This window comes from Psychroflexus sp. MES1-P1E, assembly GCF_002836055.1.
Lineage (GTDB): Bacteria > Bacteroidota > Bacteroidia > Flavobacteriales > Flavobacteriaceae > Psychroflexus.
Window position 1 is genome coordinate 1 of record NZ_PJBS01000311.1, and the last position, 57,671, is coordinate 57,671.

The 57,671-nt window shown below is 36.5% G+C and carries 54 protein-coding genes (1 of these 54 running past the window's edge); 15 read left to right on the forward strand and 39 right to left on the reverse strand.

Annotated elements, in window-relative coordinates:
- Window positions 1-249 precede the first annotated feature (249 nt).
- From dnaE to CXF67_RS11815, 15 genes are all read right to left on the reverse strand, one after another.
- Window positions 250-4,608, reverse strand: a complete 4,359-nt coding sequence (gene dnaE, locus CXF67_RS11745; protein WP_102088913.1) for a DNA polymerase III subunit alpha — start codon at window positions 4,606-4,608, stop codon at window positions 250-252.
- 495 nt (window positions 4,609-5,103) lie between these two features.
- Complete coding sequence (locus CXF67_RS11750) at window positions 5,104-6,186, reverse strand: bifunctional 3-deoxy-7-phosphoheptulonate synthase/chorismate mutase type II (RefSeq protein WP_102088914.1); 1,083 nt, start codon at window positions 6,184-6,186, stop codon at window positions 5,104-5,106.
- Window positions 6,176-7,045, reverse strand: a complete 870-nt coding sequence (locus CXF67_RS11755; protein ID WP_102088915.1) for a prephenate dehydrogenase — start codon at window positions 7,043-7,045, stop codon at window positions 6,176-6,178. The genes CXF67_RS11750 and CXF67_RS11755 overlap by 11 nt, the downstream gene beginning before the upstream one ends.
- Complete coding sequence (locus tag CXF67_RS11760; protein ID WP_102088916.1) at window positions 7,042-8,202, reverse strand: pyridoxal phosphate-dependent aminotransferase; 1,161 nt, start codon at window positions 8,200-8,202, stop codon at window positions 7,042-7,044. Before CXF67_RS11760 ends, CXF67_RS11755 begins: the two co-directional genes overlap by 4 nt.
- Complete coding sequence (locus tag CXF67_RS11765; protein WP_102088917.1) at window positions 8,199-9,023, reverse strand: prephenate dehydratase; 825 nt, start codon at window positions 9,021-9,023, stop codon at window positions 8,199-8,201. The genes CXF67_RS11760 and CXF67_RS11765 overlap by 4 nt, the downstream gene beginning before the upstream one ends.
- Window positions 9,024-9,221: 198 nt before the next feature.
- Window positions 9,222-10,571 carry a M24 family metallopeptidase gene (locus tag CXF67_RS11770; protein WP_102088918.1) on the reverse strand — a complete coding sequence of 450 codons (1,350 nt, stop codon included), beginning with the start codon at window positions 10,569-10,571 and terminating at the stop codon, window positions 9,222-9,224.
- A 110-nt stretch (window positions 10,572-10,681) separates the two neighbouring features.
- Window positions 10,682-11,914, reverse strand: a complete 1,233-nt coding sequence (clpX, locus tag CXF67_RS11775) for an ATP-dependent Clp protease ATP-binding subunit ClpX (protein WP_102088919.1) — start codon at window positions 11,912-11,914, stop codon at window positions 10,682-10,684.
- A 3-nt stretch (window positions 11,915-11,917) separates the two neighbouring features.
- The gene (locus tag CXF67_RS11780; RefSeq protein WP_015024127.1) at window positions 11,918-12,592 is read right to left on the reverse strand and encodes an ATP-dependent Clp protease proteolytic subunit; all 675 of its coding nucleotides are present in this window, start codon (window positions 12,590-12,592) and stop codon (window positions 11,918-11,920) included.
- 109 nt (window positions 12,593-12,701) lie between these two features.
- Window positions 12,702-14,024, reverse strand: coding sequence for a trigger factor (gene tig / locus CXF67_RS11785; protein WP_102088920.1), 1,323 nt, complete (start codon window positions 14,022-14,024; stop codon window positions 12,702-12,704).
- A gap of 292 nt (window positions 14,025-14,316) precedes the next feature.
- Complete coding sequence (locus tag CXF67_RS11790; RefSeq protein WP_102088921.1) at window positions 14,317-14,892, reverse strand: CPBP family intramembrane glutamic endopeptidase; 576 nt, start codon at window positions 14,890-14,892, stop codon at window positions 14,317-14,319.
- Window positions 14,893-14,907: 15 nt separating this feature from the next.
- Window positions 14,908-15,252, reverse strand: coding sequence for a phage holin family protein (locus tag CXF67_RS11795; RefSeq protein ID WP_102088922.1), 345 nt, complete (start codon window positions 15,250-15,252; stop codon window positions 14,908-14,910).
- A gap of 87 nt (window positions 15,253-15,339) precedes the next feature.
- Window positions 15,340-16,893 (reverse strand): SGNH/GDSL hydrolase family protein, encoded by a 1,554-nt coding sequence (locus tag CXF67_RS11800; protein WP_102088923.1) that lies wholly within the window; start codon window positions 16,891-16,893, stop codon window positions 15,340-15,342.
- A gap of 9 nt (window positions 16,894-16,902) precedes the next feature.
- Window positions 16,903-18,159, reverse strand: a complete 1,257-nt coding sequence (locus CXF67_RS11805; RefSeq protein ID WP_102088924.1) for an OmpP1/FadL family transporter — start codon at window positions 18,157-18,159, stop codon at window positions 16,903-16,905.
- Between the two features lie 102 nt (window positions 18,160-18,261).
- Entirely contained in the window at window positions 18,262-19,032 is a 771-nt protein-coding gene (locus CXF67_RS11810) for an alpha/beta fold hydrolase (protein ID WP_102088925.1), read from the reverse strand.
- Window positions 19,033-19,746 carry a pyridoxine 5'-phosphate synthase gene (locus tag CXF67_RS11815; RefSeq protein WP_102088926.1) on the reverse strand — a complete coding sequence of 238 codons (714 nt, stop codon included), beginning with the start codon at window positions 19,744-19,746 and terminating at the stop codon, window positions 19,033-19,035.
- A gap of 79 nt (window positions 19,747-19,825) precedes the next feature.
- On the opposite strand from CXF67_RS11815, the gene CXF67_RS11820 reads away from it, so the two are divergent.
- From CXF67_RS11820 to murI, 8 genes are all read left to right on the forward strand, one after another.
- Window positions 19,826-20,482 carry a CBS domain-containing protein gene (locus CXF67_RS11820; protein WP_102088927.1) on the forward strand — a complete coding sequence of 219 codons (657 nt, stop codon included), beginning with the start codon at window positions 19,826-19,828 and terminating at the stop codon, window positions 20,480-20,482.
- Window positions 20,483-20,494: 12 nt separating this feature from the next.
- A complete protein-coding gene (locus CXF67_RS11825) occupies window positions 20,495-21,382 on the forward strand; it encodes an NAD kinase (RefSeq protein ID WP_102088928.1) in 888 nt (295 codons plus the stop codon).
- Between the two features lie 99 nt (window positions 21,383-21,481).
- Window positions 21,482-22,192, forward strand: coding sequence for a type IX secretion system protein PorG (locus tag CXF67_RS11830; RefSeq protein ID WP_102088929.1), 711 nt, complete (start codon window positions 21,482-21,484; stop codon window positions 22,190-22,192).
- Between the two features lie 3 nt (window positions 22,193-22,195).
- Window positions 22,196-22,933, forward strand: a complete 738-nt coding sequence (locus CXF67_RS11835; protein ID WP_102088930.1) for an isoprenyl transferase — start codon at window positions 22,196-22,198, stop codon at window positions 22,931-22,933.
- On the forward strand, window positions 22,869-25,526 hold the full coding sequence (locus CXF67_RS11840) for a BamA/OMP85 family outer membrane protein (RefSeq protein WP_102088931.1): 2,658 nt from the start codon (window positions 22,869-22,871) through the stop codon (window positions 25,524-25,526). The genes CXF67_RS11835 and CXF67_RS11840 overlap by 65 nt, the downstream gene beginning before the upstream one ends.
- Window positions 25,527-25,555: 29 nt before the next feature.
- Window positions 25,556-26,359, forward strand: a complete 804-nt coding sequence (locus tag CXF67_RS11845; protein WP_102088932.1) for an OmpH/Skp family outer membrane protein — start codon at window positions 25,556-25,558, stop codon at window positions 26,357-26,359.
- Between the two features lie 27 nt (window positions 26,360-26,386).
- On the forward strand, window positions 26,387-26,896 hold the full coding sequence (locus CXF67_RS11850; RefSeq protein ID WP_102088933.1) for an OmpH/Skp family outer membrane protein: 510 nt from the start codon (window positions 26,387-26,389) through the stop codon (window positions 26,894-26,896).
- Window positions 26,897-26,963: 67 nt separating this feature from the next.
- A complete protein-coding gene (gene murI / locus CXF67_RS11855; protein WP_102088934.1) occupies window positions 26,964-27,752 on the forward strand; it encodes a glutamate racemase in 789 nt (262 codons plus the stop codon).
- Here the strand turns inward: murI and CXF67_RS11860 are convergent.
- Window positions 27,749-28,795 (reverse strand): PorP/SprF family type IX secretion system membrane protein, encoded by a 1,047-nt coding sequence (locus CXF67_RS11860; protein ID WP_102088935.1) that lies wholly within the window; start codon window positions 28,793-28,795, stop codon window positions 27,749-27,751. The genes murI and CXF67_RS11860 overlap by 4 nt on opposite strands.
- A 150-nt stretch (window positions 28,796-28,945) precedes the next feature.
- Here CXF67_RS11860 and CXF67_RS11865 point away from each other — a divergent pair, with 150 nt between their 5' ends.
- Window positions 28,946-29,854, forward strand: a complete 909-nt coding sequence (locus CXF67_RS11865; RefSeq protein WP_102088936.1) for a NifU family protein — start codon at window positions 28,946-28,948, stop codon at window positions 29,852-29,854.
- Here the strand turns inward: CXF67_RS11865 and lpxB are convergent.
- Window positions 29,851-30,963: a lipid-A-disaccharide synthase gene (gene lpxB, locus CXF67_RS11870; RefSeq protein ID WP_102088937.1), complete on the reverse strand. Its 1,113-nt coding sequence runs from the start codon at window positions 30,961-30,963 to the stop codon at window positions 29,851-29,853. The genes CXF67_RS11865 and lpxB overlap by 4 nt on opposite strands.
- Before the next feature lie 133 nt (window positions 30,964-31,096).
- Here lpxB and CXF67_RS11875 point away from each other — a divergent pair, with 133 nt between their 5' ends.
- The 5 genes from CXF67_RS11875 to CXF67_RS11895 all read left to right on the forward strand — a co-directional run bounded on the left by CXF67_RS11875 (window position 31,097) and on the right by CXF67_RS11895 (window position 35,170).
- Window positions 31,097-31,963, forward strand: a complete 867-nt coding sequence (locus CXF67_RS11875; protein ID WP_102088938.1) for a YicC/YloC family endoribonuclease — start codon at window positions 31,097-31,099, stop codon at window positions 31,961-31,963.
- Window positions 31,964-31,965: 2 nt separating this feature from the next.
- Window positions 31,966-32,544 (forward strand): guanylate kinase, encoded by a 579-nt coding sequence (gene gmk / locus CXF67_RS11880; RefSeq protein ID WP_102088939.1) that lies wholly within the window; start codon window positions 31,966-31,968, stop codon window positions 32,542-32,544.
- 2 nt (window positions 32,545-32,546) lie between these two features.
- On the forward strand, window positions 32,547-33,128 hold the full coding sequence (gene nadD, locus CXF67_RS11885; protein ID WP_102088940.1) for a nicotinate (nicotinamide) nucleotide adenylyltransferase: 582 nt from the start codon (window positions 32,547-32,549) through the stop codon (window positions 33,126-33,128).
- Between the two features lie 121 nt (window positions 33,129-33,249).
- Window positions 33,250-34,257 carry an NAD(P)H-dependent glycerol-3-phosphate dehydrogenase gene (locus CXF67_RS11890; RefSeq protein ID WP_102088941.1) on the forward strand — a complete coding sequence of 336 codons (1,008 nt, stop codon included), beginning with the start codon at window positions 33,250-33,252 and terminating at the stop codon, window positions 34,255-34,257.
- A 13-nt stretch (window positions 34,258-34,270) separates the two neighbouring features.
- Window positions 34,271-35,170, forward strand: a complete 900-nt coding sequence (locus tag CXF67_RS11895) for an EamA family transporter (RefSeq protein ID WP_102088942.1) — start codon at window positions 34,271-34,273, stop codon at window positions 35,168-35,170.
- Between the two features lie 7 nt (window positions 35,171-35,177).
- Here the strand turns inward: CXF67_RS11895 and CXF67_RS11900 are convergent, their stop codons facing one another.
- The 3 genes from CXF67_RS11900 to CXF67_RS11910 form a co-directional block, all read right to left on the reverse strand.
- Window positions 35,178-35,579 carry a hypothetical protein gene (locus CXF67_RS11900; RefSeq protein WP_102088943.1) on the reverse strand — a complete coding sequence of 134 codons (402 nt, stop codon included), beginning with the start codon at window positions 35,577-35,579 and terminating at the stop codon, window positions 35,178-35,180.
- Window positions 35,580-35,589: 10 nt separating this feature from the next.
- Window positions 35,590-36,612: a phenylalanine--tRNA ligase subunit alpha gene (pheS, locus tag CXF67_RS11905; protein ID WP_102088944.1), complete on the reverse strand. Its 1,023-nt coding sequence runs from the start codon at window positions 36,610-36,612 to the stop codon at window positions 35,590-35,592.
- A gap of 79 nt (window positions 36,613-36,691) precedes the next feature.
- Window positions 36,692-37,045 (reverse strand): hypothetical protein, encoded by a 354-nt coding sequence (locus tag CXF67_RS11910; protein ID WP_102088945.1) that lies wholly within the window; start codon window positions 37,043-37,045, stop codon window positions 36,692-36,694.
- A gap of 45 nt (window positions 37,046-37,090) precedes the next feature.
- On the opposite strand from CXF67_RS11910, the gene CXF67_RS11915 reads away from it, so the two are divergent.
- Complete coding sequence (locus CXF67_RS11915; protein ID WP_102088946.1) at window positions 37,091-37,612, forward strand: CvpA family protein; 522 nt, start codon at window positions 37,091-37,093, stop codon at window positions 37,610-37,612.
- 175 nt (window positions 37,613-37,787) lie between these two features.
- Here CXF67_RS11915 and CXF67_RS11920 read toward each other — a convergent pair whose 3' ends face one another.
- From CXF67_RS11920 to CXF67_RS12010, 19 genes are all read right to left on the reverse strand, one after another.
- Window positions 37,788-38,426, reverse strand: coding sequence for a carbonic anhydrase family protein (locus tag CXF67_RS11920; protein WP_102088947.1), 639 nt, complete (start codon window positions 38,424-38,426; stop codon window positions 37,788-37,790).
- A gap of 2 nt (window positions 38,427-38,428) precedes the next feature.
- Complete coding sequence (locus CXF67_RS11925; protein ID WP_102088948.1) at window positions 38,429-39,994, reverse strand: SulP family inorganic anion transporter; 1,566 nt, start codon at window positions 39,992-39,994, stop codon at window positions 38,429-38,431.
- Between the two features lie 78 nt (window positions 39,995-40,072).
- Entirely contained in the window at window positions 40,073-40,363 is a 291-nt protein-coding gene (locus CXF67_RS11930; protein WP_102088949.1) for a hypothetical protein, read from the reverse strand.
- A 51-nt stretch (window positions 40,364-40,414) separates the two neighbouring features.
- Window positions 40,415-41,164, reverse strand: a complete 750-nt coding sequence (locus CXF67_RS11935) for a tetratricopeptide repeat protein (RefSeq protein WP_102088970.1) — start codon at window positions 41,162-41,164, stop codon at window positions 40,415-40,417.
- Between the two features lies 1 nt (window position 41,165).
- Window positions 41,166-42,923: a BatD family protein gene (locus CXF67_RS11940; RefSeq protein ID WP_102088950.1), complete on the reverse strand. Its 1,758-nt coding sequence runs from the start codon at window positions 42,921-42,923 to the stop codon at window positions 41,166-41,168.
- Window positions 42,924-42,926: 3 nt separating this feature from the next.
- Window positions 42,927-43,799, reverse strand: coding sequence for a tetratricopeptide repeat protein (locus CXF67_RS11945; RefSeq protein ID WP_257984681.1), 873 nt, complete (start codon window positions 43,797-43,799; stop codon window positions 42,927-42,929).
- Window positions 43,774-44,823, reverse strand: coding sequence for a vWA domain-containing protein (locus tag CXF67_RS11950; RefSeq protein ID WP_102088952.1), 1,050 nt, complete (start codon window positions 44,821-44,823; stop codon window positions 43,774-43,776). Before CXF67_RS11950 ends, CXF67_RS11945 begins: the two co-directional genes overlap by 26 nt.
- Window positions 44,824-45,828, reverse strand: a complete 1,005-nt coding sequence (locus CXF67_RS11955) for a vWA domain-containing protein (protein ID WP_102088953.1) — start codon at window positions 45,826-45,828, stop codon at window positions 44,824-44,826.
- Window positions 45,825-47,465 (reverse strand): hypothetical protein, encoded by a 1,641-nt coding sequence (locus CXF67_RS11960; RefSeq protein ID WP_102088954.1) that lies wholly within the window; start codon window positions 47,463-47,465, stop codon window positions 45,825-45,827. The genes CXF67_RS11955 and CXF67_RS11960 overlap by 4 nt, the downstream gene beginning before the upstream one ends.
- A gap of 5 nt (window positions 47,466-47,470) precedes the next feature.
- Window positions 47,471-48,334 (reverse strand): DUF58 domain-containing protein, encoded by an 864-nt coding sequence (locus CXF67_RS11965; RefSeq protein WP_102088955.1) that lies wholly within the window; start codon window positions 48,332-48,334, stop codon window positions 47,471-47,473.
- A 98-nt stretch (window positions 48,335-48,432) separates the two neighbouring features.
- Window positions 48,433-49,437, reverse strand: coding sequence for an AAA family ATPase (locus tag CXF67_RS11970; RefSeq protein WP_102088956.1), 1,005 nt, complete (start codon window positions 49,435-49,437; stop codon window positions 48,433-48,435).
- Window positions 49,438-49,586: 149 nt separating this feature from the next.
- Window positions 49,587-50,795, reverse strand: coding sequence for a murein hydrolase activator EnvC family protein (locus tag CXF67_RS11975; RefSeq protein WP_102088957.1), 1,209 nt, complete (start codon window positions 50,793-50,795; stop codon window positions 49,587-49,589).
- A complete protein-coding gene (locus CXF67_RS11980; protein ID WP_257984682.1) occupies window positions 50,795-51,445 on the reverse strand; it encodes a lipoprotein insertase outer membrane protein LolB1 in 651 nt (216 codons plus the stop codon). The genes CXF67_RS11975 and CXF67_RS11980 overlap by 1 nt, the downstream gene beginning before the upstream one ends.
- A 119-nt stretch (window positions 51,446-51,564) precedes the next feature.
- Complete coding sequence (locus CXF67_RS11985) at window positions 51,565-52,929, reverse strand: tetratricopeptide repeat protein (RefSeq protein WP_102088959.1); 1,365 nt, start codon at window positions 52,927-52,929, stop codon at window positions 51,565-51,567.
- A gap of 7 nt (window positions 52,930-52,936) precedes the next feature.
- The gene (locus CXF67_RS11990; protein WP_102088960.1) at window positions 52,937-53,950 is read right to left on the reverse strand and encodes a sugar phosphate nucleotidyltransferase; all 1,014 of its coding nucleotides are present in this window, start codon (window positions 53,948-53,950) and stop codon (window positions 52,937-52,939) included.
- A gap of 9 nt (window positions 53,951-53,959) precedes the next feature.
- Window positions 53,960-54,601 carry a hypothetical protein gene (locus tag CXF67_RS11995; RefSeq protein WP_102088961.1) on the reverse strand — a complete coding sequence of 214 codons (642 nt, stop codon included), beginning with the start codon at window positions 54,599-54,601 and terminating at the stop codon, window positions 53,960-53,962.
- Between the two features lie 263 nt (window positions 54,602-54,864).
- Complete coding sequence (gene dut / locus CXF67_RS12000; protein ID WP_102088962.1) at window positions 54,865-55,296, reverse strand: dUTP diphosphatase; 432 nt, start codon at window positions 55,294-55,296, stop codon at window positions 54,865-54,867.
- A 2-nt stretch (window positions 55,297-55,298) separates the two neighbouring features.
- Complete coding sequence (locus CXF67_RS12005; protein WP_102088963.1) at window positions 55,299-56,753, reverse strand: lipopolysaccharide biosynthesis protein; 1,455 nt, start codon at window positions 56,751-56,753, stop codon at window positions 55,299-55,301.
- Between the two features lie 247 nt (window positions 56,754-57,000).
- Window positions 57,001-57,671, reverse strand: partial view of a DUF5689 domain-containing protein gene (locus tag CXF67_RS12010; protein ID WP_102088964.1) — the final stretch only. 745 nt of this gene lie beyond the right edge of the window; the window shows 671 of its 1,416 coding nt (coding positions 746-1,416); its start codon lies beyond the right edge, outside the window; its stop codon occupies window positions 57,001-57,003.

Here is a 57,671-nt window from a genome sequence, read left to right on the forward strand (position 1 = left end):
GTATTGATCTCTCCTAGAAAGCCAATAATGCTCTTAATGATGACATTTATTGTATTTGATACCCAATTTTACATTTCTGATTTAAAATGGACCTTAGACTATTGGATTCCTTGCATAACATCTAAATAATTAGATGTTATGCAAGGAATCCAATAGTCATTTAATTTAAGTAATAAAGACATGCAACTTGAATAGGCTCTTAATACCACAATTAATCCTGTATAATTTTAGGATTTATAAAGTTTGGATTTAATTGATTAAAAATTTAATCTTTTGCTCAGACAGTTCATCAATCAATTCATTACAGATTTTTACTTTTTGTGTCTTGCTCGGCATGTGAATTTTAATCTTGCCTTTCATTTCATACACCACAAAGTTTAGCAAGTGATCTCCCGAGTAAGTTTTAAACAAATCCCCTAAGGCTTTTATTTGAGACTCGTTAAGGTCATCCACATTCATTTGGATCGTCAATTTTTTGGCATTTTCCTTTAGGACATCTTGAAGTTGTTTAAAAGATACAAAACCAATACGCGTTCGCCCAGGTTCTCCAGTATCTCTATTTGTAAATTGGGTTGCCCTCAATTTCAGATGAACGAAATTATCCTGAATTAAAAAGTGCCTAAATTTCAAGTACTCTTCCCCAAAAATCCAAAATTCATGACTTTCGTTATAATCTTCCAACACAAAAGTCGCAAAGCCTTTACCGATTTTACTTACCCTGTGATTTACATCTGTCACCACGCCTGCAAGGGATAACTCTTTATTGAGGTGTTTTTCAATTTCTGCAACTTCCTTTAGGTTTGACCTGCAAAAGGAGTTGATTTCCAGTTTAAAATCATCCAATGGGTGACCCGATAAAAACAGACCTACCACTTCCTTTTCTGCTTTTAAGGTTCGCATGGAATGCCAAGGCTCGCAAGGCGGTACTTCTGGCTCAGGAATTTGGACTTCACTCGACTCACCAAACAAACTCACTTGGGATGAATTTTTATTCTCTTGGTACCTTGCCGCATATTTAATCACCTTTTCCAGAAAGGTTAAATCTCCGTCGGTAGCTTGAAAATATTGAGCTCTATGCACTTCTCCCAAACTGTCGAAAGCTCCTGCATAAGCCAAACTTTCAAAAGCTTTCTTATTAGCAGCTCGAAGATCGATGCGTTTGGACAAATCAAAAATAGAGAGGTAGTGACCTTTCTTCCGGTGTTCTACGATGGTATTCACCGCTCCTCCTCCAACGCCTTTAATAGCGCCCATACCAAACCTAACAGCATCGTCTTTGTTCACTGAAAATTTATAATAAGATTCATTCACGTCTGGTCCCAAAACTGGTAAACGCATTCGCTTGCATTCCTCCATAAAAAAGGTAACTTTCTTGATGTCACTCATATTATTAGAAAGGACAGCTGCCATATATTCTGCTGGATAATGGGCTTTTAAGTATGCCGTTTGGTAAGCAACAAAGGCATAACAAGTCGAGTGGGATTTGTTGAAAGCATAACTGGCAAAAGCTTCCCAGTCTTTCCAGATTTTCTCCAGCTTTTCTTCATTGTGCCCATTGTCTTTTGCTTGATTAATAAACTTTGGTTTCAGTTTAACTAAGACATCTTTCAACTTTTTACCCATGGCTTTCCTCAAGACATCAGCTTCACCTTTCGTAAAGCTGGCCAATTTTTGCGAGAGCAGCATCACTTGCTCTTGGTAAACGGTAATCCCATAAGTTTCCTCAAGATATTCTTGCATTTCAGGCAAATCGTAAGAGATGTCCTCCTCCCCATGTTTCCTTTTAATAAAACTCGGGATATACTCCATTGGCCCAGGTCTATACAAAGCATTCATCGCGATAAGATCTCCAAACACCGTTGGCTTTAGATCTTTCATATGTTTTTGCATTCCTAGAGATTCATATTGAAAAATCCCAACGGTTTCTCCACGTTGAAAGAGCTCATAGGTCTTTTCATCATCTAGCGGGAAAGCTTCAGGATCTAGATCGACGTCGTGGCGTGCTTTTACAATTTCAACGGTATCTTTAATTAGAGTTAAGGTCTTTAACCCCAAAAAGTCCATTTTCAAAAGGCCTGCATCTTCCACCACCGAGTTATCGAATTGAGTAACATAGAGGTTGGAATCTTTCGCGACAGAGACGGGAACAAACTTGGTAATATCATCTGGGGTGATAATCACTCCACAGGCATGAATGCCTGTATTTCTCACAGAACCTTCCAAAATCCTAGCTTGGTTTACCGTTTCAGCTTCTGGAGAATCTTGTTCTGAAATAGCAACAAGTTCTAAGACTTTATCCACTTCTTCGGATCTAAAATTCTTACGAATTTCCTTTTCGTCCATGCTAAAGATTTTCCCTAGCTTGGACATATCCGGAATTAATTTGGCAATGCGATCGGCTTCGTACAAGGGCAAATCCAAAACTCTTGCAGTATCTCTTATAGCAGATTTAGCTGCCATTGTTCCGTAAGTGATAATTTGTGCAACTTGATTTTGGCCGTACTTCTCAATCACATAATCCATTACTTTACTTCGTCCTTCGTCATCAAAATCGATATCAATATCGGGCATACTCACTCGCTCTGGATTTAAAAACCGCTCGAAAAGTAAGTCGTATTTTATAGGATCTATATTGGTAATCTTCAAGCAATAGGCTACTGCACTACCCGCAGCAGAACCACGTCCTGGACCTACCGAAACTCCCATTTTTCTCGCTTCGCGAATAAAATCTTCCACGATTAAGAAATAGCCCGGATAACCTGTATTGGCAATGACCGAAAGTTCAAAATCCAATCGGTCCTTGATCTCCTCACTTAATTCTCCGTAACGCCTTTTAGCCCCCTCAAATGTGAGGTGCTTTAAGTATGCATTTTCTCCACGCTTACCAGCATCTGTTTTATCCGCCTCTTCCAAAAATTGTTCTGGGATTATAAAAGCTGGCAATAATACCTCTCTAGCCAGTTCAAAGGCTTCAACCTTATTGGCGATAGCCTCTGTATTGGAAATGGCTTGAGGCAAGTCTTTAAAAAGAGATTTCATCTCCTCAGCAGACTTGAAGTAGTACTGGTCATTCGGAAGTCCGTAACGGTAGCCACGGCCGCGACCTATAGGTGTAGCTTGCTTCTCCCCCTCTTTAACACACAATAAAATATCATGTGCATTGGCATCTTTTTGATCAGCGTAATAAGTATTATTAGTCGCTACTAAATTGATATCGTGCTTATTGGCAAGTCGAATTAAAGCTTCATTGGCGCGCTCTTCATCTTCTTGCTGGTGACGCATAATTTCTACATAAAAATCATCGCCAAAAGTCTCCTTCCACCAGACCAAGGAGTCTTCTGCTTGGTTTTCTCCAAGATTTAAAAGTTTACTAGCAATTTCACCATAGAGACTTCCCGATAAAACTATGAGGTCATCTTTATAAGTTTCAATAAGCTTTTTATCAATTCTAGGGATGTAGTAAAAGCCTTTGGTAAAGCCCATAGAAGACATTTTTGCTAAATTGTGATAGCCCTTTTTATTCTTGGCTAGAATCACCATTTGGTAGCCATTGTCTTTATGAGTTCTATCGGTATGGTCTTCGCACACAAAAAATTCACAACCAATAATCGGTTTTATAGGTTGTGAAGTGTTTTCAGAATCATTGGCAATGGCAGAATTGTGTTTTTTAACAGCATTCACAAAGTGAAATGCCCCCATCATATTAGCATGGTCTGTTATTGCTACCGCTGGCATATTGTGCTTTGCTGCTGCCGCTACCAGATCTGGGACAGCCATCGTAGATTGCAAGACGGAGAATTGGGTATGGTTATGAAGATGAACAAAACTAGACTCCTGCAGTTGTTCTAAATTCTCATCAAGCTCTGCTTTAGAAGGACCGCTTTCTTCTGATTTTGCTTCTTGTTTTGCTTTTAATTGAGCAGACGCTTTTTTAAGGTTAATATGATTAAGACCAACCTTACTTAGAGGCCCCGTATGCCTAGACTTAAATTCTTGAAGATAACTACGCTCTGCCTGTAGTTCATTTTCTGTGTAATTTCCCGTGCGGATCAACTCCAGAAAACAACGTGTCGTCGCTTCCACATCCGCAGTCGCATTGTGAGCCTCATTAAAAGGCTGTCCAAAAAGATATTGGTGTAATTCAGTTAATGTAGGGAGTTTGAATTTCCCTCCACGCCCCCCTAGAATTTGACAAAGCTTAGCTGTTTTTTCTGTGCAAGTATCCAATACAGGCATAGAGGCCATCAAAGACTCTAGTTGAGCTCTATGGAATTCGGCTCCCATCACGTTTACATCGAAACCAACATTCTGCCCAACCACAAACTTAGATTCTGATAAGGCTTCATTGAACTCTGCTAATACCATGTCCAAAGACTCCCCTTTTTGTAGGGCCAAGGCAGTAGAAATGCCATGAATACGCTCGGCATCGTAAGGGATGTCAAACCCCTCGGGACGAATCAAGTAATCTTTTGCCTCTACAAGATTTCCCCATTCATCATGAACTTGCCAAGCGATTTGTATAGCTCTAGGCCAGTTGTCGGTATCTGTGATTGGCGCGTTCCAACGCTTGGGTAATCCTGTGGTTTCGGTATCGAAAATGATGTACATGAAGCAGAGTTTTGAAGTATAAAATTAGCGAAAAACAGAGTTTTAAATAGCATTATTTTGAATTTATCTCTGCTTAATTGTGAGATTTTGAACGTTGACTTAAAAGTCCCATCAGTCACAAAATTGCATGGCTAACATCCTAATACCAAATTAAACCTATAATGTCGCAATAAATCGTTTCTTTTTCGCCTGCTTTTTATCAAAAATAATTACCGTAACTAAGGCTATGCTAATTATTTTCAACTTCAATCAATCAAAAAATAATTCAATTTATTTATACGACATTATAAATTTAATTTGGTGTAAGTTATTAAGATTACAGGCCTAGCACCTCTTTTCCTTAAGGTGCAAGGCCTGTAATCTTAAACTAAAAGTGATATTTTGGTATAAATTCAATTTTACTCCTTAAACATAAAAGATTATCATTAAACATATCTTTTAAAGAAGAAGCAAAATTTAAAATATTTCATTTTCTTTTAGTATCGATCTTCAACACTATTCACTTATAATTTTATGCTGGTGACCGATGGATTCCTCATGAATGGCCTTTAAAAATTTGGTTATAAATTCTTTGCTTAAATTGTTTTCAGCTCCAGCAGCAATCATTGTATCCAGAATAGAATTCCAACGTTTGGTCTGAAGAATTGCTACGTTGTTTTTCTTCTTAAGGTCACCTATCTCGTCTGCTATTTTCATTCGCTTTCCCAAGAGGTCTATCAACTGATGATCAACTACATCTATTTTGGTCCTTAGGGTTTGAAGTTTATTTTGGAAAGCTGTAGCTTCTGTAAACTCCTTTCTCATTCTCAAGTCTACCGTCATTTGATCGAGCGCTTTAGGAGTAATTTGTTGCTTAGCGTCACTCCAAGCATTATCTGGATCAAAATGAGTTTCCACCATAATTCCATCGAAATTAAGATCAAGTCCCGTCTGACAAATGTCAAAAATAATATCTCGTCGCCCTGCAATATGGGAAGGATCCAGAATGATAGGTAAGTCTGGGTATTCCGACTGTAAATCGATAGCAATTTGCCATTCGGGATTATTTCTATATTTTGTTTTCTCGTAAGTCGAGAAGCCTCTGTGAATAACTCCCAAGTTTTTAATGCCCGCATCATAAAGACGCTCTACGGCCCCCAACCACAAAGCTAAATCTGGATTGACAGGGTTTTTGACTAAAACTATTTTATCAGTCCCTTTCAGGGCATCTGCGATCTCTTGAACAATAAAAGGACTTACTGTGCTTCGAGCTCCAATCCACAGGACATCGATATCAGCTTTAAGCGCCATTTCTACATGAGTTTTATTGGCTACCTCAGTCGCCAATTTAAGACCGGTTTCCGCCTTAGCGGTTTTCAGCCAATCTAAACCAATAGCTCCAACACCTTCAAAATTCCCTGGGCGAGTTCTAGGCTTCCAAATTCCCGCTCGCATGATGCTGGTGTCAGTGTCTTTTAATTGCTGAGCTATTTTGACCACTTGCTCTTCTGTTTCTGCACTACAAGGTCCAGCAATAACTAGAGGATGATCTAAATTAAAATCAGTTAACCATTGTCTTTGTGTTGTGTTAATTTCCATTCTCTTCTTTTTTTATGATTCCGTTTAAAATGGGTTTCAAGTCATTGACCTCTGCCAATTGTTGATGTATACCCTTATAATTTTGAGTTTCTAGTTGCTTCTGAAAAGCTTTTAAATTCTGTATATATTCTTCCAAGGCGTATTGGACTTCTTCTTGATTTTCTTTAAAAATAGCCGTCCAGGTTACAGGGTTGGATTTGGCTAGTCTAACCGTAGAGGCAAAACCACTCCCTGCCAAATCGAATATATCTCGATCATTTTTTTCAATGTCCAATACTGTTTTACCAAGCATAAAGGAGCTGATGTGTGACAAATGAGAGACGTAGGCTAAATGCTTGTCATGGGCTTTGGCCCCCATATATTTTAACGTCATGTGTAGAGGGGCAATTAAGCTTTTAGCGATCTCTAAGAGACTAGCCTCTGTGTGTTCGGCCTCACATAAAATCATAGTTTTGTGATCAAATAAAGAATCAAAAGCAGCTTCAGGTCCAGAAAATTCTGTCCCTGCAATAGGGTGAGCAGCCAAAAACTGATGCCGCTTCGGGTTTTTGGCGACCGCTTCACATAACTGACCTTTTGTAGACCCCATATCCATCACCAAAGCTTGGGGATGAATTTTATCTAAAATTTCTTGTAATACTACAGAGGAATGGTCCACCGGGATACTGAGGATGACGACATCCATTTCAGACCATGCTGACTCTTCCAAAACTTGGTCGATAATATTCAAGGTTAAGGCCTTTTGTAAATGCTCAAAATTTTTATCCATACCAAAAACTTGAACCTCTGAAAAATTTCTCTTCATGGATAAGGCAAAAGATCCTCCTATTAAACCTAAACCTATACATCCTATTTTCATACAGCTTCAAATTTTGAGATTCGCTCTTTACAAATGCTAAGTTCCTCCTCAGAAACACATAATGAAAAGCGGAGATAATTAGACCCATTAGATCCAAATACATCACCGGGGGTTACAAATACATTTCTTTTGTATAAGAGCTCATCTGCCAGTTCTTTTGCAGATTGAGAGGAATTCACTTTGCCCCACACAAAAAGTCCAACTGCAGATTTATCAAAACTCAGGTTTAACGTTTCACACATCTCCCAAAGGATAGCCCTGCGTTTTTTGTAAACAGTATTCTGAGCGTCAAACCAGTCGTTTTTTAGCTCCAAAGCTTTGGTCGCTGCCTTTTGGATAGGAAAAAACATCCCACTATCCATATTGCTCTTTACCTTTAATACGGCTGAAATAAATTCAGAATGACCCACTAAAAACCCAACTCTGAATCCTGCTAAGTTGTAAGACTTACTCAGCGAGTTTAACTCCAAACAGACCTCTTTGGCTCCTTCCAGTTGAAAAATAGAAAATTTATCATCGGTGAGAACCATGCTGTAGGGATTGTCATTAATCAACAAGATATCATTAGCCTTGGCAAAGCGGATCAGCTGTTGTAGTTTTATTCTATCTGCTGCTTGACCTGTGGGCATATTTGGATAGTTGATCCACATCAACTTCACCTTAGCTAGGTCTAATTTTTGAAGCGCTTCAAAATCGGGATGCCACGCATTTCCCTCCGTCAAATCATACGAGATAAGTTCAGCATTCAAAAGCTTAGTCGCCGCTTGATAAGTGGGATATCCTGGATTAGGAACTAAAACTTGATCGCCTTCGTTTAAAAAAGCCATTGAAATTAAAGAAACTCCTTCTTTAGACCCCATCAGCGGAAGCACCTCATTTTCTTTATCAATTTGGACCGCATAATGATTTTCATAAAAACCACACATCGCTTGTCTCAATTCATCTAAACCCTTATAGGCTTGATATTGATAGGCCCCGTGTTGAGTTGTCGCCTTCACCAATTCGTCAACGACCTCTTCAGGTGGCGCTAAATCTGGACTTCCAATTCCTAAATTGATGATCGGTTTTCCTTCTTTTTTAAGTTGAGCAACTTCTCTCAGCTTTTTGCTGAAATAGTACTCTTCTGTCTTTTGGAGTCGGTTGGATAATGAAATCATGACTTTCCACTTTTATATTGACCTACACAGGTCGGATTGATACTAAGGTTTGATACGGCTTTAAAAGCGCTTTGAAAATGGTATAGACTTGTAAATGCAACGTCGACAATAAAGGCATACTTCCATACTTCCTCAGGAATGGGGATACTTTGAATCTTCGTTAAGTTTAATCCATGATCTGCCATGACATTAAGGACGTTTGCTAAGCTTCCCGATTCATGGGCTATTTCAAATTTTAGAGTGGCTTTGTTCACTTCTTTAATTGAGTTCCCTATTTTTTCGATAACGACAAAACGGGTTTCGTTAGCACTATAGTTTTGGACATCTTTCGCAATCACTTTTAAATTAAAAAGTTCTGCAGTCCCTTTTGGCACTAAGGCTCCGACACCAAACAGGCGTTGTTCTGTAAGCTGCTGAGCGGGGAGGGCTGTGTCCACATCTTCAATAAGATGAATATGGCTATGGTTTCCAAAAAAATGACTACACTGGTGCAATGCCATTTGGTGGGACCTCACTTCTTTTAGATCTTCTAATGTCTGTCCTGGCAGAGCCACTAAATTGTGACTTATGTTTAGATAATGCTCTGCGGTCACTTGAAGACGATAGTCCAAAATAAGGCGATAATTAGGAAGGATACTTCCTGCTATAGAATTCTCAATAGCCATCACTCCTTTTTCACATTCATCATTTATTATAGCCTGAACGAGTTTTTGGAATGTCATACATTCTAAAGCCTCGACATCGGTTTCCCCAAAAAGCTCTGTAAGGGCTTTATAGTGATTAGATCCTTTTATTCCTTGTATTGCTATTTTCAATTTTATAAATTAAAAAAGCCTCGTAAAAAACGAGGCTTTGTATATTTGATAATGAATTTATTTCATATCAACCCCGTTTCGCTAGACTAGCAAAATAAAAGTTGAAATAAATATAAAAACGAATTGTCATTTGTATTATAATATGAGACTAAATTAAAATTTATTTTGAATAAAATCCTATTAACCTAAATAAAATTCAAAATATTAGTTTTTTAGATACGTCTTTTGTCTAGGAATGGTTAAAAATTCTTTTTGTCTCCCATTCAGATAAATGACTTCTTGCCCATTAAAATGAGCGCCTTCTTCCAACATCACCCGAAAAGGCTTTTCCCATTCGTCTAAGTAAACTTCTGCGTTGAGCTCTATCGCATACACCGTATTTGGGTGGAGTTGGTAATCACCAGAACCCAGTACATTACCTTGATTGTCCCACATCCCGATAGTAGGCCCTGCTGCATGTCCATGATATCCCATGGGATGAGTATAAATAGTGCCGTTTATACCTTCAGAACTCATGGTAGATCTCGCTGCTTTTAGGATTTCATTACCCGTTCTGCCAATTTTAAAATTGGACGTTAGTATATCTTGCAACCGATTTCCAACCGCAAGAGCCTCTTTAAGGTATTGGGGAACTTCCTTTTCATCTGGCTTTAAAACGTATGCAAGTTCTTGCGTATCTGTGTTCAATCTTAAATAGGTGATGCCAAAATCCATATGTAAAATATCACCAGGCCTTATAATCTCTGGGTCTGGATTCGTATCAAACGTTCTCAAATGTTCCTTGCTTTCGTTACCGCTTCTTTGAATATCTACTGTAGGATGAAACCAAGTTTCTAGACCAAGCTCTTTAATTTTATCTCTGTACCACCAGACTACGTCTGAAGTACTGGTTACCCCTGGAGTAATCACCTGCTCCGATAAACCCTCTTGGATAATATGATGAGCTATGGTTTGGATGTGTTTATACGTTGCCATTTCTGAAGGTGTTCTTGTTTCCAACCAACCTACGGCAAGGGCTTCTGCAGAAGTTACCCTCTGTTGGTAGGATTTGGGTAAATATTCCATCAGCATTTTGTATTCGGTATGGTTTAAGCCATCAGCATGTCCAAAATCTTCAGAAGTATTAATACCGATTTGCTTTGGATCGCGTTCTTTAATAAGCTCTATCAATCGCTTCCATTGGTTTGGTTCGACCTCAGGATCCCATGCTTTTTTAAAATATGAGCCCACATTATACCTAGCTACTGCCAAAGTTTCCACCTCATCTTCTCCTTTAGGCTTATACATCACTAGTATAGTCCTCCTTCGAGCCGCCAACCATGTGCTTGGCAGAAAAGTTTTAATAACTGGGTCTTCATTGTATTCTCTAGAAATCACCAACCACATGTCTATCCCAGAACGGTCCATTAGTTTTGGCAAGATTGTTTCTATACGTTCTCCGAGCCATTGATCGACAACTTTAGATTGTTCCTTTTGAGATAATACAGCTATGCCTTGAGCATAGGTGGTACAGCAAATGCATGCTATAAAAAATAGGCTGAAAACTAATTTCATATGTCTGTTTTTTTAATTCAAAATTAAAAATAGACATAAATTCAATAAAAAGACCTCATCAATTAAATTTGATGAGGTCTGTAACTATTTCTTATAAAAGTTAGGTGAGATTAACTCACTGCTTTCAGCTTTCTCAAACTAGTTCTTTCAAGAGATTTTTCAGCATAGGACTTTGTTACCTTAAATTCAGTTTCATCACTTTCTGGCAGATAGAACATCGCATCGGTAAGGATAGCTTCACAAAGTGAACGTAAACCTCTTGCTCCAAGCTTGTATTCTAGTGCCTTTTGAACGATAAAATCTAAAGCCCCGTCGGTAATTTGAAAATCAATATTATCCATTTCAAACAACTTTTGGTATTGTTTTATAATGGCATTTTTAGGTTCTGTCAAAATACGTCTTAGCGTCTCCTTATCTAAAGGATCCATATAGGTAAGGACAGGAAGACGACCAATAATCTCTGGGATGAGACCATAATCTTTCAAATCTTTAGGGATAATATATTGAAGAATATTTTCTTTATCTACACTTTCACCTAATTTTGAAGCTCCATAGCCAACGGCTTGCATGTTTAAACGCTTTGAGATATTTTTCTCAATACCATCAAACGCACCTCCAGCAATAAACAATATGTTTTCTGTGTTGACTTCTATAAATTTTTGATCTGGATGCTTACGGCCTCCCTTTGGTGGTACGTTAACGGTAGTGCCTTCTAAAAGTTTTAGCAAAGCTTGTTGAACACCTTCACCACTTACATCTCTTGTAATGGAAGGATTATCACTTTTACGTGCGATTTTATCAATTTCATCAATAAACACAATCCCATGCTCAGCTTTTTCAGTATTGTAATCTGCTGCTGCAAGAAGCTTAGTTAAGATGGTTTCCACATCTTCACCAACATATCCAGCTTCGGTTAATACAGTAGCATCTACAATAGCTAGAGGAACATTAAGCATTTTAGCTATGGTTTTGGCAACAAGTGTTTTACCTGTCCCCGTTTGCCCTGCCATAATGATATTACTCTTTTGGATTTCAATGTCATCCTTAGATTTTGGCTGTAGTAATCTTTTGTAGTGATTATAAACGGCCACAGACATCACTTTTTTAGTTTGGTCTTGACCAATGACATATTGATCTAAGAAATCTTTGATAGCCTTTGGCTTTCTTAACTTCAATTCTGAAGAAAGCTCTTCTGTACTATCCTGTTTGGATTCCTCAATAACGATTCCGTGAGCTTGCTCGATACATCGGTCACAAATATGGGCGTCCAATCCTGCAATAAGTAGGTTGGTTTCAACTTTTTTGCGTCCACAAAATGAACATTCTAACTCTTCTTTAGCCATAACTTAGTCTCTAGTCAATATTTCATCAATCATTCCATACTCTTTCGCAGCATCTGATTTCATCCAGAAATCTCTATCTCCATCTTGGTAGACCTCATCGTAAGATTTTCCAGAATGTTTTGAAATGATCGTATATAATTCTTCTTTCAGCATTATGATTTGATTCGCTGTGATTTCAATATCATCTGCTTGTCCTTGTGCTCCACCCATAGGCTGATGGATCATCACTCTTGAATGAGGAAGACCACTTCGTTTTCCAGCAGTTCCTGCACAAAGCAGAACGGCTCCCATAGAAGCTGCTATTCCTGTATTAATAGTAGCCACATCTGGCTTTATGAACTGCATAGTATCATAAATTCCCAAACCAGCATAAACACTACCTCCGGGAGAGTTTATGTAAATCTGAATATCTTTTGAAGAATCTGTGCTTTCTAAAAACAAAAGTTGGGCTTGAATAATATTAGCAACTTGATCGTTGATAGGTAATCCTAGAAAAATAATTCTGTCCATCATCAATCTAGAAAAAACGTCCATAGCTACAGCATTCATCTGGCGCTCCTCAATAATATTGGGAGTCATCGCAGAAGGAGTCATGCTTGTAATAATTTTATCGTAATAATTGGCATTGACACCATGATCTTTGGTGGCAAATTTTTTGAATTCTTTATCCATTTTCATAGTATCCTCTGTATTTTAAAAACAAATATAGCTCGAAGCTAAGATCTTGTGTGCTTCTTTTACTAAATGTTAACTTCGAACTATATCCTTTTGTAAGTATAAAATTGATTTATTTATAAATCGTATCTACAAATTCTTTGTATGTAAGGTCCTTTTCTTCAATCTTCATTTTCTGCTTGTAAAGTCCAAGTAATTTTTGAACCATTACTTCCTCTGAAAACTGTTTTACCTGCTCTTGGTTCGACATCAAATTTTGAATGATTCCGTCCATTTGATCTTCTGGAAAGTCCATTTGACCAAATTGCATCATCTGCATTTTAATCTTTTCTTTGGCGACTTTCTTAACGTCCTCCATCTCGACTCTGACATCGTTGTCTTTCGCTATTTTGGCTTCGATAAGCTGGTACTTAATACCCTTCTCACTCTTTTCGTATTCATCTTTAGCCTCTTCAACTGTCAATTTCTTTTCACCTTGTGTTTGCATCCACTTTTGAAGAAACTCTGAAGGTAAACTCATATTTGACTTTTCAATCAGGTGCTCTGTGACATCATTAAAAAATTGCTGATCGCCTTGTTGTTGAAAAGTTTGCTTGGATTGTTCTGCTATTTTTTCTTTAGCTTCCTTTTCTGAGGAGACTTCTCCTTCACCAAAAGCTTTATCAAACAAGTCTTGATTAAGTTCTGCTAGAATTTGTTCATTAATTTCTTTGATCGTGAACGTCAAATCAACTTTTAGACCCTCAGCTTTATCTTTTTCAATACCAAGTTGAGTCGCTAAAGTATCCTCATCTTTAAAAAGTTTGCTAGATTTTAAAACGACTTGATCTCCGGTCTTTGCTCCTAAAAGTACTTTTTGGTTGATCTCTCCATCGAGATCTTCAACGTTGAAGGTGGCCTCATTTTCGATACCTTCTTCTTCATTGTGAAACGTTCCAACCACTATAAATTTTTCCTTCACTTCGTTCTGGGGCTCGAGTTTCCCGTATTGACGCTGAATGGTTTTGAGTTGATTATCAATCATCTCCTCATCTGCAGAAATGTTGTAATACTTAACTGGACCTTCATCTTCCAAAGTGATATCAAATTTTGGGGCTAATCCTAGTTCAAATTCAAAGTTATAATCGTCGGACTCCCAGTTTAGTTCATCTTGTGGTTTAGGAAGTGGATTTCCCAAAATTTCGAGCTTCTCTTTTGTGATATATGAGTTTAATGATTCTTGTAACAATTTATTGACTTCATCTACTAAAACAGATTTTCCATACTGTTTTTTTATCATACCCGTTGGGACCATTCCTTTTCTGAAACCAGGAATACTTGCTGTCTTACGATGGTCTTTAAGTACTTTTTCTACCTTTGGACTGTAATCGTTTTTTTCAATAATGATTTTGATGACAGAATTTAGTTGGTCTTTATCTTCTCTTGTTATCTTCATTTTAAAGAATTTTTTTGGAAGTGCAAAATTACAATTTATTTCACTGCTTACCAAGTTTTTATGCTGAAGGCTAGAGTGTAAGGGTTTTATACCGAATTAAATTTATAATGCCGTATAAATAAATTGAATTATAAGACGACGTGGCTCAGCACAGGTTTTTTGATTGATTGAAGTTGAAAATAATTAGCATAGCCTTAGTTGCGGTAATTATTTTTGATAAAAAATAGACGAAAAAAAAACGATTCATTATGACATTGCAGGTTTGATTTGGTATTACACCAAGCCTTAAATCTTATTCAATTTCAGAAGACATCGATCTCGCTTCTTTTCTGAGTTTAATAAACATGATGACATCAAAAATAAAATGCGCAGCCATTGCCGAGAAAATATCAAAGTAACGTGTGAGATAGCCAAAGCCAGCAGAAATTAAAATCAGAAATACTCCATAGATAGATTTTTTCCAATCCTTTGTAGATATATAGCCATGTAAAACAACAAAAAGTATAGCAGCCCACCATAAACCCATTAGAGGCTGAAGCGCTCCGCGAAATAGAATTTCTTCTCCTATACCTGCACATAGAGAATAGAATACTATATCAATCCACTGCAGGTCTAAGCCTTTAAAAAGCCTAGCATAAAAAGTACTTGTTTCTTTTAACACCGGAAGTTTTAAAAGCAAAGCTCCTATAAGGGCTGCCAATGCTCCAAAGCCAAGACCAATTGGAATAGAGGTGACGAGATGATCATAGTTGAACATCTCAAAATAATTAACTTTATCTGAAAATGATAAAATAAAATAAGCTATTCCGCTGAAGCCAAAAAGAGTAAATATGGACATGATAAGCATGGCCTTTTTGGTTACTACCATTTATTGAAATTTAAATTATCTTTTACGCTGTGCAAGGGCGAACACTATAGATTGTAAGAAAGAGAGCAAAATACTAAATAACACTGCCCACCAAAATCCATCAACACGGAAGGCCTCTATAAGCCAGTCTGCCATGAGAATGATAAATGCATTAATTGCCAGCAAGAACAAACCAAAGGTGACGACGGTGACTGGAAGGGTCAGAATCAATAAAATTGGCTTTATAAAGATGTTAAGTAGGGCAAGAATTGCAGCAACAACAATAGCCGTAAAAAAGTCGGCGACATACACCCCACCCAGAATATTGGATAGTATAAGGACAATAAGTCCTGTGAGAACAATTTGAAGTAAGGTTTTCATAGGTCTGTTTTAAATTTTGAAATCTAATATAAAAAAAACTGCCTCAACAATTAAGTTGAAGCAGTTATAATTATAATTTAGAAACAGTTAATTCACATTGTCACTCAAAGATATTGTTCCAAACTCTCCAACATTTACTTCTGGTAAGTTAGACCCATACGTTTGATTAATAGCTTCTAGAGTTTCATTAGCTATAAGAGCATAACCCCGGGGAGTTAAATGCACACCATCCAAAGAAAATCCACCACCAGTGACAAAGTCTGAAGTGATAACTCCACCAGGAAAGCTTATGCCTTGTCCTACTCTATTTAATAAAGCGTCAGCGTCTACAAAAGCCAATCCATTAGCTTCTGCTAAAGACTGTATTGTAGAATTGTAAGAAAGTCTAGCATTTGAGATATCAGAAAGTTCACTAGAGTCTAGAGCATCTTTATCGTCAATACCATTCACCGCCCCCAAAACCAATTGCGCCTGTTCTTGAGTAGGCGTACCTCCTTGTTGAAGGATTCCTAAAACTTGCAAAACTGCTGGTGAAAGAGCTACAGAACCATAACCTTGTGCCAAAGCACCTCGATCGATGGTTAAAAGTAAAAGTTCACCCTCTTGCATTTGTCTAAATCCTAATGGATTAGTTTGAGTTGCAGGAACATCAATTACAAAACGATTTGGGCCTTCATTAAATGCAATAGCATATTGAGCCGCTAGAGCTTGTGCTTGTGCTGGCGGTACTCCTTCCTGAATCAAGCCTTGAGTAAAAATTCCAGCAACTGCTTGGAAAAAGCCAGTCAAACTACCCGCTGAAGCTGCATCCAAAACCAAAGCGTTGTTTGGAACCGTTGTGAAAAACGGGATGTCGGTAACATTTGGAATATTATAAACCACTCCTCCAGACGCATTTGCACTTAAGGCATCGACAAGATTTGAATAAATTTGAGCAAATACGTTAGGGTCTGTAATATCTGTACTTCCATAAGTTGAAGGGTCTAAATTTCCAGCTTGGTCTTCACCTGTACCTCCACTTGTAGCATAGCTTAGAATATCATTATTTCCAATCCAAAGCGAAAAGAAACTAGGGTTTTGAGCTACAGCATCTGCAAGAATCGTCGTAGTTTCTGATGTAGAAAATCTTACAAAATAAGGATTGGCTTGTCCTAATTCTACACCTGCGACATTACCATAACCTGGCGCCGCTAGATGAAAACTTTTTGCACCAGGGACTCCCATATTATTAAAGGGCCCCGATAATTTGTTGGTGATTTCAGTTTGAGGAGCTCCAGCAATTGTTGCTGGTGCTGGACTACCTGAAGCAGTAGATAATACCAATCGATTATTAGTAATTTGCATTCCATTCAAAAGTAAGCCTCCTAAATTATCCTCCATTAAAGGCTGTATAAACTCACCTCCACCTACGAGCTTAAATTGGCTAGCAAGGATATTCGGGTAGGAGTTTTGTTGTCCCTGTATGTAAAGTGCATTGTCTGCAAATCCTGCAGTTAACGAATTCCCTAGAGAAACATAGTTGGAGAAATCAGCTTCACCAGCGGTGTAGACTTCGTTTTCTTCGATGGCGTCGTCAAATTCTGGCTCACAAGACAGAAATCCTATGGCAAGAAAAGGTAAATATTTTATATAGTTTTTCATAGTTTTTAGTTATAATTTATAAGTCACTCCCAATCCTGGTAAGAATGCGTTTGATTTGTATGATCCACTAAAAGGAGCACTTTGCCCATTTTCAAGGTATGAGTCATAAGAGGCCTCTACTTCTTGGAATCTTAAGTACAGAAAAGAAGCATCTATAGCAAGCTTTTCAGAGACTTGAAAAGACAAACCTGCTGTATAACCACTTCCATCATTTCTTGGAGTTTCTGGCGCAAAAAATCCAGCTTGTACTGGAGATTCATCAAAATAATAACCCGCTCTCAAGGTCACATTTTCTGTTGCTTTATATTGAGCACCAAATCTATAGATAGATGCATTTTTGTAGTTCCTTGGGTTAACAGACGTTGGAACATTTGGATTTCCAAATTCAATGTCTAGAGAATTATAAACATCCCAGAATGCTCTCTGATAATCAAAGGCAAATAACCATTTTTCATTAGGCTCGTAAGCAAAGCCAATGGTTAACTCGGCTGGAAGTGGCAGAGTGGCATTAAAGGTGGTTGTACCGTTTTGAGGAGTTAATGCCGAGTTTGGGAAATCACTAAAAACTGCCTCGCCTCCCTCAGCATTCAGAAGTATTTCAGATCTATAATTAAATCCTATTCTCAATTCTTTAACAGGAGTAAACATAAAACTTCCACTCCATCCTGTATTATTTACCCCAGTGTCATCTACGGTAATATTAGATCTATTTCCTTGTTCGTCGGTAAGGGTACGGCTAGCATTTCTATTAAAATTGACATTACCTGTCACAAAAATAGGTCCACCACCAATACTAAAATGTTCTGATAGCTTTATTGAAACTAAGGGCTGTATAAAGATAGCTGCTAAATTAATATCATTGACCAAGTGAGAACCTGCCCAATCCGGCTCCCACTCTACAGAGCTTCCATAAGGAGTCGTCACCGATAAACCTAAACTTATCCATTCATTGACTTTATAAGCCGCATGAAGATAAAACGGCGTTCCTGCACCCTGCTGGGTTTCTGCAAATTGCCCAGTAGACGTATTTTGCCATTTCACATTAGAGAAAACACCTGTTACCCCGGCAGAAACTGTGAATTTATCTTCCAAATAGACCATTCCTGAGGGGTTGAAAAATGCAATTTCTGCACTATTCACGACACCTACTCCAGCATGACCCATTGCTAAGGCGCGCTGCCCTTGGGCTGCTACTCGATAACCTCCTGCATAAACTGAAGCTGATGCAAAAATTATAAGCATTCCTGAAATTAAAAAGTTCTTCATATCGATTTTGTTTAATTATGATATTCTAAAATTGCTTATCAAATTTATCAATTATTAATAGTTTCACACCATAAATTTAAAATATTATGCACGCATTATAAATTAATTTGTTTTTAAGAAGTCTAAACTGACTTGAAGGAAGTCCTCTCTTTTTTCTGCATGTACCCAATGACCTGAATTTTTGATGACTTTCATCTCAAAATTTTCAAAATGAGAAGCCATATCTTTTTTATCTTCTTCTTGGATATAGTCTGAATTACCTCCTTTTAAAAACAAGGTCTCTCCTGCATATTTTGAATTTTGCGGCAAACCTTTTCCCACTTCTTCTATATTCTCTTTTAAAGCTTGCAAATTTAGTCTAAGGTTGATTTCGTCTTGCGTCTTCCAATACAGATTTTTTAAAAGAAATTGTCTTACTGCTTTTAAAGAAATATACTTAGCCAAAAGCTCGTCCGCATCACTTCTAGACGTTAGTTTAGCTTTAGAAACCTGAGTTAAACCCTCCAAAATTTGCTGGTGATGTTGTGGATAATATTTTGGGGCAATATCTACAATGATCAGTTTATTAAGGCGCTCTGGATGTAAGGTTGCAAAGCGCATAGCGACTTTTCCCCCCATAGAATGACCAATGATAGAGACCTTTTCTAAATATTTATCCTCGAGATAATCCTTAAGGTCTTCGGCCATGAGTTCATAACTAAAAGCTATGTCATGAGGACTTCTTCCATGATTTCTTTGATCGACAAGATGCACCTCAAAGCCTTCTTTAGCGTAGGCATTAGCTAATGTTTTCCAATTATCGCCCATCCCCAAAAACCCATGTAAAATAATAAGAGGCTTACCCTTTCCTTTTATTTTTGAATGTAACTTCATTTAGCTTAGTTTTTTTAGATAAGATTTAACCACAACTTCCAATCCATCATATATAGCTTCTGAAATTAAAGCATGACCGATAGAAACTTCGTCTAGAAAAGGAATCGTCTGAGCAAAGTATTCAATATTCTCAAGTGAAAGATCGTGCCCAGCATTGATCCCTAAGCCAAGACTTTTGGCTTCTTCAGCACATTTTAAATAAGGTGCAATCGCTTTTTCCTTATCTTTAATGTACCCTTGGGCGTAAGCCTCGGTGAAAAGTTCTACTCTATCGGCCCCTACTTCGGCGGCCCCTTGAATCATTTGCACAGAGGGATCCACGAAAACTGAAGTTCTTATACCATGAGCTTTAAATTCTGAAATTACCTCCTTCAAAAAATCCTTGTGCTTTAAGGTGTCCCATCCAGCATTGGAAGTTAGGACATCCTCCCCATCTGGGACCAAAGTCACCTGAGCTGGTTTAGCGTCTAGAACTAGAGCTATAAACTTTTGATTAGGATTCCCTTCAATATTGAATTCGGTTTTAATCACTTTGGTTAGTTCATTGACATCGGCGTATCGTATGTGGCGCTCATCTGGCCTAGGGTGAACCGTAATCCCTTGAGCTCCAAAAGACTCTAAATTTTTTGCAGATTCAACCACATTAGGGGTATCTCCTCCTCTAGCATTTCTAAGAGTCGCAATTTTATTGATATTAACACTTAATCGTATCATTGTTAGTTTTTAAACAAAAATACAATCAAATACGAGACTTTGCTTTGATTTTACGTATTTTGCATGAAAAGATCATCTTATGATTTGGCAAAATTTAATTAACAAAACCCTACAGCCTCTTGATATATCGAATTCAATTTCAGAAGTGAAGTCGGTTTTCAAGACCTCAACATTCAATCATCTTCCCGTTTTTAAAAAAGGCGTTTTTAAAGGAAGTATTAATGTAGCTGACTTGATTAATTTAGATAAAGACGCACCACTTTCGGAATTTAAATACCTGATAGAAGTTTTTTATGCAGAAGCACATAAAACCAACTTAGACCTTATCCATGAGTTTGCTAATCATCAGACCAACTTGTTGCCCATTCTAGACCAAGACAAAAACTACATTGGCATAATGAAGCTTGAGGATGTTTTGGATTTATTTGGGGAAAGTCCTTTTGTAGCTAACGAGGGGGAGGTAATGATCTTAAGGAAAGAGAGAACCAAATTCTCTTTTAGTGAAGTCGCTCAACTTATTGAAACTCTTAATGCGAAGTTATCTGGCATGTATGTGAGTTATCTCTCCAAAGATGTCGTTGAAATTACTGTAAAAGTAGAACACCAGAGTATCAATGAAATCCTACAAACCTTTAGACGTTACGATTATCAAATTGCTAGCGAACATCCCGAAGACCTCTTTACGGAGGACCTTAAAGAACATTCAGACTATCTCAACAAATATTTAGACATATAGCTTAAATAAATCATGGTGAAACACGTCGCTATTTTTGGCCAATCTTTTAATCCGGAAACTGAAAAGTATCTCCTTCAACTACTTGATGTCCTCAATGAACATCATATAAGTGTGGTCATCGAAGAAGACTACTTTAGACTACTGAAGAAAGAGAAACCTATCCCCGAAATCAATAGCTTAAAAACATTTGCATCTCTTGATAAAACCATAGATTTATTTTTTACCATAGGTGGAGATGGTACTATTCTGTCGGCGGTAAAGTTTGTAAAAGATCTCAAAATTCCTATTATAGGTATCAACACTGGCAGGCTAGGATTTTTGGCTACTGTTCATAAAAACGAAATTAAAAAAAGCATAGAGGAAATTCTAGACGAAAAATACACAGTTTCCGAGCGGTCTGTCCTGGAGGTCTCCTGCGAATCTCAAGAAGGCGCTCTGCATTCTTTCCCTTTTGCCCTTAACGATATTGCCGTAAGCCGAAAGGAAACAACTTCTATGATCACCATTGAAACTTGGTTGAATGATGAATTCCTCAATGCATACTGGTCTGATGGTATTATTATTTCAACGCCAACAGGCTCCACAGGATACTCTTTAAGTTGTGGAGGGCCTATTATCACACCTCAAACCAAAAGTTTCGTCATCACTCCCATCGCACCACATAATTTAAATGCCAGACCTCTAGTTATCCCCGATGATTTAGAAATAAAGTTGAAAATTTCAGGCAGAGAAGATCAATATCTGATTTCGTTGGACTCTAGGTTAGCCAGTTTGGACAAAGACACCATTGTGCGCATCAAAAAAGCTGACTTCAAGATTAAACTTGTTTGGCTATTTAGCGATAGCTTTATTACAACCCTCAGAAAAAAACTACTTTGGGGACAAGATAAACGCAACTAAAACAATAAATCGAGCCAAATTGTGTTTTTAAATCAGAAATGATTTAAAATAAAAACCAGTGATATCGATATTTATATATTTGCAAACTTTTGAAACTCTATGAGATATATTCTTATTGGCCTCTCCATTTGTCTTGGAATTCAGTTCGCATCGGCTCAGACTTATGAAGCAGGTCTTATGTTGGGTGGAGTGAATTTTGTTGGTGATGTTGGCTCTTCTTCCTTTATGAAAACAGAAGATTATCTGAGTCAGGATAAAGTTTCTTATGGTATCCTCTTAAAATGGAACAGAAGTCCTAGACACGCTTTCAGGTTTTCTGTATTAAGGGCAAACACCTTTGGAAACGATTTAAGGTCTGATGAACCCAGAAGATTTAATCGAGGATATTCTTTTGAGAGCAGCATTACGGAACTGTCGGTTGGTTTAGAATTAAACTTTTTTGAATGGGATCTTCATGCGCTTAAAAGACCTCTTATCACCCCCTATCTTTATACTGGTCCAACTTATTTTTTTACTGATGATTTTTTTGTAGAAGATGGTGAACTTGTCGAGGGAAACTCTATCTCAAATTTCGCCATTCCCCTAGTTATAGGAATAAAGGGGGCCTTGAGCAAGCATTGGATAGTAGCTGTAGAATTTGGTGCCAGATATACTTTTACAGATAATTTGGACGGAAGTGTTCAAGATGAAATAAACAGTCAAACAATTTATCCTACCTTTGGAAATTCAAATATGAATGATTGGTACATGTTTTCGGGACTTACACTCACTTACACATTTGGGCGTAAACCTTGTTATTGCAATTTTTAGTGAATGGATTTCAGATCAAACATAAACATAGAAAAGCTTCCTAAGCACGTTGCCATCATCATGGATGGAAATGGGCGCTGGGCCAAGAAACAGGGATTAATGCGGGTAAGAGGCCATGAAAAAGGAACTAAAGCCGTTAGAGAAACTGTAGAAAGCAGTGCTGAATTAGGCATTGAAAATCTTACGCTTTACGCTTTTTCGACTGAAAATTGGAATAGACCTAAACTAGAGATTCAAACTCTTATGAGGCTCTTGGTGTCTTCTTTAAAAGATGAGATTAAGACATTACAAGACAATAAAATTAGGCTTCAGGCGATTGGTTGTATAGAAAATTTACCCGCCAAGGCCAAAAAAGAACTTAAAGAAGTTATCGAGAAGACAGCAAATAATTCTCGCATGACCTTAACCCTAGCTCTGAGTTATGGGGCGAGAGAAGAAATGATTCAAGCTGTCAAACAAATCAGCCAAAAGGTGAAAAATAATATAATAGATTCTGAAACTATTGATGAGTCTACAATAAATAATCATCTTTACACTCGAAATTTACCTGATGTAGATATGATGATTCGCACAAGCGGCGAACAGCGAATCAGTAATTTTTTACTCTGGCAGATGGCATATGCGGAATTGTATTTTACAGAAACCCTCTGGCCAGATTTTAGAAAAGAAAACCTTTTTGAAGCAATTTACGAATATCAAAAAAGAGAAAGAAGATTTGGAAAAACAAGTGAACAACTCTAAGTGCACTACACTATTTTCTAGAGTTAACCTATATGTTACAGCTCTAACACTAATGTTATTTTTCGCCTTTGCGAATGCTCAGCAAAACCCTCAGCAAGCCGCCGGTAAAAAGTACACTTTAGGAAAGATAGAAGTTATTGGTTCCTCAAGCTATAACGAACAAACCGTGATTGCCTTCACTGGCCTTAAGGAAGGAGAAGAACTCTACATTCCTGGTGACAGAATAAGTAAGGTTCTAAAAAAACTTTGGAATCTTGGTCTTTTTAGTGATATAAATTTTTACTTAAAAAATGTAGACGGAGATATCGCAGATTTGCAGCTTGAAATCGTTGAAGTACCCAAACTTAACGAGATAAAAGTAAGAGGAATTAAGAAACGTAAGCGCTCCGAAATTATAAAAGACAACTCCATTCAAAAGAATACAAAAATCACTGAAAATTATGTGATAAATCTTCGTAATAATATAGAAGAGAAGTATAAAGAGAAAGGTTTTTTGAATGCAAAAGCGAACATCATTACCAGTGAAGTTATAGACACTTCAAGTACGGATAACCTTGTTAATGTGACAGTTGACATTGAAACTGGCGATAAAGTAAAAATAAGCGAAATCAATATTAAAGGGAATGAACAGTTTTCCGACTGGACTATAAAACGGATGATGAAGAAAACCAAAGAGAAATTCTTCTTAAGGGTATGGAAACGTTCGAAGTTCATTGAAGAAGAATATGAAACAGATAAAGATAAAATCGTAAAGAAGTTTAAGGAAAAAGGATATCGAGATGCTAGAATAGTAAGCGATTCTGTTATTGTAAATTCAGATACTGATATTACTATTAACATAGAGGTGAAGGAAGGGAACCGCTACTATTTTGGAGAAATTGACTTTTTAGGAAATTCCGCTTATACAAACGCTCAGTTAAGCCAACTCATGGGGATAAGAAAAGGAGATCCTTACAACGGAACTGTTTTACAGAATAAAATCGCCAATAATGAAAAACCAGATGCCAATGATATTACCAATTTATATCAAAACAATGGTTACCTGTTTTCGAATATCACTCCTGTAGAAACCCGAATTTATAACGATACTATTGACTTCGAAATACGAATCAACGAGGGAAAAATTGCCTACTTCAACGAAATTTTAATCTCTGGTAATGACAAGACAAATGACAATGTCATTTTTAGAAATTTAAGGACACGACCAGGACAACAATACAGCAAACAAGATGTCATGAATACGATTCGTGAACTTGGGCAGCTTGGATTTTTTAATGCTGAAAATCTTGAACCAGAATTTAAAAATGTAGATCCACAATCAGGTACTCTAGACCTTCAATACGTAGTAGAAGAACAAGGTAGCAGTCAAATTGAGTTGCAAGGTGGTTATGGTGGAGGAGGTTTTATTGGAACTTTAGGTTTGAGATTCAACAACTTCTCCCTTAAAAATATTTTCAATAAAGAAGCCTATAAGCCTGTACCTATGGGGGATGGTCAATCTTTATCTCTAAGAGCACAAGCCAGTTTAGCCTTTCAAAATTATAGTTTATCATTTGTAGAACCCTGGTTGGGCGGTAAAAAGCCGGTGCAGCTCTCTGTATCATTATCTCAAACTATACAATTTTTGTTCAACCCATTAACACGAAGAGCTGATAATGACAGAAGTTTTACCATTACTGGTATAAACGTTGGTTTTGCTAAACGACTACGAGAACCCGATCAAAACTTTACTTTATCCACCTCTATTGGGTACCAGAATTTTCAATTAAATAATTATAATATCGGATTATTTAGATTCCCTAATGGAACATCAAATAACCTATCATTCACCGTCGGATTAAACAGAAATAATACGTTCACCAATCCCATTTTTCCAACAGGAGGATCAGAATTCGATTTCTCTGTGAAATTTACTCTTCCCTACTCGGCTTTTAACGATGTTGATTACGCGGGGCTTCGAGAACAAAGAATAGAGGCTTTGGCCAGTAATGATGGAGAAGCTTTAGCGGTCATCGATCAGCAACGTTTCAACTGGTTGGAATTTTATAAGGTTAAATTTAGTGGTGATTGGTATAATAATTTGTTTGATAAACTAGTTTTAAGAACACGTTTTGAATATGGGTTCTTAGGGGCTTATAATAATGACAGAGGTATTCCTCCATTTGAACGTTTTTTCTTAGGAGGAGATGGCTTAGCTGGGTTTGCTTTGGATGGTCGTGAAATTATTGCTCTAAGAGGTTATCCTAACCAATCCATATTACCCAGGACACGAACAGTTGGTGGAGAAGAAAGCTTTAATGATGGAGCTTCCATCTATAACAAATACACGATGGAATTGAGGTATCCTATTACATTAAAACCTTCAGCTTCAATCTATGCCCTTGCCTTCATGGAAGGTGGTGCTACTTTTGATCAGTTTAAAGACTTTACACCCTTTGAAATGAGCAGATCTGCAGGTGCTGGTTTACGTATCTTTATGCCTGCTTTTGGTCTATTGGGCATAGACTTTGGTTATGGATTTGACCCCATACCCGGCAGTAATACAGGTCCTAATGGGTGGGAAACCCACTTTATTATCGGTCAACAATTTTAAAACAACATGATTTTTAATACATTCCAATTATGAGATTTATTAATAGCGTTTTCTTTATTTGTTTTTGTGCTGTTACCTCTTTTGCACAGGGTGGTCTAAAGATAGCTTATGTGGATATGGATTATATCTTAGATAATGTTCCTGAATATAGACAAGCCTCTAGCCAATTGGACTCTAAAGCTCAACAATGGAGAACGGAGATAGAAAGCAAACAGAACGACATTGATAAGCTTAAGAATGAGTTAGAAAGTGAAAGACCTTTACTTACTACAGATTTAATTCAAGATCTGGATGATGAAATAGAATATCTTGAAAACCAACTTTTAGAGTATCGCAATAAACGTTTTGGTGTTTCTGGAGATTTTATTGTTCAAAAAAGGCAATTGATACAGCCGATACAAGATCAGGTCTTTAATGCCATACAAGAAATTGGGGACAATAGAGATTATGACTTTATTTTTGAAAACTCCGCAGATGCCTTACTTTTGTTTTCTGCAAAGCGACATGATTTAAGTGAAGTCATCTTAAAGCTTATCAATAGAAATTCTAGAGGAGCTGAAAAAGAATCTTCTGATGTTCTGGAAGAAATAGGAGATTATAAGTCTGTTGAAAAAGCAGAAGAGGAAGATGTCAAAAAGGAAGAAAAAGCTCAAGAAGAAGAAGCCAGAAAGAATGAACGAGAAGTTTTGATAGATGAACGCCAAAGAAAAAGAGATTCGTTAAGAGATGCAAGACAAATAGAATTTGAAGAACGGAGAGCAAGAATCTTAAAAGAAAGAGAAGAAAGAGAAAAAGAAAGAGACTCTATTAGAAAAGCAAGAGAGAATAATTAAATATAATCACTAAACTAAAATTAAGAAATGAAAACTTTAAAAACAATCGCAATAGCTTTAATATTGTCATTTGTATTGATGGCACCCTCAAATGCACAGTCGAAAGTAGCACACGTCAACTCACAAGAGTTTGTTCAAGCCTTACCAAGTTATCAATCTGTAATGACAGAGCTGGATCAACGAGAAAAAACTTATCGTACTGAAATAGATGACTTGTTGAAGGAAGCTCAGAAAACAAACGAACGTTACCAAAGAGAAGCTGGCACGAAGACTGAAGAAGAAAATCAAAAGAGAGCGATGGAACTGCAAGAAATGCAACAATCCATCATGGAATACAGACAAACCGCTTCTGAAGATCTTCAGAAAAAACAAGAAGAACTCATGAGACCCGTCTTAGAAAGAGCAAGAGAGGTCATCCAACAAGTTGCTAGAGCAAAAGGCTATGACTATGTTTTAGATTCTTCACTTGGAGCAGGAGTCCTCATGGCAGACGGTTACGACTTGATGGCAGATGCTAAAACTGCTATTGGAGAATAATTAATTCACATTATATTTTTATAAAAAAAGACCATCTTTGTGATGGTCTTTTTTAGTTATATCCCTTATGTCTAAACACCCTGTTGTATTATTTGATTCTGGTGTCGGTGGTACATCCCTCCTTAAGGAAATTATCCACTTACTTCCTCGTGAAAATATAGTTTATCTGGCTGATAGTAAAAATGCTCCATACGGACTTCGAACAAGCCAAGATATCATCGACTTAAGTATTAAAAATACGGAGTTGGCTATTCAAATGAAGGCTAAGATGATCGTTGTGGCCTGTAATACAGCAACAACAAATGCTATTTCATTTTTAAGATCTAACTATTCTCTTCCTTTTATAGGAATAGAACCCGCCATAAAGCCCGCAGCTCTAAATTCAAAAGCAAAACGCATAGGTGTTCTAGCGACTAAAGGCACTTTAAGCAGTGAGTTATTTAAGCAGACCTCAGAGAGTTTTACCGAAGGTGTTAACGTCATTGAAGTGATTGGAAAAGGAATAGTGGAGGCTGTTGAGGGTGGCTGGACCAATGATGAGACGTTTATTAATAACCTGAATCAACAAATTCAACCTTTTATTAAAGAGGATATCGATTATTTGGTATTAGGGTGCACACACTTCCCCTACATAATTCCTAAACTTAGAGAATTACTTCCAAAGCATGTCACTCTTATCGATTCTGGAAGGGCAGTCGCTAAGCAAACCAAAACTATTTTGAGAGAAAAACATTTAAAGAATACAGATGATAGTTTTGGGGATATAAACATTTATACCAACACCGACAACTCTTCTCATCTTCAAGAATTGATGAAGGATTTTAGACATGTAAGTATTACCCGAAGGGAATTTTAATAGTTTACAGAGGGGCAGTTACACTTGTAACGCTTTCTATCTTCACCAAAATCATATCCTAAGGTAATCTGGTGGAAACCTCCTGTAGAAATGACATTCGAATTGGTTTGATACGTATAGGTATACGCTATCATAAATCGATTATAATTAAAGCCAAAAAAAGGTGACACATATTGGGGCTTTTGGGACTCTAGTTCAGAAGAGCCAGAAGCTGCAAAATCTATCCCATCTAAAGCGGCTCTGTAAGATAGCCCACCCAAAATTTGACCACTATTAAGTTGGTAATACGCCTTCGCATTGAAATCAATATTAGATTGATCAAGAGCTTCTCTATGCTGAAAAAAAAATGAAGGTTCAAATAACCAACGTGATTCTGATAAAATAATGGTATAACCAACGGAAGTCATATATTGCCTTTTATTTTTGGTTTCGAAAATTTCTGAAAAAACTCTACGCTGCTGTGGGAGTAGATTTTTAAAAGTTACATGAGCGAAAAAATTCAAAAAGAAATATGAAAACCCAATATCTGTATTAAATAAGGTCTCGGAACGTTGAGACCCATCTATGGAAGGGTCAGGATTAACTATAGTGTTTAGCCCTTCTTGGTCAAAGCGATCCTGAAGAATATTGGCACTAAATCCAAAAGAAAGTTGATGGAGATCTGCTGTAGATCTGGAAAACATCAAATGGTAAGCAAAAGTGGCAGTTACTCCCTGTTGTGAAAATCTTCCATTGGAGTCATTATAAAAAATCCCTCCAAGTCCTACTTTATCATTTATTCTCCCATTGACACTTAGCGTTTGTAAACTTGGGGCATCCTTTACATCTAACCACTGTTGCCTAGCTGTTAACCTCACTTTATTGTAGTTTGAAGCTCCAGCCATAGAAGGGTGAACCAAATAATAGTTGTCTGTTAAATAATCTGAGTAAATAGGTAAACTCAACCCTTGAGAAAAAGCAGTAAAAGAGAAAATAACGGATACTAGTATTGCTAAGCAATTACAACTTTTAGAAAAAATTAAAAAAAAGGAATTATTAAACAAAAGGATTTTAAAAGATTTAGTAAAATAAGAGAATCAACACAAATATAAATTTTAAAGTGTTATATAAATTTGTATAATCAAATTATTAATAGAAGCACAAAGTTGAAGCTTTGATTTTATTGTTTTGTAATTTTGCTCAAAAGAAAAATCATGCTAAATTACACGGTTGAAATTAAACCTACTAATAAACCCTCTATCCTTAAATTCGAATTCAATGAATTTTTGACCAAACAAAAGGGCTACGAATATCATAATATAGAAGAAGCGATGAAGTCTCCAATTGCTTCTCAGTTATTCTACTTACCCTTTGTTAAAACAGTTTATATTTCTCAAAACTTTATTGCTATTGAGAAATTTAATATTGTAGAGTGGGCGGATGTACAAAACGAGATCTCAGAACAGCTTCTAAAACATATAAATGATGGCGGTAAAATAGTCGATGAAAAAGAGGAAGACTCCGTCAGCAAAATTCCTGTGACCGTCTATGCAGAAAGCACTCCTAACCCTTCAGTGATAAAATTTGTCGCTAATAAAAAACTGGTGTTGGAGTCTGCCGAATTTAAAAGTATCGATGATGCAGAACTCTCTCCTCTTGCTCAAAAATTATTTCACTTTCCTTTTGTCAAAGAAATATTTATGGATGATAACTATATCTCCATCAATAAATACGACATGGCAGAGTGGGAAGAAATTACCAACGAGTTGAGAGGCTTTATAAAAGATTATCTCGAAGAGGGGGGAAAGATTTTAGAATCTGGAAAAGTCCAATCTAAAAAAACAGAGGCCCCTACTCCAGAAATTGACACTAGCAATCTTGACGATATTTCTAAAGAGATTGTACAAATTCTAGAAGAATATGTAAAACCAGCTGTTGCCAGCGATGGAGGAAACATCATGTTTAAGTCTTACAACGCCGAGTCAAAAGATGTGCAAGTCATTTTACAAGGAGCTTGTAGTGGCTGTCCATCCTCTACCATTACCTTAAAAAATGGTATTGAATCCATGCTTAAAGAAATGCTACAGGGTAAAGTAGACACCGTAACAGCCTTTAATGGTTAATTGAAGGAATTAACTATCAATTCGGCGGTTTTACGACTTGCTCCGACTCCGCCGAGCTTTGTTTTCAATTCTTTATACTCCTTTTGTAAGTCTTCGCGCTTGTTAAAATCTAAGACTTTATCCAATTCTTGATGAAGTTGTTTGACATTGAAATTACTTTGGATGAGTTCTTTAACTACTTCGCGATCCATTATTAAATTTACCAAAGAGATAAAGCGCAAATTGACGATTTGTTTAGCAATTAAATAGGACACAGCATTTGCTTTATAACAAACCACTTCTGGCACTTCAAACAAAGCGGCTTCTAAAGTTGCAGTGCCCGATGTAACAAGAGCTGCATGAGCTTGACTCAATAAGTTATAAGTGTCGTTTTCTATTAATTTCACTTCTGAATTGGATACAATCGACTTATAAAATTCTTCATCTTGGCTTGGTGCTCCCGCAATAACAAATTGGAAAGACGGATAATGTTCTACTACTGAAAGCATAACCGATAGCATTTTAGAGATTTCTTGCTTTCTACTTCCCGGTAACAAAGCAATGATAGGTTTATCTTCCAATTTATGCTTAAGCTTAAAGGCTTCAAAACTGATGTCTTTTCGTTTTTCAATTTGATCTAACAAAGGGTGGCCTACGAAATGAACCGGAAAATCATGCCTATTCTCATAAAAGTCTTTTTCAAAAGGCAAAATCACATACATATGATCTACATCTCTTTTTATCGCTTTAATGCGGCTTTCTTTCCACGCCCATATTTGTGGAGAAATATAATAATGTGTTGCAAACCCTAATTCTTTAGCCCATTGAGCAATTCTCATATTAAAACCGGGGTAATCTATAAAAATGATAGCGTCAGGTTGATATTCTAATATATCGACTTTACAAAAATTAATATTCTTGAAAATAGTTTTAAGGTTAGTGATCACCTCCCAAAACCCCATAAAAGCGAGTTCTCTATAGTGTTTAACAAGTGTACCACCAACGTCTGCCATGAGGTCACCTCCCCAAAACCTAAAATCTGCTGAGGTATCTTTTTCTTGTAGGGCTTGCATTAAATTGGAAGCATGCAGATCTCCAGATGCTTCTCCTGCTATAATATAATATTTCATGAACTCAATTTACCTTGCTACAATAGCGAAATTACAATAAATTAAGCATTACTCCTCGGGGGAATGCTAACTTCCCCCTTCAAAGTTCCTATGGGATTTGTTACCTTTGCATAACTTTTTTAGATAAGATTTTATGATTCAATCGATGACCGGATACGGTAAAAGCAAATTGGAAGTAGCTGGCAAAACTTTTGTGGCAGAACTCAAATCTCTCAATAGTAAGCATCTAGATGCTAACGTAAGACTACCTTCAGAACTTAGAGAACTCGAACTTCCCCTTAGAAATAGATTATCAAAAGCACTTGGCCGCGGTAAAGTAGACTTGTCTCTACAGGTAGAAAAACATGAAGCAGAAAGCTCTGCGAAGATAAATATCAAAGTAGTTGAAAGTTATCTGAGTCAACTTCAGCAATTCCCATCGTCAACCAATGGAGACGACAACCGTTTGTTACAAATTGCAATGTCAATGCCAAACGCCTTGAGTTCAGAAAAAAATGAGCTAGAAAAAGAGGATTCTGAAGCGGTTTATAAAGTTTTGGAAATGGCTTTAGAACAGATTAATCAATTTAGAACCGATGAGGGAGAGGTTTTAAAAAAAGACTTTGAGCTTCGCATCGATAACCTCACAGAATTACTTTTAAAAGTAAAAGATATCGATCCCGAACGCATTGCCCACGTGAAGTCTAGATTGCGAAAAGGGATTGAGGATCTAAAGGAAAAAGTGGATGAAAACCGTTTCGAACAAGAATTGATTTATTACATAGAAAAATACGATATCACCGAAGAGAAAACAAGACTAGACAACCATCTAGATTATTTCAATAAAGCGTTAAACTCTTCAGATTCTAACGGAAGAAAATTAAATTTTATTTGCCAGGAAATAGGAAGAGAGATCAATACCATAGGTAGTAAGTCCAACTTTGCTCCAATGCAAAAAGCCGTTGTACAAATGAAGGATGAGCTAGAAAAAATAAAGGAGCAACTCCTTAACGTATTATAAGTATGGGCGAATCAAAACAGGGTAAACTCATTGTATTTTCTGCTCCATCTGGATCTGGCAAAACCACTATTGTAAAACATCTCTTAAGCAAAGAGGATCTAAATCTAGAGTTTTCGATTTCTGCAACCTCTAGATCACCAAGAGAAGATGAAGTCGACGGAAAAGATTATTATTTTATGGATTTGAAGGCGTTCAAATCCTATATTAAAAACGAGGATTTTTTGGAATGGGAAGAGGTTTACAGAGATAACTTTTACGGAACCTTAAATTCTGAGATAGATAGAATTTGGGCCATGGGAAAACATGTGGTTTTTGATATAGACGTTGTGGGGGGTTTGGATATTAAACGTATTTATCCCACACAAACCTTAGCGGTATTCGTTGAACCTCCAAGTATCGAAGAACTTAAAATCCGACTTAAAAAAAGAAAAACAGAGTCTGAAGATCGCATTGCCATGCGTGTTGCAAAAGCCTCTATTGAAATGGCCACCGCTCCACAGTTTGACCATATTATAGTCAATGAAGATTTGGATAAAGCTCTGGACGAAGCTTACCACTTAGTAAAAGATTTTATTCAGTAGATATGAAAAAAGTTGGTCTTTACTTTGGAACGTTCAATCCTTTTCACATCGGGCATTTGATTATTGCAAATCATTTGGTAGAACATACAGACATGGATGAGGTTTGGCTTGTTATTACTCCACAAAGCCCGTTTAAAAAGAAAAAAAATCTTTTAGAAAATCATCATAGATTAGAGTTGGTTTACCGAGGCACAGAGGATTATGAAAAATTAAAACCTTGCGATGTGGAATTTAACTTACCTCAACCAAGTTATACCTCCAAGACGCTAGCAGAACTCAAAGATTCGTATCCAGACTTAGACTTTTCTTTGATTATGGGAGAGGATAATTTGGTAAATTTCCATAAATGGAGAAATTTCCAAAATATTTTGGACAACCATGAGATCTATATTTGTCCACGACACACCAAATCTGAAGTTCCTGAACAGTTCTTGAATCATCCAAAAATCAATATCACCACCACTCCTCAAATGGAAATCTCTTCAACGCTAATAAGGGAAATGATAAAATCTGGTAAAAATACACGCCCTCTTCTTCAGCACAAAGTCTGGGAATATATGGATGAGATGAATTTTTATAAATAAGCAGAAAGCCTATGCTCGACTTAAAGGTATTTTCCTCCAAGAGTAAATGTGATTATCTTTAAGATTTTTTAAATTAACTCTAGAACATAAAAATTAAGATATAGACACTAAAACAAAATATATGACTAATTCTAATCCGAATTTTGGCGTTATAGGTGGTGGAAGCTGGGCTACCGCAATAGTAAAAATGCTATGTGAAAATGTATCGCAAGTGAACTGGTATATGAGAAACAAAGAAGTCATAACCCACATTGAGAAAGAGCACCACAACCCAAATTACCTTAGCGCCGTAGAATTTGACCCAAAGCAAATCAACTTATCCGATAACATCAATAAGGTCATTCAGGAATCAGATTTTCTAATCTTCGTTGTGCCTTCAGCCTTTTTAAAAAAAGAACTTGATAAAGTGACGGTCAGTTTAAAAGACAAAATCATATTTAGTGCTATAAAAGGGATTGTTCCAGAATCTCAGAGTTTGGTTGGGGAACATTTTCATCATGAATATGACATCCCTTTCGACAAAATTGGGGTGATCACGGGACCCTGCCATGCGGAAGAAGTCGCTTTAGAACGCCTTTCTTATTTAACCTTGGCCTGTGCCAACGACGATCATGCCAATACCTTAGCAAAGTACTTAAGAAGTGACTATATAAAATGCAATATTTCTGAAGACATTATCGGTACAGAGTATGCTGCTGTACTCAAAAATATTTATGCTATTGCTGCAGGAATTGCTCATGGCTTAGGCTATGGTGATAATTTCCAAAGTGTCTTGATGAGTAATGCAATACGGGAGATGAAACGCTTCATCAAAAAACGCTATAAGTTGAAACGGAATATCAACGATTCTGCGTATTTAGGAGATTTGTTAGTCACAGGATATTCAGTCTTTAGCCGTAATCGCTATTTTGGAAATATGATAGGAAAGGGCTATACGGTAAAAAGTGCTCAAATGGAAATGAGCATGATCGCAGAAGGATATTATGCCACTAACTCGGCTTACGAAATCAGTAAATCTTACGGAAATAAAAAACCCAAAACTCCTATTATCAACTCCGTTTATAAAGTTTTATATGAAGGTGAAAATCCAAAAGAAGTCTTTACCAAACTAGCTGATAAGCTAAACTAACCTTTACTTTACTATGAATTCTATTTTAAAAGGAGGGCTTCTAGTCGCTCTTGGTGCTTCCTGTTACGGTTTGCTTACTACTTTTGTGAAACTGGCTTACGAGGAGCAGTACACTCCTTACGAAGTGACCTTTGCTCAGCTTCTTATTGGCTTTATTGCTTTGGTTATTTTAAATCTCTTTCTAAAGAAAAGTGAGCCTCCTATAAAGGACTCAAAACTGAGACGGAAGACTATTTTATATCTTGTCCTCTCTGGGACGTCTCTTGGGTTTACGAGCATATTTTATTATTTAGCTATTCAATACATCACTGTTTCTGTTGGCATTGTCTTGTTGATGCAAAGCGTATGGATAGGCGTTGTTTTGGATGGAATTATCAATAAGATAAAGCCTACTAAAAGAAAGATTTTTTCGGTTATCCTTATTTTAATAGGTACTGTTTTGGCGGCAGATTTACTTATAGAAAAACAAGAGGTAGATTTCGCAGGAATTGGATACGGCATACTCGCCGCCTTGTCTTATACGGTTACTATTATGACATCCAATAGTGTTGGGCTTCAATATCACCCTATTACTCGAAGCAAATGGATGATGCTCGGAGGGCTCCTTGTTGTTTCTGTGATTACACTTCCAGAACTTATAAACTATATGGACTTTGGCATTTTTATAGTATGGGGACCAATTCTCGCTCTATTTGGAACCATTTTACCGCCCTTATTTTTTACAGCAGGTATGCCAAAAATAAATGTAGGTCTAGGCGCCATCATTTCTTCCATAGAGTTACCTGTAGCTGTTTTAATGGGCTATTTTGTCTTACAAGAAGAGCAAAATCTTTATAAATGGATTGGAATTGCTCTCATTTTATCATCTATAGTATTGATGAATTTGAGAAAAGTTAAAAAGAATCCCCTTTAACGCCAAATTAATCTGCTATGATTCCTTTTGAATTTAATAAGGGTAAATCTACAACCACTTCCGGTTTCAGAGAGAATCTTGAAAACCTGAAATCCTTATGGAGGAGCTTTCCTTCTAAAAAATAAGTCACTTGAAAAATATTATCTAATGCTAAAACATCGTCATGAAGAAACTCGAGTTTAGCGAACGACTTAATGGGAAGAACCTCTAAATTCTTCCTTAAAATAGAAGTTGTTTTCGAGTTGCTTTCTCCTTTGGAAACAACTAAAACCGTCTCTAAAGGCTCGGTATTATCGTTGACGAGATAAATAGTCCATTCGTCTACTTTAAAGATAGGATTGAACTCATAAGAGGCAACAATGTAGACGTTTTTTACTTTTGGAATATCCCTGTCGATGTCTTTTTTCATGTTGAAAAATTTACAATGACGATTTAAACTGTTTAAGGAAGCGAACATCATTTTCATAAAACATACGGATATCGCCAATTTGATAAAGCAACATGGCTATTCGCTCTATACCCATACCAAAGGCAAAACCACTATACTCTTTAGGATCAATATCACAATTTCTTAAAACATTTGGATCCACCATTCCACATCCCATAATTTCTAACCACCCAGTCCCCTTGGTAATTCTATAATCGGTTTCTGTTTCCAGTCCCCAATAAATATCCACTTCTGCACTAGGTTCAGTAAAGGGGAAGTAAGACGGTCTTAACCGAATTTTGGACTTACCAAACAACTCTTGTGTAAAATAAATCAAAGTTTGCTTCAAGTCTTTAAAAGATACATTTTTATCAATGTACAAACCTTCTACTTGATGAAATATACAATGAGACCGAGCTGAAATGTCTTCATTCCTAAAGACTCTTCCTGGAGAAATGGTTCGTATAGGAGGCTCATTGTTTTCCATATACCTCACTTGGACGCTCGAGGTGTGAGTTCTTAACAAAATATCTTTAGGATCAGTTTGGATAAAAAAGGTGTCCTGCATATCCCGAGCAGGGTGGTATTCTGGTAGGTTTAAGGCAGAGAAATTATGCCAATCGTCTTCAACTTCAGGTCCTTCAGAAACGTTAAACCCAATATTGGAAAATATGGTTGTGATTCTATTTTTGACTAGAGAAATAGGGTGTCTCGCCCCAATTTCAAGAGGCTCCCCAGGTCTTGAGAGGTCGCCGTATAGCCCTTTATCCTCAATTTTTGAGGCAATTTCAGATTTCAGTTGCTCCACTTTTGATTGAGCTGAAACTTTCAACTCATTTATCGTTTTCCCAAACTCTTTCTTTTGTTCAGTAGGCACATTTTTAAATTCAGCAAAAAAGGCATTCAGAATTCCTTTTTTTCCTAAATACTGAATTCTAAATTGCTCTAAATCTTCTGTTTTATCTGTTGTAAAGCGCTCAACATCATGTATATGCGCCTTTATCTTATCTATCATACTGTTTGGTAAAATGAATTTGCAAATTTATAAAAAAAAGCAGCATGTTCCCCATAAAAAATATTAATTACTCAGCATACTATTCTATATACTCTCGTTTAAGAAAATAAGATACCAAGGCTTCTTTCATGAGTACCGTTTGTTCTCCTGCTTTTAAAACTGGAAGTTTTGAAATGTTATTGAAATGTGGCCAGCCATCTTCATCAACAAAGTCAAATTCATAGAATCCATAGGGCTCTAGAAGTGTACAGATACCGATGTGAATCAAATTAACTTTATCGTCTTTTTTAAATTTATCTTGTGGTCTGCCTAACTCCTGGACTCCTACTAAGTATATAATGGCATCGAGCTGCATCAAATCTCCATCTGCAAACTGTTCGGATAATGCATTTTGAAGGGATTCCCAACGTTTTTTAAGTAATTCATCTCTCATACCACAAAGGTAAATGCTTTCATCGATTTGATTATATTTGACGACATGAATATAGTGGACATTATTCTTGGTGTTTTGCTTCTCATAGGTCTTGTAAGAGGATTCCGGAGAGGCTTTATTTTAGAGCTTACTGGAATCATCGGTTTAATAGCGGGGATCTTTGGCGCTTTGGAATATAGTTACATTACAGAAAGTTATCTTACTCGATGGACAGACTTGTCGACCTCCAACATAGAGATTATTGGTTTTTTTATAAGTTTCCTAATCATAACGCTCGCCGTATCAATTTTGGGTAAGATTTTGACTAAAATAATACATACAATAGCTTTAGGAATGGTCAATCGACTACTAGGAGCATTATTTGGAGTGGTTAAAACAGGCTTATTCATTTTTATTTTGATATTAATTTTTGAGTATATCAATGCTGATGAAAGGTTTCTTGCAGCAACCAAATTTCAGGACTCTTTTATTGTGTCGACTATAAAAGAAGTGAGCTCTGCTCTTATACCTTCTTTGGAGGAATTAATAGAAACGAGTAATTTGTTGGATACTACTGATGAAGCATAAAACACTTGCGAAAATAACTTTTAAGGGTTTGTCTTAAAAAATTAAAAGTCAGATTAATACCAAATTAAACCTATCATGTCGCAATAAATCGTTTTACCGAAACGAATTTGGCACAAGCCTTTTACGCTTGCTTTTTATGAAAAATAATTCAATTTATTTATACGACATTATAAATTTAATTTGATAAAGACAGTAATTCTACTTTACCAGATTGAAGAGAATAAACTCCTCCTATAATCTTTATGTCTCCTTTATCCTCCATATCTTTTAAAATAGGACTTTTTTCACGAACTCTTTGCATTGTTAACCGCACGTTTTTTTCGACCACATCATGAACAAATTTTTTATTGGTAGAATCTCTCTTACCTTCCGTTTTGACGGCTTCTACAGCTGGTTTTATATTGCTTAATAGATGAGTGATGTTTCCTAATTCTATTCCATCACAAGCTGCGCTTACTGCTCCACAGCTCTCGTGACCCATCACAAAAACAAGCTTACTCCCCGCCACTTTACAAGCATACTCCATACTTCCAAGAATATCTTTATTTTCAAAATTTCCCGCAACTCTAGCGACAAAAATATCACCTATACCCTGATCGAAAACTGTTTCCACAGGAACACGGCTATCGACACAGGATAGAATAACAGCTTTAGGATATTGACCAACAGTAGCACTTACCTTTAAGGCGTTGTAATCTCTAGAATGAAAGTTATCTGATGTAAACCGATTATTTCCTTCTATCAGATCATTTAAGACTTCATCTGGAGTAAGGGCCTCTTGCTCTAATTTAGTAATAATTTTATTTAATCCCATAATTAGTAGTTTGACTTTAGGTTAAAAAATTTCTGATAGCTGTCTGGATTTTCGAATTTCCCTCGGTCTGAAATAATGGTTATATAAATATCCCTATTTTTAGCTTTGGTCTTAAAATCTTCAAGAATTTCTAAAATATCGTAATCCAGATATTTAGATTTTCTGATATCAATTTCAACATTGGAATGCGATGCAATATCATTAAGAGATTTTAAGATTGCCCCTTTATTGAAAAACGTAACTTCTTCAGCAAAAGTCATTTTTACAAGTTTCCCATCACCCGTCTTATCTTCTACATTTAAGAAATGTGAGTTTTTATAACTATTAATGAGAATTACAATTAGACCTACAACAAGGCCTAAACCTATTCCTGTGAGCAAATCACTTAAAACGATACCTCCTACAGTCACCATAAAAGGTAAAAACTGAGTTTTTCCAAGCTTAAACATCTTTACGAATAAAGAAGGTTTCGCTAGCTTATAGCCTACAATAAATAAGACTCCTGCGAGAACTGCTAATGGGATGAGGTTGAGTAAATCTGGGATAAAAACGACTGCGAGAAGCAACCATACAGCATGTAATATTCCAGATAATTTGGTACGCCCTCCAGATTGGATGTTGGCAGAACTTCTTACAATCACTTGAGTAATGGGTAAGCCTCCTATAAAACCCGAGAGCATATTTCCTGTTCCTTGAGCAATCAATTCTCTATTTGTTGGTGTTACTCGCTTTCTAGGATCAAGCTTATCTGTTGCTTCGACACTTAGCAAAGTTTCCAAACTAGCCACAACTGCAATTGTAAACCCGACAACCCAAACTTCAGTGCTTGTGATAATCGAGAAATCTGGAAAAGTGAATTGAGTAATGAAATCTGAAAAACTACTAGGTACAGGAACTGAAACTAGATTGGAATCTGTAATTCCAAATACACTGTCGTCTTCTATAAATAACTTATAAAGAATCCCTGCAATAACGGCGACTAAGGGACCTGGGACTACTTTAAAAAAGTGATGTTTTTTTTCTAAAACACTAGACCAAAATAACATAATCCCAATACTGATTAGTGTAATGCTTAGGGTCCCTATGGAGAGGCCTTCCCAAGCTAGGATGATATTATCTATCATCACCTTTATACTATAATGAAAAAAATCATAACTATCTGGTAAGCCAAAAGCAACTGAGAATTGCTTTAAAAAAATGATAATACCAATTCCTGCTAGCATTCCCTTTATGACTGAGGATGGGAAATAGTATCCTATGACTCCAGCTTTTAAGATGCCTAATAAAATTTGAATAGCTCCTCCTATCACCACAGCAACTAAGAAGTACTCATATTTGCCTAAGCTTGCGATTGCACTTAATACTATGACTGCCAGACCCGCTGCTGGACCGCTTACGCCTACTGAAGATCCACTTATGGAACCCACGACAATACCTCCTATTATACCAGCTATAACTCCAGCAAAAAGGGGAGCCCCACTAGCTAATGCAATACCCAAACATAAGGGTAGTGCTACAAAAAAGACAACTACACTAGAGGGTAGGTCTTTGTTTAAATGTTTAAACATAAAATTGATTTGTCCATGCTCCTTTAAAAAAGAACATTTATTGATTTAATAAATAATTGAAAAAAATGGCGAATTCAATTATAAAAAATCAGGAGGTGGACAGACTATTTTTTGATGAATAGCTTCGTAGTTCAAAAGGTAAGGTGTCGTTGAACTGGATGTGTCTCTATATATAGAACCCGCGGTCATTAAGTTATGATCAATGATGTAGTCACTAAAAGATACATTATTTTTTTCTGAGTTTTCTTCCTCATTAGCATTGAATACAAAACTAATGTCCACATCACTTTCTACCGATATCATCAACAAAGTAGGAGTGATAATAAGGTTAGAAAAGGAAAAAATAAGTATAAATAATTTTAATCTCATATATAGCGTAAATATATAGATTAATTATAGAAATAGGAGGACTAGCTAATGTTATAGTTTTTTTAAAATTAAAGTCTTGACCCAGCCTTTAGACCCGTCGGAGAGTTCTATTTGAGTAAAGTCCCTAAAGGTAGAGCCTGTACTTACTTTACTTCCTTTGTTCATTTGAAAATTAACATCGCTTCTTGAGTTAGGCTCTACACGGACTTGTACTTGATCTTCAAAAATAATGGCAAAGGACTGCTCTCCTAAAAATTGATTTTGGAAACGTCCAAAAAGCAAACTAGTTATTCCGAACACTAAAAATAAAATTGAAATAAAAAAGTTGATGCGTTTTTTACGAGTGGTCCCAGACCTGAAATACAACACCATAAAAAAACCAAAACACAAAGAAAAAATGACACTTACCCAAGCCCAAGTATCCACCTTTAGCAGATGTGTAGTCGTATAGACCATGGTGTTTAAATTGGACTCTGGTACGTTTTCAATCTTATCGATAGTTTGGGTGTTGGCAATCTCAAGATTTTCTCTCACCTCTTGGTCTGCAGGGTTGAGTTGAAGTGCTTTTTCATAATGAAATATAGCATTGGCCAAATCATTCTGTTTAAAATAAGCGTTCCCCAAATTGAAGTATAATTCAGTTGAAACTAAACCCTCATCCAATAAACTAGTGTATAGCTCGACAGCTTTAGGAAATTGATCGTCGGCAAAAGCATCGTTTGCTTTTTCAAAAGTATCTTCAAACTGAGAAAACCCAGTATAACTGATGAGTCCTATTAATAGGTAGAGATAGTATGTCATATTAAACTTCTTTATCAATTTCAGAAATCACTTTTGCTGCTTTTTCAAAATCAGCCTGCATATCCTTAGCCACTGAAGGCGTATACCTAGCCAATTCACAATTTTCAAGAAGTTTTAAAAATTGAGTAGTCGTTTCTTGAGAAATGCCATTCGCACTTAAGAGCTCTTGAATTTTATCTTTATGCATTTCTAAAGTCTGGATTTTCAATTTAGCTTTTAGATAATTATGAAAAGCTCTTTCTAAGGCTTCATAAAACAGCTGAGAAGTTCCTAAATTCTTTTTAGCTTCAGATAAATAACGCTTAGCCAACTTGTTCGCTCTTTTTTGTAGTAATTGATTCTGATCTGTTTCTCTGTTTTTTACTTTCCCAAAAATCAGCATAAACGGTATCGCTAAAAAAGGGGTAATAAATAATGTCCAGTATAATGGAGACTGGAAAAACATTGGATTATCCTTTTGCTTCAGGCTGGTCTTCAACTTTATATAATTGAAGTTGTTCTTAGAGGATATTATATTTTGAGCTTTAGCGTTATCACCCCCTGAAGTCGTTATAGTTTCTCTCGGCCGCTCTGGTCCCGAATTGACTTTTATAGAAATAGGACTAGAATTTAAAGTCACGTAAAATTCAGTTCTTGGATTGAAATAAGAAAAAGGGACAGGTTGTATGGTATAATCTCCCTTGAATTCTGGAATCACAGTGTATTTTTCACTCACTCTACCCTGCATACCTAAACTCGACGTTCTTACGCTTTCTTGACGCTCCGGCTCATACAGTTCAAATGAAGATGGCGTGCGAATTACCGGCATATTAAACAGTTTCAAATTTCCTTTTCCACTCACTTCTGAAGTCAACTCCAAAGACATTTGGGCATCTAGTTCTTGTCTGTTAGCTTTTAGTTTAAAATCAAACTCACCTACTGCACCAGAGAAATTTACAGGCTTTCCCTCTTCTGGAAGAGGTTTCACATCTACAATTCGAGTATTGGCAGAAAAATTCTTTTCGACGACCTCGTAAGTTCGTCTTCCAAAAAAATCCCTTTGGTCTGTAGGGACTTCTACAGAAACAGCTAGCGATAGGGGCTCAATTTTCAACTCCCCTGTTCTTTGAGGATAAAGAACTGTTTTACGAAGTTCGACATAACGATAAGGCTGTCCACCAAATTCTCCTTGTTTCAGTTCTAATTGATCAATATTGATATTTTGACTCCAAAAGCCTTCAAATTTAGGATCATCCAAAGGTCTCCAGTTTCTAATGTTCACCGTAGGACTCAAAAAAAGTTTGTACACCACATAAATCCCTTCGTTGAGGTAGGGTTTGTATTTACTCACTTCTGCTATGAGATGTATGCCGTCACCCGCCTCGGCAACCGCTTTAGATTGATTGGGGGTATCGACTGCAGCAGTAACTTCTATTTGAATTGGTGAGGTCTTATAGACTTGACCCTTTACTGTAATTTCCGCTTGGCCAATAGTAATAGTCCCTCTTTTCTCTGGCTGAAAGAGATACGTAAACGTTTTTTGAAATGAACTCTGACCATTTTTCCAGGATTGAGAAAAAGATTGGTTAGGGCCTCCAATTCTTCGTAGACCGCTGAAATTTGGAGGTATAAAATTGTCCCCGTTAGCATCTACGGTAAAATCAACTTTTAAACGCTCGTTTATTCCAATTTTCGTTCTACTAGCTTCTGCCGTAAAAGTAACTTGAGCTAACGAGGTTAGCCCTATTAAAAACAACATTAAGAATGTTACACTTTTCATGTTTTACCAGTCTTTTCCTGTTTTGGATTTTTGTCCTTTAGCTTTTTGTGCATTGAGTTTTTCCTGCACATCTTTCTCTTGATTCTCTATAGCTTCTAGCAAACGCTCAATTTGCTCTGGAGAGATTTGTCCTTTTTTATTTTGAGGTTGTTGTGGCTGCTTTTGCTCATCTTTCCCGCCATCTCCTTCTTGTTCTTTTTCCTGTTTACCTTTATCTCCTTCTTTATCTTTTTGATCCTCTTTATTTTCGTTTTGATCCCCTTTTTCTTCCTCTTGATCTTTATTTTTGTCCTCTTTTTCCTTATCCTTGTTATCGCCTTTGTCTTTATTCTCTTTACTTTCGTCTTCTTTTTTATCCTGACTTTTATCCTCTTTGTCGTCACCATCCTTACTGCCATCGTTTTTCTCGTCTTTCAATTTCGACTTGGCATAAGCAAGATTATATCTGGTTTCTTCATCTGTAGGATTGTTACGTAAAGCATCTTTGTACGCCTCTACAGCAATTTGATATTGCTGCTCTTTCATAAAGGTGTTCCCCAAGTTATGGTAACTTTTGTGCTTTAGTGATTTGTCTTCTGTAGACTCAATCGCCTCAATTAAGCGAAGTTTAGCAGATTCAATTTCATTGTTTTCTAGATACAAATTTCCAAAATTGTAACTGATATCTGAATTGTCTTGGTCCATCGCTTTGGCTTCGCGAACTTTAGCTTCAGAAATAGGAAAATTGCCCGCATTGATTTGTGCATCAGCGAGTAATGTTTTGGTTTCCTTGGAAGCCTTAGAGATGTTTTGAGCATTACCTAAGGCAACACAAAATCCAAATATCACTGTGGCCCATACTATTTTTCTTCTATGCATCCTCTTTTTCATGTTCATTAAATAAATTTAATCTCTTTATCCAAGCAGTTTTACGCTCTAGTAGCAAGATATCAAATAGAACCAAAAATATACCAAAAGCTAGAAACCATTGGTATTTACTCTTAAAATCGGCAAATTGTTTTGCTTCAAACTCTGTTTTTTCAATTTTTTGTAATTCTTTTAAGATATCGTCAACAGCATTAGACGTATTCGTCCCATCTATATAAGCCCCATTCCCAATTTCAGCGATTTTTTGAAGTGTTCCCGTATCTCTTTTAGTGATAACAATTTCTCCGTTATCATCTTTTAAGTAGGATTGAATTCTGCCTTCTTTTTTAATAGGAATAGGATCTCCACGTTCGGTTCCTACGCCAATAGTATATATTTTAATCCCTTCAGCAGCAGCCGTTTCTGCCATGCTTTCAACATTACTGTCATGATCTTCACCTTCAGAAAGAATAATCAAGACTTTATTGGTTTGGTCATCGTCATTATAATACGATTTTGCTAAGTCTATAGCTTGTGAAATGGCTGTACCTTGACTGGAGACCATATCGGTATTCATGCTTTGCAAAAAAGTCTTTGTACTCGCATAGTCGGTTGTAATGGGGACTTGAGGGAAAGCGCTCCCTGCATAACCTACTAATCCCACGCGGTCTGCAGTAAGCTTATTCACTATTTCAGTGATGATCCGCTTTGATTTTTCCAGTCTGTTAGGGGCAATGTCTTCGGCTAACATACTTTTTGAGACATCCAGAGCAAAAACAATATCTACTCCTTCTCGCTTAATAGTTTCCATTTTGGTCCCTAACTTTGGGTTGACTAAAGCCATGACGAAACAACAAAAGGCAAGAGCCAAAACTATGAACTTTAAATTGGCTTTAAAACTCGATTGGTCAGGGGCCAGCTTTCTAAAAAGCTTGATGTCTGCAAATTTATGTTGAGCTTTCTTTTTCCAATACACATGGCTCAAGAACAGAAACAGCAAGATTGGTAACACTAGGAAACCCCAAAAATAAATTTGTTCTTCTATTATAAACATTTATACAAAGCTTCTAAAAAGTGTGTGTTTCAATAAAAATTCTATAAGTAATAAACCTCCCGCTAGTATAAGGAAGATTCTATATTTCTCATCATAATTATAAAATTTAAATTCTTCAATTTCTGTTTTTTCTAAGGCGTCAATCTCTTCATAAATAGCTTCAAATTTTTGATTATCAGTAGCTCTAAAGTATTTACCACCATTACTTTCAGCTATGGTTTTAAGCAAAGCTTCATCGATTTTGACTTCAATATTTCTGTATTCAAATTGTCCGTTAGCTTTTATCCCCACGGGAGATAATGCCATACCATTGCTACCTACTCCAATGGTGTAGGTTTTAATATCGTATTCTGTTGCGAGTTGTGTTGCTGTCTTAGGATCAATAAAGCCTGCATTGTTTTCACCATCAGTTAATAGAATAATCACTTTACTTTCGGCCTTACTATCTTTTAATTTATTGACAGAGGTAGCCAATCCCATCCCTATAGCAGTTCCTCCTTCTATGTTTTGACTATACTCCAGATCGTTGATAGCATTAAATAGGATTGACTTGTCCGTGGTTAAAGGAGTTTTAGTATAACTTTCTCCAGCGTAGATCACAAGCCCAATACGATCGTTTGGTCGGCCTTCTATAAAATTAATAGCTACTTTTTTTAAAGCTTCAAGCCGGTTGGGTTCCAAATCTCTAGCCAACATACTAGCAGAGATATCTACAGCCATAATTATATCAATTCCTTCTGTTTTCTTGACTTTGGTACTGACATCTACAGTTCTTGGTCTTGCCATCGCTATAGTTAATAACACCAAGGCTAGCATTTTTAAGATAAAGAGAAGAGGACGCAACTTCGCTAAAGTACTCTTCTTAAACCCCTGCGTACTTGACATCTTTATACTAGCATTTTGTTGATCCCTTTTTTTCCAATACCAAAACACAGCTAAGGGAATGGAAAGTAAAAGCCAAAACCAACTTGGATTTTCAAAAGTAAAGTTTTCAAAAATCATCATTTTTCTAAAGATTTAAATTCAACTGCATTGATAATTCGTTTAGTAATGCTTTCTCCATATTCATCATCACCATCACGGATTATGATAATTTGCTGGAATCCTCCATTACCAAAATTCAAAATTTGATATTCTTTTCTAATGTCACTTTTGGTAATCGGGTTTTCTATGGCAAAACTTCCAAATACTTTTTTCCCTTTTACCCCTCCAATAGTTTCAAACTCTTCAGATTTAGACAAGATGTTATAAGCCCCTCTTTCTTCAAAATCAGTATAAATACCATCCACAACAGCATCTAGATTTACCTCTTGAGCTTCTTTAAAGCGTATTTGGTTTAGCACTATATAAAGGCTTTGGTACATAGATCCAGAGCTATACATCTCTCTGTCTGCTACATTCTGTTTTAGACTTTCAGGAAGTTCATAATCCCCTCGAACCAAGACTTGTGGTGTTGTCATACTCATTGGCGGAACTCCGTAATCACTAGTCATCCAATTGCCTTCCAGCAATTCTTTGGTTGGGTTCCCAATGATATTATCTTTAACATAAGCATATCCTTTGGTGGCTATCACCACAGAAAGTACAGCGATAATCAAGACTGCTCCAAGGATAATTCCTACAATCCATTTTTGTTTTCTTCGTTTTTTCGCCAGTGCTTCTTGAAACGCTTTGTCTTTTTTGTTTTCCTCCTCTGTAATTTGTGGAATAGCACTTTGAACATTTTTTAAAAATTTTTCAATTTGCTTTCTATCCGACTTTAAGGTAATGAGATCGGGTTTGCTTTTAGCGAATTTTGCTAGATCAGCTCTTCTTAGAATCTTTTCATACTCTGCTATGATATCGTCTTTCAACGCCAGCTTTTTCTTTTCTTTTCTAAATATTAATTCTGAAATAAGCTCATTAGTCGTAAATTCTAGAGCTCTTATTTCTAGTTTTTCTTCCAGATATCTTCTGGTAATATTGGTAAGTTCTGTGATATACTCCTTAAAATTTCGAGACTCTAATGCAGTGGACATATCTAATTCTTTAAGATATATCATCGCTTGTTCAAAAGGAGGAATTCTCCTTTTGGCCAAATCTCTTTTCTTTTTGAATTTGAATAATAAGAAGGCTATACTAGCTAATGCTGCTATAATTCCTATCGTCCACCAGAACCAAGAAGCGATGCGGAACGGCTTTTCTACACCAATTGATGGTTTTATAGGAAATAACTTTTGTTGAGTCGTATCCAAAACCACATCGTTAACTCGTATCCTTAGTGTGTCCGTGTAAAACGCCTTATCATTAATTTTCACCAATTGAGGAGGAACAGAATAGGTTCCAGAATCGAATTGTGTAAGTTTATAAAGCTTGGTGAGTTTAAAGTTTTTTGCTTCAGGTTGTGTGGTATCGATTTTATAATCTTCGACCATTTCCAAAGGCACAAAAGTTTGATCTTTCGGGAACACCACAAAGTCTTCGTTACTTATATTTTCAACTTCAATAGTATAATCAACCTGTTCTCCAATTTTAATGGTATCCGCGTTGGTTTTGAAATTTACCTCTTGTGAATAAGCGAAACCAAAAACAAACACTGAGATAAAAGTCAAAGTGAGTTTCCGTGTCATATCGAAGCTATATGGATGTAATGGTTTTTGCATAACTCTTATCTGGATTTAAAATAGCCAAGGAGTTTTATCACATAGTTTTCATCGACTCGATTGCTTAAATAGCCGGATCCACTTAACTTGAAGGCTCTTTGAAAATAATCTACTCGCTCTCTATACTGTTTTGTAAAGGCTTTCCTTGTAGATTTACTTGACGTATTGATCCACATAGCCTCTCCTGTTTCGGCATCTCGCATTTGGACCATTCCTAAATTAGGAAGTTCTTCTTCTCGCTCATCGAAAATGCGGATTCCCGTGACATCATGCTTCTTCCCTAAAATCTTCAATGTATGCTCATAGTCGTCAGATAAGAAATCTGACATCACAAATACTATCGCTTTTTTCTTCATCATATCGATAAGGTATTTGAAGGCTTTTGTCAAGTCGGTAGTTTTATGAGAAGGCTTAAACTCAATGAGTTCTCTTATAATTCTCAAAACATGCATTCTCCCTTTTTTAGGTGGGATATAAAGCTCTATCTGATCTGAAAATAACATCAGGCCAATCTTATCATTATTTTGAGTGGCCGAAAAAGCTAAGGTGGCTGACATTTCTGTTATGATATCCTTCTTAAAGGTTTCTCTAGTCCCAAATGCAGTAGATTCAGAAATATCTACAAGCAACATCATCGTTAACTCCCGTTCTTCTTCAAAAACTTTTATAAAAGGCTCATTATATCGAGCAGTTACATTCCAATCTATAGATCTTACGTCATCTCCAAACTGGTAGGCTCTAACCTCACTAAACGTCATCCCTCGCCCTTTGAATGTAGAATGGTATTCTCCACCAAAAACATGATCGCTTAACCGACGCGTTTTGATTTCTATTTTTCTAACTTTCTTTAAAAGCGATTTGGTATCCATGGATTGTGCAAACTAATGATTCGATCTAGAACTAAATCGTTAAGGCATTTTGATTATTAAGCGATTTAAAATTTGTACACATAATTTTAAATACAAATTTACGGGACTTCTATTTCATTTATAATTTTGCTTATAAGATCTTCAGATTTTATATTTTCTGCCTCGGCTTCGTAAGTAATTCCTACTCTGTGTCTTAACACATCGTAGACAACTGCTCTAACGTCTTCAGGTATAACATAACCTCTTCTTTTGATGAAGGCGTAGCATTTGGCCGCTATCGCCAAATTGATACTTCCCCTTGGAGAAGCTCCAAAACTTATTAAAGGCTTGATCTCGGCCAATTTATATTTCTCCGGATACCGAGTTGCAAAAACTATATCCAAAATATACTTTTCAATTTTTTCGTCCATATATACCTCCCTCACAGCACTTTGAGCTCTGAGGATTTGCTCGATAGAAATAACGGGGTTCACTTTTCCAAAACTGTTATCGAGATTGGATCTCATCACCAGTTGCTCCTCTTGAATGGTTGGATAATCTATAACTGTTTTCAGCATAAATCTATCCACTTGAGCTTCGGGTAAAGGGTATGTTCCTTCTTGCTCCACAGGATTTTGAGTAGCCATTACCAAGAAAGGCTTATCCAGTATAAACGTTTCATCTCCAATAGTCACTTGTTTTTCCTGCATAGCTTCTAGTAGGGCAGATTGTACTTTGGCAGGCGCACGATTTATCTCATCGGTTAAAACAAAATTGGCGAAAATCGGTCCTTTTTTAATGCTGAATTCATTTTCTTTCATGTTGAAGATCATGGTTCCTACAACATCCGCAGGCAGTAAGTCTGGCGTAAATTGAATCCTGCTAAAACTTCCCTGTACAGCTTTAGCTAGCGTGTTAATCGCCAGAGTCTTTGCCAAACCTGGCACCCCTTCTAATAAAATATGGCCTTGTCCCAAGAGACCTATCAAGAGCCTTTCTATCATGTGCTTTTGACCAACTATCACTTTATTCATTTCGTTAGTGAGAATGTCTACAAAAGCACTTTCTTTTTCAATTTTTTCGTTAATCGAGGCAATGTCTACATTAGCTTGATCCTGATCCATATTTAATATCTTATAGCGTTATAACTTATTCTTATATCAAGTTGCAAATTGAAAATTAAATCCATTCTGAGTTGTTAAGACTTGGTTAAAAATAAAGGATTTACGATAAGCTTATGAGTCTGGATAAAATACCCGTAGATATTTGAGAATTACATTTTATAAATCCACTGTTCCGGATTTAGTTTGGAAGTATTCTTAAACAGTTGAAAGATGAGAGTCGTTTTACCTGAAGATGAGTTGATCCCTATCTCCCCTAGTTCTTCTCCTCGTTCTACCTTATCTCCAGATTTTACAAATACTCTTTGGAGGTTATTATAGATAGATAAATAGTCCCCGTGTCTTACCATAACCACAACATTGGCGCCTGGAATTTTACTTATCTGGCTTACCTCTCCTTCAAAAACAGCTCTTGCAATGCCGTTTTTCTCAGTATCTATCCTTACCCCATTACTCATTATCTTAATAGTTTTGACAATAGGATGGGGGCGTTCACCAAAGCGCATAGACACAATTCCAGATTTTACTGGCCAAGGAAGCTTGCCCTTATTATTGGCAAAATCTTTGGCTAAAGCCTTTGCTTCTGGGGTGAGCTTAAAGGTTGCCTTGGCATCCGATCCCACTTTTTTATTTTCTATCGCAATTGCTTCCCGTATCAATCTATCAATTTCACGATCTATCCTACTCACTTCTTTTTGCTTTTGATTAAGCTCCTGAGCGTATTTTTTCTTCTGTTTATTTATACTGGTCAGAAGTTGTTCTTGTGTGTTTTTATCACTCACCAGCCTAGATTTCGTTTGGCGATTCTCTGCCAGTATTTTTTCTTGGTCTCTGCGCTGCTCAAACAGAGTCGAATTTAGGTTTTGCAGTGTTTTAGTTTGCGCCATAACCTCAACACCTTGCTTTTTGCGATATTGTGCAAACTGCTTCATGTATTGAATTCTTTTGTAAGCTTGTAGAAAAGACTCCGAAGAAAACAAAAACATAATCCTGCTTTTATTGGATTTACTTCTATAAGACTTCTGTATCATTTGCTCATAATCGTCCTTCAGCTGTTTAAGCTCATTTCGAAACCTGTCAATTTTATTGGCATTGCTAGTGATTTCTCTTGTCAATAAATTTGCCTCTTGGTTGTTGACTTGGATTAATCTTTCTGTCGCTTTAATTCTATATTGAAGGTCCTCAAACTCGCTTAAAGCCGATCTACCTTTTGACTCTGTGGTTCTTATGATTTTATTAATCTCGTCAATTTCCTGCTGAATGGCTTGACGTTTGGCTTCAAGCTCTCCTCGAGTTTGTGCAAAAACCTGTTGGCTAGCACAAATCATGAAGAAGACAAGTATGTATTGAAGGTATTTCATCAAAATTCTAAAAAGTCGTAGTTATTTGGAATAGAGAAGGGGAAACTGAGTTCTTCATCAAAACTAACCGAGCGATAATCCAGATCAATTCTCACTTTCTCATCACCATTTTGGGCAGTCAGTCTTATTTTTGACGGAAATTTCTTTTGATTGATCAATTGAAATTGGTCGTAATCTATAACCAAGCTTTCGCTATTCTGATTCCGAAGAGATTGAGATTTCATTTCAAATTGACGCCCATCTATACTCGCCGAATACGATAAAACATTTTTGATGTTCTGCAGAAAAACATAGGTATTCTCATCAAAGAGCATTTGTTTCTTTTCGAGATCGAACATTGGCTTGCCTATTAATAAGTTCTGAAGGTTTTGAAAGTTGACATCGACTCCCAGAAACTCTTCGGCCATTGAAAAATCACCATCAAAGTAAGTTTTATTTATCTTTTCATAATACATAAACCGATCTGGGGTAATATAGACTTTAGCAACGGTCAATAATCCCATCAATTTTGCACTCATCCAAATCGCCTTATCTTTTTCAATTCTATATGAAATAGTAATGGATTGCGAATCGCCTTCAGCCTTATACTTTGCTTTCATAGTCCCATTGGCGGTTTTAAAGTCGGCAAAATTGTCTTCGTACCTATTCATGACCGCTCTAGCTGATTTTTCTTTTAACCCAGAACTCGAATTGCTTTTCAAGGACGTGCAACTTGTGAAAGGTATAACTACCAAAAGGACTAAACTTATATGTAAAAAATGGCGATTCATCAATTTGCTATTATTATTAATTTTTTCTTGTAAGCCTCCGCTTTTTCAGTTTCACCTAATGCCAAATAGGAGTCTTTTAAAATTTTAAACATGCTTCGCTTTAGATTACTATCCTCGAAAATATAGTCTAAACCTTCTTCCAAAACCTCAATAGCTGCTTGGTGTTTTTTCAATTTGTTCAAAGCTAATCCTTTACTATAATATAGCAATGCTTGTGAAGGGTAACTCTGTAAAGCTTCTTCACTAGTGTTTAATAAGTCCTCAAACTTATTTAACTCCACTTCAAGCTCAATGATATTTGTTATTAACCTGAAATCATTAGGCTTATTGCGTAAAGCAGATTTATAATTGTCTAAGGCTTTCTCCTTATCTCTAGATTTATAAAATTCTCCTAATTCTGCTTTGCTGGAGGAGTTCTTTTCTGAGGTGAGTGCTGAGTCTAATACGCTTACAAAAGCATCTTGGGCATCAGGATTTTGGAGCGCAAAGGCTTTAAAGGAGTTGATCACTTTTACTTTATCTTTTTCTTCTAGAGTGAGGCTTTCCAACACTTTTTGACTGTAAGCTTTAGCTTTTGGGATATTTCTAGTCACCAAATAAGCTAAAGCTAATTCTACATTAATTTCTGGGTTAAAAAAAGAGTGTTCTTGCACGCGAATCCCAACTTTTATAGATTCTTCTGGAGCGTTGTTAAGCCTATAAAGTTCCATAAGGTATGTTGCCGCTCGAGTATCTTCCAAAGAATTTTGAAACCTGCCTTTAAAATAGTTGACCCCTTTTTTTAAGAGGTCCCCTTCTTTATAAATGACCATTCGAAATTGATCTCGAAACTCATCTAAACCCTCCGTCGCATCAAAACGATCCAAGGCTTGTAAAGCTTGTTGATATTCATTTTGGATCAAGTATAAATTCGACAACTCCTGATAATACACCGGATCACTTTCAGCTATAAATTGGGCGACTTCTATAGCATCCTCATACCTTTTCTGCATGGAATAAACATAAAACAACTGCTTGTGAATGTTTATATTTTCTTTGTATTTTGAATCTTCTAAAGTCTTTTTTAAGAAGGTTTCTGCCTTGTCGTAGGCTTCCAAATCGATGTAATTTTTGGCTAATTCGTAATACACCGCCGTATTGTTGGACTGAAGCTTTAAACATTTTTCTAATTCTTCTATCGCTTTTTGGGGATTTTCTATAGCCCTTTGGGCAATCGCCCTAAAGAAAGTCTCTTGAAATTCGTCTGTGTTATCTCCAAGATTATCCACGTTGATCTCTTCAGATAAATTGTCTTTGTCCTGAGCATGACTGTGAAGGGACAGCAGCATTACCATGAAACAATAAAGACGAATGTGTTTTGACATACCTTTTTTAATCTAAAACCGAATAATCTCCTATACTTACGGATGTGAAATTCCCATCAAATTTAGCGAAGTTCCCTATCATAGCTTTATCAAGATTAGCATTAATAACTTGAGAGTTTTCTTGAATCAAGGAATTTTTAATGGATGAGTTCTCAATCGTTGTCCCATTTCCAATAGAAACATTTGGACCGATTTTAGCATTTTTCAAAAACACATTTTCCCCGATAAAACAAGGCTCTAAAATTTCAGAATTTTCAATTTTTACGGAGGAAGACATCAATTGTTCTTTTTGGTCTTCATGAATAAACTTCAGCATTCTAGAATTCGTCTCAACGGTCACCTTTTTATTGCCACAATCCATCCATTCGTCAACCTGTCCTGGTTTAAAAATAGCCCCATTTTCTTTCATCTTTTTAATCCCATCATTGATCTGGTATTCTCCACCATGCATAATGTTTTCTTCGATGACTTTCTCCAACTGAGTTTTAAGCTGTGACACTTCTTTAAAATAGTAAATCCCAATCACTGCCAAGTCAGAAACAAAGTCCTTAGATTTTTCTACTAACTCTGTAATCTGTCCTTTGTCATTTAGTTTTATGACCCCAAAAGCTTCAGGATTTTCCACTTGTTTTACCCACATAACTGCGTCTGCTTCTTTATCTAATTTAAAATCAGCTTTAAACAGAGTATCGGCATAAGCAATTACAGCAGGACCACTCAATGAGTCTTTAGCACACATAATGGCGTGACCGGTTCCTAAAGGTTTATCTTGATAATAAATAGTCGATTTCGCCTTTAAACTTGTCGCAATACTTTTCAGCTTTGCTTCAATTTCAACACCAAAATCTTCAGAAATGATAAAAGCGATTTCATCTATTTCATCTTCAAGCACCTCAGCTATACCTTCAACCAAACGCTGTACGATAGGTTTTCCAGCAATAGGTATTAAGGGTTTTGGAATGGTAAGTGTATGTGGTCTTAATCTTGAGCCTCTTCCGGCCATAGGAACTATAATTTTCATAAAATAAGTTTAATAATTTTTTGCACTAAGATAGCCTTCAGCCCTTACATGCTTGTAAATATCTGATATGTTTTCTGGTATCTCTGCTCGAATGAACCAATTAACATCAAGTCCGCAGAAAATTGCCATTTTCAGTAATGGTGGGTTTTCTCCGATAAGACGACCTAATTCTTCAAGGTTTTCTTCTAACTCTAGTAAGTAATCTTGTTCTAATTTATCGATCAGAACGAGAATTTTATAGGCTCTAGCGATAAGCGCTACCCCTATCTTTTTAAATTTAAGTGGCGTAGCTTTACTAATATGAGAATTATTGTGTTTTAAAACTTCCTTCAATAACAGCAAATTTAGACTAGCCTCTCCAAATTTATCTTTGGTGATTTTGACGTGTTCGGTAATATCACCACTCAAAAAACGGATGTCCATGTTTAAATACCCCACAGAGTAAAATTCCTTACCGAACAGTTTCGTTCTCTCTTTAATACTCTCTTCCATTTGGGAGCGCTTATCTTCTAAACTAGTAGAACTCACCATTTCAAAATACAAACGCTTGGCCAATATCTTATCTTTTTTCAACAAGCGCAAGATGAGTTTATCTTTTTCTTTGTCTGGAAGAAAGCTAAGTGCTTCTTTAAAGTCTTTTTCGAATGTCATGTCTATCTAAAATTAAAAGTAGAACCCTCTTTTGTTGATTTGCTTTTAAAATACGTCGTATACCAATTTAAACCTATAATAACGCCATAAGTTGTTTTACCAAAACGAATCGGCTCAGGTTTTTTTAGTCTGCTTTTTATTAAAAATAATGACCGTAACTAAGGCTATGCTAATTATTTTTAACTTCAATCAAAAAACCTATGCTGAACTATGTCGTAGTATAATTCAATTTATTTATACGACATCATAAATTTAATTTGGCATTAGTGTCCCGTACTTCCAAATCCTCCTTCCCCTCTTTGAGTTTCTGTCAAGGTGTCTTCTTCTTGCCACTCGGCTTGTTCGTGTTTTGCTAGAACAAGTTGAGCGATACGATCGCCTGAATTTATGGTGAAAATCTCCTTTGATAAATTCACCAGAATAACTCCAATTTCTCCACGGTAATCTGCATCTATAGTGCCCGGAGAATTGAGAACCGTGATGCCTTTTTTGAGAGCCAAACCGCTTCTTGGTCTTACTTGGGCTTCCACACCAAGAGGAAGTTCTATAAAAAGTCCTGTTTTGACAAGACAGCGCTCTAAGCTTTCTAAATGAATAGGTTCCTTCATGTTTGCTTTAAGGTCTACTCCAGCAGATTGAGACGTCTCATACTTAGGCAATTCAAAAGCGGAACGATTGATAATCTTTACTTTCATGGTTATTTTGATTTTATAAGTCTTTGGAGTTCCTCTTTTTCGCTTAGATAAACTCCAACACAGAATACTAAAATGAGAGAAATTCCCACTGGGTAATTTTCTCTGAAATAATAAAACGAAAGTATAGAAAATAGAATTGAAACACCGAGGTAGATTGATATTTTACCGTATTTGTAAGGAATGGCATAATGCTTTTGACCCAAGAAAAACGAAAGTAACATCATACTGGCATAGGCTGTTAAGGTAGCTATTGCTGACCCGACATAACCGATTTTAGGAATTAACCAAAAGTTGATTGCTATTGTAAAAAGCGCTCCGACTGAGGAGATATAAGCACCATAGTGAGTTTTGTCTGTGACCTTATACCAGACCGAAAGATTATGATAAATTCCTAAAAACAAATTGGCCAGCAGAATGATTGGAACAATCTTCATGGCTTCCCAATAGCTCTCATCTTGGATTAAAAGCTGTTTAAAGACATCTGCAAATACCATAACGCCCAATAAAATTATAGATCCAACAATCACAAAATATTTGGTGATCATCGCGTAAGCTGTTTTGGGATTTTTGCTGGACGCATGACTAAAAAAGAAGGGCTCTATACCCAGTCGAAAAGCCGTGGCAAAGAGAGTCATAAACATCCCTAGCTTATAACAAGCCGAGTAAATCCCAATTTGTTCTTTAGCGATGTTTTCTGGTAACATCCGTTCCAAAAACAAGCGGTCTACAACCTCGTTGATAGAAAAGGCAAACCCCGCAACCAAAACCGGAAGACCATAGGACATCATAGATTTCCATAGGCTCCAGTTAAATTGAAATTTGATTTTCTTAAAGAAATCGAACAAAAGAAATAAAGTAACCCCACTGGCAATTAGCATAGAGATAAAAATGTAGGTTACTTCAAAATTGGGAATATAGATCGATTGGAAGAAAGAATTTGTTTCAGACCATTGGCCCAAATAGAGAAGAAAAAATACGCTCAAGCCCAGATTTATGCCAACATTTACAGTTTTGATAAATGCAAATTTCACAGGTTGGCTGGTCGCTCTTAACCATGAAAAAGGGATAATTGCCAAAGCATCTAAGGCCAGAATCCAAATGATGATTTGTAGATTTTGAGGATTGATCCTTGTGAAATTTTCAATGTTTGATATCGATAGGTAGGCTAAGGCTAGAAAAGCCAGTGTTGTAAAGAGAATAGACCAAGTGGAGGTGTGTATAACTTGAGATTTATCTTCTTCTTTATTATAAAACCTGAAAAAAGCTGTTTCCATCCCATATGCTAAAATCACATTGAAAATAACAAAGTAGGAGAAGATGATGGAGTAATCTCCAAAGGAGTTATTTTCTAGGACCCCAGTATATAGAGGAACCAAAATAACTGAAAGCATCCTCGGGATTACTGTCGCTACTCCATAAATAAAGGTGTTTTTAAAAAGCTTTTTATAGATACTCACCCGAGAAATTCATTTTTTTCAAATGTAGTAAATTATAAAGTCGAACCATTACAAAATAAGTTGTCACATAACTTGGTGGTTTGTCATCCTAAACTTACCTGAATGCAACTGGCAGGTAGACCTGTTTCAGGATCTTCAATTGACTTGACTTTTACTATTCTAAAATTCTGAAAACTCCATCTTAAAATTTCATTGGTCGGGTTATACTAAATTGAGACTCCTCCTCTTCAAGTTCAGCATACCTAGCCTATTCTACAGAAATTAAAATATCATCCAATTCATAAGTTCCATCACTAGCTTCAGCACCGCTGCCTATATATCTGAAGGCGATATAGCCATCTCCTTCAAAACAGGACATATCTACAAGTCCAGAGCTGACCCAGTCTGCAAAAAATTGATCATCTTGAACGATTTCTGCATCTAAAATACTTGCCCAATTTGCTGCAGAGACGCCTTCTTCTGTTCCGTCCCAGTCGACAGAATAAAGAACCTGTAATACGCTTTCATCGGAAAAGCTGTTGGAGGTTTTAAATTCTAAAGTAACTTTTGAATTGGCCTCAATAGGGATTACTGGAGTAATCAACCAAGACACATTAGTGACATCCCCAGAGTTAAAAGACCCTGCTCTCGCCGATATTCCTAAAGACTGGTTAGTCCCGTTATCCAAAAAAGCTTCCCAGGCTTCAGAACCCGATTCTATATAATTGGTCCAACCAGGAATACTCAGGGGATTATTTGTGTTTTGGTCTTCAAAATCAATAGTGATGAATTCCATTGCTGCTGGAGTAGCAGCGATTCCACAAGAAAACACAAGGGGATCACAACGTTCTCCAAGCATAACTACATCTGCAGGGGAATTGATATAAAACGTAAAAAACTCGCCAAGAAAATCTCGTGTGACAATCCCTTTCAAACTTC

Excerpts from the sequence above, each read along its gene's own strand:
- dnaE (WP_102088913.1), bottom strand. The coding sequence starts at position 4,608 with ATGTACATCATTTTCGATACCGAAACCACAGGATTACCCAAGCGTTGG.
- CXF67_RS11750 (WP_102088914.1), bottom strand. The coding sequence starts at position 6,186 with ATGGAAATTAACACAACACAAAGACAATGGTTAACTGATTTTAATTTA.
- CXF67_RS11755 (WP_102088915.1), bottom strand. The coding sequence starts at position 7,045 with ATGAAAATAGGATGTATAGGTTTAGGTTTAATAGGAGGATCTTTTGCC.
- CXF67_RS11760 (WP_102088916.1), bottom strand. The coding sequence starts at position 8,202 with ATGATTTCATTATCCAACCGACTCCAAAAGACAGAAGAGTACTATTTC.
- CXF67_RS11770 (WP_102088918.1), bottom strand. The coding sequence starts at position 10,571 with ATGAAATTAGTTTTCAGCCTATTTTTTATAGCATGCATTTGCTGTACC.
- clpX (WP_102088919.1), bottom strand. The coding sequence starts at position 11,914 with ATGGCTAAAGAAGAGTTAGAATGTTCATTTTGTGGACGCAAAAAAGTT.
- CXF67_RS11780 (WP_015024127.1), bottom strand. The coding sequence starts at position 12,592 with ATGAAAATGGATAAAGAATTCAAAAAATTTGCCACCAAAGATCATGGT.
- tig (WP_102088920.1), bottom strand. The coding sequence starts at position 14,024 with ATGAAGATAACAAGAGAAGATAAAGACCAACTAAATTCTGTCATCAAA.
- CXF67_RS11790 (WP_102088921.1), bottom strand. The coding sequence starts at position 14,892 with ATGGTAGTAACCAAAAAGGCCATGCTTATCATGTCCATATTTACTCTT.
- CXF67_RS11795 (WP_102088922.1), bottom strand. The coding sequence starts at position 15,252 with ATGAAAACCTTACTTCAAATTGTTCTCACAGGACTTATTGTCCTTATA.
- CXF67_RS11800 (WP_102088923.1), bottom strand. The coding sequence starts at position 16,893 with ATGAAAAACTATATAAAATATTTACCTTTTCTTGCCATAGGATTTCTG.
- CXF67_RS11805 (WP_102088924.1), bottom strand. The coding sequence starts at position 18,159 with ATGAAGAACTTTTTAATTTCAGGAATGCTTATAATTTTTGCATCAGCT.
- CXF67_RS11810 (WP_102088925.1), bottom strand. The coding sequence starts at position 19,032 with ATGAAGTTACATTCAAAAATAAAAGGAAAGGGTAAGCCTCTTATTATT.
- CXF67_RS11815 (WP_102088926.1), bottom strand. The coding sequence starts at position 19,746 with ATGATACGATTAAGTGTTAATATCAATAAAATTGCGACTCTTAGAAAT.
- CXF67_RS11820 (WP_102088927.1), top strand. The coding sequence starts at position 19,826 with ATGATTTGGCAAAATTTAATTAACAAAACCCTACAGCCTCTTGATATA.
- CXF67_RS11825 (WP_102088928.1), top strand. The coding sequence starts at position 20,495 with ATGGTGAAACACGTCGCTATTTTTGGCCAATCTTTTAATCCGGAAACT.
- CXF67_RS11830 (WP_102088929.1), top strand. The coding sequence starts at position 21,482 with ATGAGATATATTCTTATTGGCCTCTCCATTTGTCTTGGAATTCAGTTC.
- CXF67_RS11835 (WP_102088930.1), top strand. The coding sequence starts at position 22,196 with ATGGATTTCAGATCAAACATAAACATAGAAAAGCTTCCTAAGCACGTT.
- CXF67_RS11845 (WP_102088932.1), top strand. The coding sequence starts at position 25,556 with ATGAGATTTATTAATAGCGTTTTCTTTATTTGTTTTTGTGCTGTTACC.
- CXF67_RS11850 (WP_102088933.1), top strand. The coding sequence starts at position 26,387 with ATGAAAACTTTAAAAACAATCGCAATAGCTTTAATATTGTCATTTGTA.
- murI (WP_102088934.1), top strand. The coding sequence starts at position 26,964 with ATGTCTAAACACCCTGTTGTATTATTTGATTCTGGTGTCGGTGGTACA.
- CXF67_RS11865 (WP_102088936.1), top strand. The coding sequence starts at position 28,946 with ATGCTAAATTACACGGTTGAAATTAAACCTACTAATAAACCCTCTATC.
- lpxB (WP_102088937.1), bottom strand. The coding sequence starts at position 30,963 with ATGAAATATTATATTATAGCAGGAGAAGCATCTGGAGATCTGCATGCT.
- CXF67_RS11875 (WP_102088938.1), top strand. The coding sequence starts at position 31,097 with ATGATTCAATCGATGACCGGATACGGTAAAAGCAAATTGGAAGTAGCT.
- gmk (WP_102088939.1), top strand. The coding sequence starts at position 31,966 with ATGGGCGAATCAAAACAGGGTAAACTCATTGTATTTTCTGCTCCATCT.
- nadD (WP_102088940.1), top strand. The coding sequence starts at position 32,547 with ATGAAAAAAGTTGGTCTTTACTTTGGAACGTTCAATCCTTTTCACATC.
- CXF67_RS11890 (WP_102088941.1), top strand. The coding sequence starts at position 33,250 with ATGACTAATTCTAATCCGAATTTTGGCGTTATAGGTGGTGGAAGCTGG.
- CXF67_RS11895 (WP_102088942.1), top strand. The coding sequence starts at position 34,271 with ATGAATTCTATTTTAAAAGGAGGGCTTCTAGTCGCTCTTGGTGCTTCC.
- CXF67_RS11900 (WP_102088943.1), bottom strand. The coding sequence starts at position 35,579 with ATGAAAAAAGACATCGACAGGGATATTCCAAAAGTAAAAAACGTCTAC.
- pheS (WP_102088944.1), bottom strand. The coding sequence starts at position 36,612 with ATGATAGATAAGATAAAGGCGCATATACATGATGTTGAGCGCTTTACA.
- CXF67_RS11910 (WP_102088945.1), bottom strand. The coding sequence starts at position 37,045 with ATGAGAGATGAATTACTTAAAAAACGTTGGGAATCCCTTCAAAATGCA.
- CXF67_RS11915 (WP_102088946.1), top strand. The coding sequence starts at position 37,091 with ATGAATATAGTGGACATTATTCTTGGTGTTTTGCTTCTCATAGGTCTT.
- CXF67_RS11920 (WP_102088947.1), bottom strand. The coding sequence starts at position 38,426 with ATGGGATTAAATAAAATTATTACTAAATTAGAGCAAGAGGCCCTTACT.
- CXF67_RS11925 (WP_102088948.1), bottom strand. The coding sequence starts at position 39,994 with ATGTTTAAACATTTAAACAAAGACCTACCCTCTAGTGTAGTTGTCTTT.
- CXF67_RS11930 (WP_102088949.1), bottom strand. The coding sequence starts at position 40,363 with ATGAGATTAAAATTATTTATACTTATTTTTTCCTTTTCTAACCTTATT.
- CXF67_RS11935 (WP_102088970.1), bottom strand. The coding sequence starts at position 41,164 with ATGACATACTATCTCTACCTATTAATAGGACTCATCAGTTATACTGGG.
- CXF67_RS11940 (WP_102088950.1), bottom strand. The coding sequence starts at position 42,923 with ATGAAAAGTGTAACATTCTTAATGTTGTTTTTAATAGGGCTAACCTCG.
- CXF67_RS11945 (WP_257984681.1), bottom strand. The coding sequence starts at position 43,799 with ATGAACATGAAAAAGAGGATGCATAGAAGAAAAATAGTATGGGCCACA.
- CXF67_RS11950 (WP_102088952.1), bottom strand. The coding sequence starts at position 44,823 with ATGTTTATAATAGAAGAACAAATTTATTTTTGGGGTTTCCTAGTGTTA.
- CXF67_RS11955 (WP_102088953.1), bottom strand. The coding sequence starts at position 45,828 with ATGATGATTTTTGAAAACTTTACTTTTGAAAATCCAAGTTGGTTTTGG.
- CXF67_RS11960 (WP_102088954.1), bottom strand. The coding sequence starts at position 47,465 with ATGCAAAAACCATTACATCCATATAGCTTCGATATGACACGGAAACTC.
- CXF67_RS11965 (WP_102088955.1), bottom strand. The coding sequence starts at position 48,334 with ATGGATACCAAATCGCTTTTAAAGAAAGTTAGAAAAATAGAAATCAAA.
- CXF67_RS11970 (WP_102088956.1), bottom strand. The coding sequence starts at position 49,437 with ATGGATCAGGATCAAGCTAATGTAGACATTGCCTCGATTAACGAAAAA.
- CXF67_RS11975 (WP_102088957.1), bottom strand. The coding sequence starts at position 50,795 with ATGAAATACCTTCAATACATACTTGTCTTCTTCATGATTTGTGCTAGC.
- CXF67_RS11980 (WP_257984682.1), bottom strand. The coding sequence starts at position 51,445 with ATGAATAGGTACGAAGACAATTTTGCCGACTTTAAAACCGCCAATGGG.
- CXF67_RS11985 (WP_102088959.1), bottom strand. The coding sequence starts at position 52,929 with ATGTCAAAACACATTCGTCTTTATTGTTTCATGGTAATGCTGCTGTCC.
- CXF67_RS11990 (WP_102088960.1), bottom strand. The coding sequence starts at position 53,950 with ATGAAAATTATAGTTCCTATGGCCGGAAGAGGCTCAAGATTAAGACCA.
- CXF67_RS11995 (WP_102088961.1), bottom strand. The coding sequence starts at position 54,601 with ATGACATTCGAAAAAGACTTTAAAGAAGCACTTAGCTTTCTTCCAGAC.
- dut (WP_102088962.1), bottom strand. The coding sequence starts at position 55,296 with ATGAAAGTAAAGATTATCAATCGTTCCGCTTTTGAATTGCCTAAGTAT.